33 protein-coding genes (1 of these 33 running past the window's edge) are annotated in these 57,671 nt (G+C 68.8%); 20 read left to right on the top strand and 13 right to left on the bottom strand.

Annotated features, from left to right (window positions below):
• The 5 genes from G4D85_RS16125 to G4D85_RS16105 all read left to right on the top strand — a co-directional run.
• A protein-coding gene (locus tag G4D85_RS16125) for an IPT/TIG domain-containing protein (RefSeq protein ID WP_164012864.1) crosses the window boundary here: on the top strand, window positions 1-2,531 show its 3' portion. It extends 1,588 nt beyond the left edge of the window; only the last 2,531 of its 4,119 coding nucleotides appear in the window; its start codon lies beyond the left edge, outside the window; it ends in the stop codon at window positions 2,529-2,531.
• A 267-nt stretch (window positions 2,532-2,798) separates the two neighbouring features.
• Window positions 2,799-3,290: a GFA family protein gene (locus G4D85_RS16120; RefSeq protein ID WP_164012862.1), complete on the top strand. Its 492-nt coding sequence runs from the start codon at window positions 2,799-2,801 to the stop codon at window positions 3,288-3,290.
• Between the two features lie 573 nt (window positions 3,291-3,863).
• On the top strand, window positions 3,864-5,396 hold the full coding sequence (locus G4D85_RS16115; protein ID WP_164012860.1) for an SDR family oxidoreductase: 1,533 nt from the start codon (window positions 3,864-3,866) through the stop codon (window positions 5,394-5,396).
• Between the two features lie 23 nt (window positions 5,397-5,419).
• Window positions 5,420-11,794 (top strand): type I polyketide synthase, encoded by a 6,375-nt coding sequence (locus tag G4D85_RS16110; RefSeq protein WP_164012858.1) that lies wholly within the window; start codon window positions 5,420-5,422, stop codon window positions 11,792-11,794.
• Window positions 11,795-11,818: 24 nt separating this feature from the next.
• A complete protein-coding gene (locus G4D85_RS16105; RefSeq protein WP_164012856.1) occupies window positions 11,819-12,913 on the top strand; it encodes a fatty acid desaturase family protein in 1,095 nt (364 codons plus the stop codon).
• A gap of 37 nt (window positions 12,914-12,950) precedes the next feature.
• Here the strand turns inward: G4D85_RS16105 and G4D85_RS16100 are convergent, their stop codons facing one another.
• Both G4D85_RS16100 and G4D85_RS16095 read right to left on the bottom strand, forming a co-directional pair.
• Window positions 12,951-13,826 (bottom strand): alpha/beta fold hydrolase, encoded by an 876-nt coding sequence (locus tag G4D85_RS16100; protein ID WP_164012854.1) that lies wholly within the window; start codon window positions 13,824-13,826, stop codon window positions 12,951-12,953.
• Complete coding sequence (locus G4D85_RS16095; protein WP_164012852.1) at window positions 13,823-14,464, bottom strand: TetR/AcrR family transcriptional regulator; 642 nt, start codon at window positions 14,462-14,464, stop codon at window positions 13,823-13,825. The genes G4D85_RS16100 and G4D85_RS16095 overlap by 4 nt, the downstream gene beginning before the upstream one ends.
• A 192-nt stretch (window positions 14,465-14,656) precedes the next feature.
• Between G4D85_RS16095 and G4D85_RS16090 the strand changes: the two genes are divergently transcribed.
• On the top strand, window positions 14,657-16,585 hold the full coding sequence (locus tag G4D85_RS16090; protein WP_164012850.1) for a S8 family serine peptidase: 1,929 nt from the start codon (window positions 14,657-14,659) through the stop codon (window positions 16,583-16,585).
• A 220-nt stretch (window positions 16,586-16,805) separates the two neighbouring features.
• Here G4D85_RS16090 and G4D85_RS16085 read toward each other — a convergent pair whose 3' ends face one another.
• Window positions 16,806-17,762, bottom strand: coding sequence for a hypothetical protein (locus tag G4D85_RS16085; RefSeq protein ID WP_164012848.1), 957 nt, complete (start codon window positions 17,760-17,762; stop codon window positions 16,806-16,808).
• A 369-nt stretch (window positions 17,763-18,131) separates the two neighbouring features.
• On the opposite strand from G4D85_RS16085, the gene G4D85_RS16080 reads away from it, so the two are divergent.
• A complete protein-coding gene (locus G4D85_RS16080) occupies window positions 18,132-18,851 on the top strand; it encodes a hypothetical protein (protein ID WP_164012846.1) in 720 nt (239 codons plus the stop codon).
• 100 nt (window positions 18,852-18,951) lie between these two features.
• Here the strand turns inward: G4D85_RS16080 and G4D85_RS16075 are convergent, their stop codons facing one another.
• The 3 genes from G4D85_RS16075 to G4D85_RS16065 all read right to left on the bottom strand — a co-directional run bounded on the left by G4D85_RS16075 (window position 18,952) and on the right by G4D85_RS16065 (window position 23,136).
• Complete coding sequence (locus G4D85_RS16075) at window positions 18,952-19,479, bottom strand: GNAT family N-acetyltransferase (RefSeq protein ID WP_164012844.1); 528 nt, start codon at window positions 19,477-19,479, stop codon at window positions 18,952-18,954.
• Entirely contained in the window at window positions 19,476-20,066 is a 591-nt protein-coding gene (locus G4D85_RS16070; RefSeq protein ID WP_164012842.1) for a helix-turn-helix domain-containing protein, read from the bottom strand. Before G4D85_RS16070 ends, G4D85_RS16075 begins: the two co-directional genes overlap by 4 nt.
• 169 nt (window positions 20,067-20,235) lie before the next feature.
• The gene (locus G4D85_RS16065) at window positions 20,236-23,136 is read right to left on the bottom strand and encodes an exo-rhamnogalacturonan lyase family protein (protein ID WP_164012839.1); all 2,901 of its coding nucleotides are present in this window, start codon (window positions 23,134-23,136) and stop codon (window positions 20,236-20,238) included.
• A 248-nt stretch (window positions 23,137-23,384) separates the two neighbouring features.
• Here G4D85_RS16065 and G4D85_RS16060 point away from each other — a divergent pair, with 248 nt between their 5' ends.
• Window positions 23,385-24,281: an aspartyl/asparaginyl beta-hydroxylase domain-containing protein gene (locus G4D85_RS16060; protein WP_164012837.1), complete on the top strand. Its 897-nt coding sequence runs from the start codon at window positions 23,385-23,387 to the stop codon at window positions 24,279-24,281.
• Window positions 24,282-24,338: 57 nt separating this feature from the next.
• On the opposite strand, the gene G4D85_RS16055 is transcribed toward G4D85_RS16060, so the two are convergent.
• Window positions 24,339-24,980 carry a TetR/AcrR family transcriptional regulator gene (locus tag G4D85_RS16055; RefSeq protein ID WP_205525566.1) on the bottom strand — a complete coding sequence of 214 codons (642 nt, stop codon included), beginning with the start codon at window positions 24,978-24,980 and terminating at the stop codon, window positions 24,339-24,341.
• Window positions 24,977-26,077, bottom strand: a complete 1,101-nt coding sequence (locus tag G4D85_RS16050; protein ID WP_240359311.1) for a saccharopine dehydrogenase family protein — start codon at window positions 26,075-26,077, stop codon at window positions 24,977-24,979. Before G4D85_RS16050 ends, G4D85_RS16055 begins: the two co-directional genes overlap by 4 nt.
• Window positions 26,078-27,086: 1,009 nt before the next feature.
• On the opposite strand from G4D85_RS16050, the gene G4D85_RS16045 reads away from it, so the two are divergent.
• On the top strand, window positions 27,087-29,273 hold the full coding sequence (locus G4D85_RS16045) for an RCC1 domain-containing protein (protein ID WP_164012833.1): 2,187 nt from the start codon (window positions 27,087-27,089) through the stop codon (window positions 29,271-29,273).
• Window positions 29,274-29,453: 180 nt separating this feature from the next.
• Here the strand turns inward: G4D85_RS16045 and G4D85_RS16040 are convergent, their stop codons facing one another.
• Window positions 29,454-30,698 (bottom strand): ABC transporter substrate-binding protein, encoded by a 1,245-nt coding sequence (locus G4D85_RS16040; protein ID WP_164012831.1) that lies wholly within the window; start codon window positions 30,696-30,698, stop codon window positions 29,454-29,456.
• The gene (locus tag G4D85_RS16035) at window positions 30,695-32,791 is read right to left on the bottom strand and encodes a TonB-dependent receptor plug domain-containing protein (protein ID WP_164012829.1); all 2,097 of its coding nucleotides are present in this window, start codon (window positions 32,789-32,791) and stop codon (window positions 30,695-30,697) included. Before G4D85_RS16035 ends, G4D85_RS16040 begins: the two co-directional genes overlap by 4 nt.
• A 294-nt stretch (window positions 32,792-33,085) precedes the next feature.
• Here G4D85_RS16035 and G4D85_RS16030 point away from each other — a divergent pair, with 294 nt between their 5' ends.
• The 6 genes from G4D85_RS16030 (at window position 33,086) to G4D85_RS16005 (ending at window position 42,427) form a co-directional block, all read left to right on the top strand.
• Window positions 33,086-33,640 (top strand): YfiR family protein, encoded by a 555-nt coding sequence (locus G4D85_RS16030; RefSeq protein ID WP_164012828.1) that lies wholly within the window; start codon window positions 33,086-33,088, stop codon window positions 33,638-33,640.
• Window positions 33,637-35,109, top strand: a complete 1,473-nt coding sequence (locus tag G4D85_RS16025; RefSeq protein WP_164012826.1) for an ATP-binding protein — start codon at window positions 33,637-33,639, stop codon at window positions 35,107-35,109. The genes G4D85_RS16030 and G4D85_RS16025 overlap by 4 nt, the downstream gene beginning before the upstream one ends.
• Before the next feature lie 300 nt (window positions 35,110-35,409).
• On the top strand, window positions 35,410-37,122 hold the full coding sequence (locus tag G4D85_RS16020) for a CBM96 family carbohydrate-binding protein (RefSeq protein ID WP_164012825.1): 1,713 nt from the start codon (window positions 35,410-35,412) through the stop codon (window positions 37,120-37,122).
• A gap of 208 nt (window positions 37,123-37,330) precedes the next feature.
• A complete protein-coding gene (locus G4D85_RS16015) occupies window positions 37,331-39,073 on the top strand; it encodes a DUF1592 domain-containing protein (RefSeq protein WP_164012823.1) in 1,743 nt (580 codons plus the stop codon).
• Window positions 39,070-40,605 (top strand): DUF1552 domain-containing protein, encoded by a 1,536-nt coding sequence (locus G4D85_RS16010; protein WP_164012821.1) that lies wholly within the window; start codon window positions 39,070-39,072, stop codon window positions 40,603-40,605. The genes G4D85_RS16015 and G4D85_RS16010 overlap by 4 nt, the downstream gene beginning before the upstream one ends.
• Before the next feature lie 169 nt (window positions 40,606-40,774).
• Window positions 40,775-42,427, top strand: a complete 1,653-nt coding sequence (locus tag G4D85_RS16005) for a mechanosensitive ion channel family protein (protein WP_240359310.1) — start codon at window positions 40,775-40,777, stop codon at window positions 42,425-42,427.
• A 5-nt stretch (window positions 42,428-42,432) separates the two neighbouring features.
• Here the strand turns inward: G4D85_RS16005 and G4D85_RS16000 are convergent, their stop codons facing one another.
• From G4D85_RS16000 to G4D85_RS15990, 3 genes are read right to left on the bottom strand one after another with little or no spacing between them, the layout of a single operon-like run.
• Window positions 42,433-43,278, bottom strand: coding sequence for a fatty acid desaturase family protein (locus G4D85_RS16000; protein WP_164012819.1), 846 nt, complete (start codon window positions 43,276-43,278; stop codon window positions 42,433-42,435).
• Window positions 43,275-44,684: a cytochrome P450 gene (locus G4D85_RS15995; RefSeq protein WP_164012817.1), complete on the bottom strand. Its 1,410-nt coding sequence runs from the start codon at window positions 44,682-44,684 to the stop codon at window positions 43,275-43,277. Before G4D85_RS15995 ends, G4D85_RS16000 begins: the two co-directional genes overlap by 4 nt.
• A gap of 22 nt (window positions 44,685-44,706) precedes the next feature.
• Window positions 44,707-46,734 carry a lipoxygenase family protein gene (locus G4D85_RS15990; RefSeq protein WP_164012815.1) on the bottom strand — a complete coding sequence of 676 codons (2,028 nt, stop codon included), beginning with the start codon at window positions 46,732-46,734 and terminating at the stop codon, window positions 44,707-44,709.
• A gap of 103 nt (window positions 46,735-46,837) precedes the next feature.
• Here G4D85_RS15990 and G4D85_RS15985 point away from each other — a divergent pair, with 103 nt between their 5' ends.
• From G4D85_RS15985 to G4D85_RS15960, 5 genes are all read left to right on the top strand, one after another.
• The gene (locus G4D85_RS15985; RefSeq protein WP_240359309.1) at window positions 46,838-48,877 is read left to right on the top strand and encodes a lipoxygenase family protein; all 2,040 of its coding nucleotides are present in this window, start codon (window positions 46,838-46,840) and stop codon (window positions 48,875-48,877) included.
• A 139-nt stretch (window positions 48,878-49,016) separates the two neighbouring features.
• The gene (locus tag G4D85_RS15980; RefSeq protein WP_164012811.1) at window positions 49,017-50,219 is read left to right on the top strand and encodes a hypothetical protein; all 1,203 of its coding nucleotides are present in this window, start codon (window positions 49,017-49,019) and stop codon (window positions 50,217-50,219) included.
• A 552-nt stretch (window positions 50,220-50,771) separates the two neighbouring features.
• Window positions 50,772-51,014 (top strand): hypothetical protein, encoded by a 243-nt coding sequence (locus G4D85_RS15975; protein WP_164012809.1) that lies wholly within the window; start codon window positions 50,772-50,774, stop codon window positions 51,012-51,014.
• Between the two features lie 518 nt (window positions 51,015-51,532).
• Window positions 51,533-52,312 (top strand): transposase, encoded by a 780-nt coding sequence (locus G4D85_RS49450; RefSeq protein ID WP_240359308.1) that lies wholly within the window; start codon window positions 51,533-51,535, stop codon window positions 52,310-52,312.
• A gap of 238 nt (window positions 52,313-52,550) precedes the next feature.
• Window positions 52,551-57,437: a hypothetical protein gene (locus G4D85_RS15960; protein ID WP_164012807.1), complete on the top strand. Its 4,887-nt coding sequence runs from the start codon at window positions 52,551-52,553 to the stop codon at window positions 57,435-57,437.
• The last annotated feature ends 234 nt before the right edge of the window (window positions 57,438-57,671 follow it).

The following is a 57,671-nucleotide window of genomic DNA, read 5'->3' as shown; positions in this document are numbered from 1 at the left end:
GCCAGGACTTCGAGCTGGAGCAGTTGGGCACGCTCAACGTCACCGGCACGGTGGTGGTCCCCAAGGTCATCGGCTACTGCAAGCTGGGGCCGGATGGGAACAACACGCCGGAGACGGTGACGTACGCGACCACGGCGCAGGCCAACCGCAAGGTGGTGGGCCAGGTGTACGTGCAGAGCGTGACGACCGGCGCGGGCGCGGGCACCAACGTCGTGGCCCAGCTCGGCTGGGGTCCGCTGGGAGAGAATCCGACCACCTCCGCGAACTGGAACTGGACGACGGCGGCTGCGTACAAGGGCGACATCGGGGAGAACAACGACGAGTACGAGGCCACCCTGCCCAACCCGGGCGTGGTGGGCAGCTACGGCTTCGCGTACCGCTTCCAGGTGAACGACGGCGCGTTCATGTACTGCGACGCGGACGGCAACAGCGTCGGGGCCGCGGGCTTCGACACGACGAAGCTGGGTGGGCTCACCGTGAGCGCGCCGCAGGACATCTCCATCGGCTGGTGCAAGCTGGGTGGCGAGGCCACCGAGGCGCCGCCGAACGAGGTCTACCGCGTGGGCCAGGCGGCGAAGGAGATCTACGCCCAGGTGTACATGGATGGCGTGACGCCGGGCACGGGCGCGGGCACGGGCATCCAGGGCCAGGTGGGCTACGGGCCGGTGACAGACGAGCCGACCGCCGCGTCGTGGCAGTGGACGTCCACCGGCGCCGCGTTCAACCGCGAGTCGGGCGGCGGCAACAGCAATGACGAGTGGAAGGCCCCGCTGCCCAACCCGGGCGTGGCGGGCCAGTACAAGTTCGCCTTCCGCTTCAACGTCAACGGCGGGGCCTACCGCTACTGCGACGCGGACGGCCTGGCCGCGGCTGGCTTCACGCTCGCGCAGGCGGGCAACCTCGAGGTGCGGCCGGTGGCCGTGGACACGTGCCAGCTGCTGGGCCCCGCGTCGCTGAGCGCGACGCCGGGTGGCACCACGCAGGTGGTGCGCGGCAAGGCGCTGGTGACGACGGTGACGGACACCACCAGCGGCGCGGGCGCGGGCCTCACCGCGGAGGTGGGCTTCGGTCCGAACAGCTCCGACCCGGCGACGGCGTCCGGCTGGAGCTGGACGACCGCGAACTACTCGGCTGAGTCGGACAGCAACACGCAGGACGTCTACGAGACCGCGCTGACGGCCCCGGCGATGGAAGGCCCCTACGCGGTGGCGATGCGCTTCCGCTACCAGACGGGCGCCTGGGCCTACTGCGACCTGGATGGCAGCGCCAACGGCTACCAAACGGCCCAGGGCGCGCTGCTGACGGTGGCCGCAGTGGTGCCTCCGACGGTGGACTGGTGCCGCCTGGGCGGCCCGGCGGGCGGTGCGCCCCCGAGCGAGACGTACCTGGAGGGCGAGGCGGCCTCCAAGCCCGTCCACGTGCAGGTGCACGAGGCGGGCGTGACGGCGGGCAACGGTGCCGGCGCGAACATCGTGGCCGAGCTTGGCTACGGCCCCACCGGGGTGGCGCAGACGGACGCGGCCTGGCAGTGGACGGCGGCGACGTATGGCGCGGACACGGGCAACGGTGACAACGACGAGTACCGCGCCACGTTGCCCAACCCGGGCACGGTGGGCAGCTACCGGTTCGCCTACCGCGTCAGCCTGAGCGGCGGGCCGTTCGTGTACTGCGACGCCGACGGCACGGATGACGGCTTCGACCTGGCCGATGTGGGCACGCTGACGGTGCAGAGCGCGGCCGCGCCTGTCTGCCGGCTGCAGACCGTGAACGGGACGACGGTGGGCAGCGGGGACGCCGTCACGGCCACGGGCCGCGTGCGCATCCCCGGCGTCACCGACGGCGCCGGGCCGGGCGCCAACCTCCAGGTGCAGGTGGGCCTGGGCAACGCCGACGTGGATGCTTCCGCCAACCCGGCGGGCTTCACGTGGAAGGTCGCGACGTACGCGAACGAGGCGGCGGATGAGGCGAACACGGATGAGTTCACCGCGACAATCCACCCGGCCTATGAGGGCGGTCGCGCGGTGGGCCTGCGCTACAGCACCGACGGCTCCACGTGGACGTACTGCGACAAGGATGGCAGCGACGTGGGTGGCTACACGGCCGGCCAGCAGCATGCGCTGACCGTGAACAAGCACTCCGCCATCGACTACTGCAACCTGCAGTGGCCGTTCTCCATGCCGACCACCGGTGGCGACCGGAATGTCTATGGCCAGGTGTACGAGGAGGGCCTCACCAACCAGACGGGAGTGACTCCGGGCCTCGTCGCGGAGCTGGGCTACGGCAGCACGAGCAGCGACCCGGGCGTCTCTGGCTGGACGTGGATCGCGGCGCCGTACCTCAGCGACGAGAACGGCAGCAACGACCAGTTCTCGGCCAGCCTGCCGGAGTTGCCAGCCGGCACGTCGTACACCTATCGCTACTCGCTCAACGGTGGCCCGTACTGCTACGGCGACCGGAACGACCGCGGCGGCAACGGCAGGTTCGGCGACGGTTTCTCGGGTGAGAACGTGGGTACCGTCACCGCCCCCTGAGCAGTACGGCAGGACACCGACCGCCCGGGGGCTCCTGGCCCCGGGCGGTCGGTGACGCGGTGATGACCGACAGGTGGCTCGCGCCGAACAGGCGCTGGAGCCCCTCGGCTCGAGCTTCAACTCCAGTTCGTCAAGATGAAGACCGTCCGGGCAAGCGCCCCGGGGTGCCTGGGCTGCTGCTCACGTATACCTATCATTGGATGTGAGCCCCCAAGCCAGGGGGCAGGGGCGCGCGGTCCCGGGTCCACCCCTGCGCATGGAGGACGGATGAAGCTCGAAGGTTCCTGCCACTGTCGCGGTGTTCGCTTCAGCGTCGAGACGCAGCATCCGCAGCCCTTCATGCGCTGCTACTGCTCCATCTGCCGCAAGACGCAGGGCGGCGGCGGCTACGCCATCAACCTGTCCGGGGACGCTCGCTCGCTCAAGGTGCGCGGCAAGCAGCACCTCAAGGTGTACCGCGCGCGTGTCCAGAACCCCGAGGACGCGCGGCCGCGCAAGAGCACGGGACAGCGGAACTTCTGCGGCCGGTGCGGCTCGGCGCTGTGGCTCTATGACCCGACCTGGCCGGACCTCATCCACCCGTTCGCGTCCGCCATCGACACGCCGCTGCCCGTGCCTCCCGAGCAGGTGCACATCATGCTCGAGTTCAAGCCGGACTGGGTCCTCGTCCAGGCCGCGAAGAAGGACAAGAAGTTCAAGCGCTACCCCAAGGAGTCCATCGCCGAGTGGCACCAGCGCCACGGCGTCGAAGTCGACTGATTCAGGACGAGGAGGAGTCCCGCCAGTCCTGGGATGACCGGCACGACGCAGGCCTGCGTGGCGGCTGCCGTCGGCGTGCGCGCTGTCGCGAGCGGACCTCGTGACGGAGAGGACCTTGCGTGCGGGAAGACGTGCCGCCGACCGCAGGGGTGCACGTGACTCCGGAATGCACCGCGAGGCCCCACACCTGGCCCCTCGCCCGTCTCGGTGAGCACCTTGCCCCCTGCCTGTCGGCCGGGTGGAAGCGGAAGGAACGCTCATTCCGCCACCGCTTGCCCAGGTGGAGGGGCCCTCCTGGGCGGGTGAAAGTGGAAGGAACGCTCATTCCGCCGTGGCTCACCCTGCGTGGAAGGTCTCCCACTCCGCGGGCCTGTCCGGCTCCGCCGTGCGCGGCCGCCCTTCCGTGAGGCAACCCCGCCTGTCTCGCGAACCAGCCCTGACGGACTCCTCCGTACCCCACCGCACAGGGTCCTGAGGAAGTTCCGGGGCGACCACCCTTCCCTTCGCTGAAGGCATGTCAGACCAATGGTGCAGATTCGCAACCTGGGTAGTTAAAAACAACGAGGGTTCGGGATGTCTACATCTACGTCACTTCCGGTTGCCGCGGCCACTTCAAACGTCCTGGAGAGGGTCAGACACTGCGCTGCTACAGTTACACGGTATCCCCTGGACATCCTCACGGCGGACGCCCAGCTCGAGGACGAGCTCGGCATCGACTCGGTCAAGCTCGCGGAAATCGTCGCCGTCGTCGGACGTGAGTTCAACCTCCCGGCCGAGCGGCTGCCCCGGGGCGCGAAGTCCCGGACGCTCGGCGCCATCGCGGAGGTGGTGACGCAGTTGCTGGCGGGCTCGCCCGCACCGAAGGCGCCGGCTCCGCTCTCTCCGCCGGCCTCCGTGGCACCGAGCGCAGCCCCCGCTCCCGTGCCGCCACCGTCCGCGAGCGCCGTGTCGGACCTGGAGGGCCGGGTGCGCGCCGTGTTCGCGCGGGTGACGCGCTACCCAGAGGAGCTCCTCACCCTGGACGCCGACCTGGAGGATGACCTCGGCATCGACTCCGTGAAGCAGGCCGAGGTGCTGGCCGTGCTCGTCAAGGAGCTCGGGCTGGAGAAGGGTCCGAAGCCGTCCCAGCGACTGCGCACCATCGCCGCCTTCTGCGACGCGGCCCGCGCGCAGCTGCCCCCGCCGCCTGCGCCGAAGGCCCCCTCGCGCGAGGTGAGCACGCCCGTATTCCCCTCCCCCGTCTCCCCACGGCCCGCCCTGCCCTTCGCGGGGAAGGTTGCCCTCGTCACCGGCTCCGGGAAGGGCATCGGCAAGGTCATCGCCACCCGGCTCGCGAGCGCCGGAGCCACGGTCGTCGTGAACTCCTTCCACTCCCGGGATGAAGGCGAGAAGACGGCTCGCGAAATCGTCGCCGCCGGAGGAAAGGCGCTGCACGTGTGGGGCTCCGTCGCCCAGGAAGAGCACCTGGAGCGGATGTTCTCCACCATCTCCACGCAGCTCGGGGGACTCGACTTCCTGGTGTGCAACGCGTCCAACGGCCTCATCGGGCCCTTCGACGAGATTTCCCCTCGCGACTGGGACAAGGCGTTCCGCACCTGCATCACCGGCACCTACGAGTGCGCCATGCGCGCGCGTCCGCTGATGGCCGCTCGCGGCGGCGGCCGCATCGTCACCATGTCCACCTCCATGTCCCAGCGGTACATGCACGACCTGGGCTGCCAGGGCGTGGTGAAGGCAGGCGTCGAGTCCCTCACGCGCTACCTGGCCGCCGAGCTGGCTCCCGACGGCATCCGCACCAACTGCGTGTCCGCCGGCCCGGTGCATGGAGAGCTGCTCGGGATGTTCCCCGACGCGGCCGAGCGCATCGCCCGCTGGGAGGCGGCCACACCCGGTGGCCAGCTGTGCACCGCCGATGACGTCGCCGACGTGACGGAGCTGCTGCTGGGACAGAAGACCCGGCGGGTGAATGGCGCCATCTGGGTCGTCGACGCCGGACTCTCTGGAACCGTGGACGGGCTGTTGCCAGTCGAGCAGCGCCCGCGCAGCCCGGCCCACCACCACCGCAACGGCCATGACGTGCGAGCGCTCCTCGCCCTCGAGTCCTGAGCCTCTTCCTGGAGCTACCTGCCATGGCCTTCTTCGCTGTCCCGTACGACATCCACTTCGATGACACGATGGCCTACGGGAGCCATCACTTCCTCACCAACTTCAAGTTCCAGTGCGCCGGCCGCGAGCACCTGCTCTTCAGCCCGCATTTCTTCGAGGTGCCGGAGCTGCGGCGCGACTTCGAGCAGGTGCTGCTGCTCACCTACGAGGGCTACTCGCGCAACCTGGCCCCGGCGAACCTGGGCGACAGGCTCGTGGTGCTGACGTCCATCGAGGACTGGGGCGAGGTCTCCCTGCGCTTCTGCTTCCGGACCCTCAAGGGCGATGGCACGCCGGTGGCCTGCGGGTATCAGACCGTCCTGTGCGCCGACAGGGCGAGCGCCCTGCGCGCCTTCCCCGAGTCCTTCCGGCGCTGCTACGCGGCGATGACGAACATCGACGAGCCGGCGGCCTCGCAGAGCTTCAAGGACCGCGCGCTGCGCGGAGGCTCCGCGGTCCAGGAGCTGTTCCCGGAGTCCATCCGGGAGCTGGCGAAGTCACTCCTGGCGGACCCCGCCGCCCTCGGGACGTCCCGGATGGTGGATTCAGCGCCGGTGCGTCCCTCGGCGTCCTCCGGTCCTCCGGAGCCCGCACGCGAGCCCCGGCTGTCGCCCGGCTCCACGGCCTTCCTCTTCGCCGGGCAGGGCACGTTCGAGCCGGAGCTCTTCGTCCAGCTGAAGGCGCTGCTGCCGGAGGCCCGGGCGGAGTTCGCGGCCGTCACGGAGGCATGCGCGAGCATCGGGCTCGACGTGACTCCGTTGCTCGCGGCCCCGGACGCCGAGGCTGTCAGACGCGCGCTGGAGCAGGCGCCGCAGCTCGACCAGCTCGGCATCTTCCTGTCCGGTGTGCTCGGAGCCCGGTGGCTGGGGCGGCAAGGCGTGCGCCCGGACGTCTTCGTGGGGCACAGCTTCGGGGAGATTGCCGCGATGACCGCGGCGGGAGCGATGGACCTGCGCACGGGGGCCGAGGTGGTCTGCCAGCGCATCCGGGCGCTCCAGACGACGGTGGAGGATGAGGCGGGGACGCTCGCGGCCGTGGCCCTCGGTGAGGCCGAAACCGCCCAGGCCATCGCGGACCTCGGCGGGACGAGCCTGGAGATTGCCGGCCGCAACCACTCGCGGCAGACGGTGGTCGCGGGGCCTCGCGCGGCGCTGGAGCAGCTTCGCGCGCTCCTGCAGGGACGGGGACAGGGCTTCACCTTCGTTCCCAGTCGCTACGCGTTCCACCACCGGGACCTGGCGCCGGCCGCGGATGCGTTCCGCGCCGCGCTCGCCGGGGTGCCCATGCGTCCGCCGCAGGGGCTCATCTACTCGCCCATCGAGCGGCGCACCTATACCGGGGGGCACGACGAGCTGGCGGATGCGCTCGCCACGCACCTGGTGCGGCCCTTCGACTTCCTGGGCACGGTGGAGACGCTGGCGCGCGCGGGCTGCACGCGCTTCGTGGACTGCGGGACGGATGGACGGCTGGCGCGCATCGTCCAGCGCATCCTCCCCTCGGACACTTCCGTCGAGGTGACCGCCATCGGCGGCGCGCTGCCGGCCGAGCCGGACTCCGCTCGCGTGGCCGAAGCGCGGACGGCGGACTCCAGCCGCGACGCGGACACCGCGATTGCGGTGGTGTCCCTCGGGTGCATGCTTCCCGGCGGCGCGAAGGACCCGGAGACGTACTGGCAGCATATCCGGCAGGGCATCAGCGGCATCGTCGACCAGGGCCAGCTCCACCCCGAGCTGGTGACGGACTTCGCGGGCCCCACGGGCACACCGGACCGCACCTATACCCTGCTCACCGGGCTGGTGCGGGACGCGGACCTCGTCTGCCCTGCCGGGCTCGACCCGGCCCGGTTCCAGCGCTACGGCCGCGAGCAGAAGCTGCTGGCCATCGCCCTCTCGCAGGCCATGAGCGGACTGGAGACGACCGCCACGCGCGCGCCAGGGCGCATCCAGTGCCTGCTCGGCTCCACCGGGGATGGCTCCCCTGAATACGACGCCGCGCTGTGCCTGGAGGCGGGAGAGGCCCTCCTCCGCGACCAGGGCGTGAGTGGCGCGGAAGTGGACCTGCTCGCTCGCGCGACGCGGAGGGCGCTCGGCGTCGAGGCCGGGTCCACGGACCTGGCCCCGCACGCCACCCTCCAGGCGGTGGTGAACGACGTGGTCGGCCGCGCCGTGCCCACGATGCTGCTCGACGCCGCCTGCGCGTCCTCGCTCTACGCCATCGCACTGGGCATGAAGGCACTGGAGGTGGGCGAGGCCGACCTCGTCCTGGCGGGCGGGGTCTTCTCTCCCGGCCCCGGCAACAGCTGCCTCTTCTCCCAGTTCAAGGGGCTCTCCGCCACCGGCAGCCGGCCCTTCGACGAGCGGGCGGATGGCGTCATCTTCGGCGAGGGCGCGGGCGTGGTCGGCCTGATGCGTCTGACGGAGGCCGTCGCGTCCGGGCTGCGGGTCCACGCCGTCATTCGCGGCGCGGGACTCTCCAGTGACGGGCGGAGCAGCTCGGCGAATGTCCCCCGCTCGGATGGGCAGGTGGCCGCGATGGAGGCCTGCTACGCGGCGGCCCACGTCGAGCCCGCGTCCATCCAGTACATCGAGGCGCACGGCACGGCTACGCCCGCCGGGGACGCCACCGAGCTCAAGTCGATTGCCCGCGTCTTCAGCGGCAAGCGGAGCGGCATCCAGCTCGCCAGCGTCAAGGCGCTGATTGGCCATGTGGGCTGGGCCGCGGGCGCCGCATCGGTCATCAAGCTGTGCAAGGCGCTCGAACACCGGCTCTTCCCCCGGCAGTCCAACTTCGACCAGCCCGGCGCCGAGCTGCGTGCGCTCGGCGCGGAGTTCGAGGTGAGCACCCGCGAGCAGCCCTGGCCGGAGAACGGGGCGCTTCCCCGCCGCGCCGCCACGAGCGGCTTCGGCTTCGGCGGCACCAACGCCCACCTGGTGCTCGAAGAGTACCGGGGTGGCGCGCCAGCGCCTCGGCCCAGGCCCGCTCCCACGGAGGTAGCCGAGCTGGTGGTGGTGGCCGCGGAGGGGTTGTTCCCGGATGCCCGGGGTGTCCCCGTGGCGGGCGTGCCGGCCGAGCCGGGCGTGCGCTTCGACTCGCGTTCCCTCCGCCTGCCCTCCTCGGTGCGCCTGCTGCCGGACATCAGCGAGGACATGGACGTGAGCCAGGGACTGGGCCTCATCGTCGCGAGCTCGCTCGTCCAGAAGCTCGGTGCCTTCGACACGCTGCGCGCGGGCACCGCCATCGTCCTCGGACTCGAAGGGAAGACCCGGCGCGGGGTGGAGGCCACCCAGCGGGTGCTGGCCTCCTCCACGCGGCGCAAGCTCCGTGAGCTCGCGCACCGTTCGCCGGACGTGGCCACGGTCCTGCCACTGGCGGACCGCCTCCATGATGCGGTGACGGGCTCCATCCGCCCGTCCGGGCCCTACACGCTCCAGGGGATGATGCCCAACGTCACGCCAGGGCGTGTCGCGGGAGCGCTCGATACCAAGGGGCCCAACTTCGTGGTCGACGCGGGCGCCGCGTCGCTGGCCGCGGCGCTGCGCGCCTCGCGCGGGGTGCTGGAGAGTGGGTTCGAGCTGGTGCTCGTGGGCAGCACGCACGTGCTCCGTCCGGGAGAAGACCTGGGCCCGGCTTCGCCCGCCGAGGGAGTGGCGATGCTGGCGGTCACCACCTCCGCCAAGGCGGAACGGCTGGGCTTGAAGCCGCTGTGCCACCTCCGGATGTCGGTGGAGGGCAAGCGTGGCGCCGGGCCGCTCATCGAGCTTCCGCGCCACTCGGCCAGCGAGAGCCTGTCGGTCCTCCGGTCGGTGGTGGACGCCGCGGAGGGACGCGCGTCCACGCTGATGTTCCATCCGGACGCCGCCACGGGTGAACGGCTCGCGGTCCAGGTGGTGCCCTTGGAGACGACGCGGCCCGGAGCGTCGGAGGGCTTCGACCACTCGGCGCCCATCCGCTACCACGCGCCCGTGCTCGTCGAGCAGCCCGCCCGTGCGACACGTCCCTCGTCCCTGCAAGGCCGTCGCGTGCTGTTCATCGCGCAGGACGAGGCGGTGGCTCGCGAGCTTGCCGCCCAGGCACACACGCTGTGCGGACCCGAGCACCTCATCCTCCGCGCGGGGACCGCTGGAGCCGAGGGGCAGCTCCGCAGCATCGACCTCTCTCGTGAGGAGACGGCGATGGCGGGCCTCGACGCGCTCGGCTTCGAGCCCGAGGTCATCGTCGCGGTCTGCCGGCTCGAACCCGGCTCGGGCGAGTCCGAGGTGGTCTCCGACACGGCCCTCCGTCACGAGGCGCTGGAGCTGCTCTTCCTCACCGCTCGGAGTGCCTACGAGCGCCTGAGCGCGGGCGAAGTCTCGCTCGCGAGCCTGTGCATCGGCGGGGTGGGCCCACGAAGGACCCTGCACCCGGTGACGGGACTGTTCGCCGGCATGCTCAAGTCCCTCGGGCGTGAAGTCCCGGCCCGGAACGTTCGCGCCATCTCCACCTCTGCCCTCCCGCTCGCGGCGGCCCTGGAGCTCGTCGCCACCGAGCTCGGCTCCGAGGATGACGGCGTGCCTCCGGTCGAGGTCTGCTTCGATGGACCGCGACGCTGCGTCCGGCGCCTGCGGCCCACGGAGGTGACGGCGGACCCCGCTCCCACGTTCGACTCGCGCTCGGTGGTGCTGCTCACCGGCGGCGGCCGCGGCGTGACGGCGGTCCTCGCGGGTGCCCTGCTCAAGCGGTACGGGTGCACCGTCGTGCTCGTCGGGCGAAGCAGCCCGGGAGAGGCCCCGGAGCGCATCCTCCAGGCACGCGACGAGGACCTCCCCGAGGTGGAGCGGGAGTTCTACGCCGCCGAGCTGGCCAGCCAGCGCGGCGTCCGCATGCCCGAGCTGCGCAAGCGCTTCGACCGACACCTGGCCACGCGCGAGCTGCGGAGCACCCTCGACGGGCTCTCGCGGCTCCCCGGTCGGATGGTCTACCGGACCGCGGACGTGACACGGCCCGAGGAGGTGGAGCGCGTCGTCCATGAGCTCGCCCGGGAGCACGGACGCCTGGACCTCGTGGTCCACGGCGCCGGCACCCAGACCTCCAAGAAGCTGAACCGCCGGAGCCTGTCCGAGCTGCGGACCAACCTGGACACCAAGCTGCTCGGGCTCCGGAACCTCCATGTGGCCTGCACGAGCCGCTTCGCCCGGCCCGTGCCGTTCCATGTCCTCACCTCCGCCTTCAGCTTCATCGGCAATGACGGACAGGCGGACTACGGCGCGGCCAACGAGGCGCTGGACCGGCTCTGCGCCTGGGTCAGCGACGCCAGCCAGGAGGTCCGCTGGTGCAGCGTGGGCTGGCTGGCCTGGGACGGCATCGGGATGACGCGGGGCTCGGAGTACAAGGTGCTCGGCGCGAGCCGTCAGCTGCGCGGCATCCGCGCCGAGGAGGGAGAAGCGCTCTTCCTCCAGCTCGTCGATGGCCGCCCTCGCGAGCCCATCAACGTGCAGCTCACCGAGAGCGAGCGCGCGTATTACGGACTGGAGCTGCTGCCCGCCCGACCCATGCGGAGGGAGCTGGTGGTGGATGCGCAGAGCGTCCCCTGCCTGGAAGACCACCTCGTCCGGGGGACGCCCACGTTGCCCGGGGCCTGGGCGCTGGACCTGATGCTCCAGGCCGCGCTCGGCGATGGACGGCCGGAGCTGCGCACCGTCACCATCGAAGACGTCCGGTTCTCACGCTTCATCCGCGTCAAGCCCGGAGGCCAGCAGTCGCTGCGCGCCGAGTGCACCTCGTTGGTTGATGAGCCCAGCCGCCTCTGCGTGCACGTGAAGCTGGCGGGCGACATCGTCCATGCCTCTGGCGCGGTGCTGGAGCGAGACCTCGTCTACGCCGAGGCCCGCTTCACGCTGACGGCGGAGCCGCCTCGGGCCACGCCGCAGCTGGACGCGGCGACGCCGTCCGGGAGCGGGCTGAAGGTCGGGGACCCGCACTGCGCCGCCGGGGCCCCCATCGAGCTGCGGAAGATGTTCGACTGCCTGGAGGAGATACGGCTCGACGGGACGGCCCGCTTCGCGCGGCTCGGCCTGCCGACGACGCCCCGGCAGGCGGGGAGCGCCGTCCCCGCGCTCGTCCTGGACGCGGCCCTGCGGCTGAGCGCGATGCACGTGGAGGGGGTGTCGAGCGCCGTGTTCGCTCCCATCCAGTTCCAGCGCGCCACGTTCGACCGGGGCCTGGTGGAAACGAGGGACGGCGTGCCGCTTCGCCTGTCCCTCAAGGCGCTCGCGCCTCGCATGGAGGGGGACCTCCTTCAGTGCGGCAGCGTGGCGGCGCTCGATGAGGCGGGACGCCTCCGGATGCTGCTCGAGGGCGGGCTTGCCCGTCCCATGGCCTGAAACTCCCTTCCCCTGGATGAACCCATGAGAATCCCCGTCGATGACGTCAAGCGGCTCCGCTCCGAGCTGCGACATGCGATGCCCCAGGACGCCTTCAAGCCGCAGCCCCTGCGCGGGGTCATCGCGCTCTCGCTCGTGCCCGCCGCGGCCGCCCTGATGTGGGCCATCGCGACCGGGCGGCTGCCGTGGTGGGCGTGCCTGCTCTGCTCCTTCGTGCTGAGCCAGATGATTACCACCATGGGGCTGGCGGCCCATGAGGCGCTGCACCACTCCGTGTTCCGGAGCCGGGTGCTCGAAGACGTGCTGGGCTGGGCCGGCTTCGCTCCGTTCCTGGTGACGCCCGGCCACTGGCGCGCCTGGCACGTCCAGGCGCACCACAGCGCCGCGAACGTCCATGACCGCGACCCGGACATCCTCCCGCGCCAGAAGGAGTGGCTCACCCAGCGGTTCCCGAAGCTGTTCCATGCGGTCTCAGCGGGCTCCCGCACCTGGATCAGCTACATCAGCTTCTGCTTCGTCTTCAGCGGCCAGGGGCAGGCCTTCCTGTGGCACCACTGCAGCAAGCCGGAGCTCCAGCACGTGAAGATGCATCGCACGAAGGAGCGACTGCTCACGGTGCTCCTAATGCTCGGCTGGGGCACGCTGGGCTGGGCCATGGGTCCGAGGGCCACGCTGTACGCGCTCATCCTTCCGTTCCTCTTCGGCAACATCACGCTGATGATCTACATCGCCACCAACCACTGGATGCAGGAGGCGTCAGAGGAGACAGACAACCCCTTCGTGAATACAGCCAGCGTGGAGACCCACCCGGTGATGAACTGGCTCCACCTCAACTTCAGCTACCACCAGGAACACCACATCTTCCCGGCGATGAGCCCCCGGTTCGCTCCGCTCCTGCGGCAGCACCTGCGTGCCATCAACCCCGAGGCGTCCATCGTCTATCCGCACCTCCACGCCCTGCGCACGCTGTACGGACGCCCGGCGCTCTACGGTGCGGACGGCCAGACCCTCGTGGACCGCGAGGGCGCACACCCGGTGAGCACCACGGAGCTCCGGCGGAGGCTCGAAGCCCCGGTCCAGGGAGGATTGATGCGGCCTCGCGAGGGGAACGCGCCGTGAGGGGGCTCACGGCGCTCGGCTGACGTGCATCCCAGGCTCAGTTCGCGAGCAGGAAGCCGCCGATGCGTTCCGACAAGTAGCGTCGGAACGCATCCGTCGTCGGAGGGCAGTGGAGGCAGTCCTTGAGGAGCTCCCGGTCGGTGAGCGTGGGAAAGAGCTCCGGCGCGCGGGCGAGGAGTTGCTGCCCCGGGAAGCTCACGTCCAGGTCCGCGCCCAGCACCAGCGTGGGCGCCTTCAGCCGCGTGAACTCCTCCGGCTTCGCGAGCGCTGGAACCCGCATGTCCATGTTGACCGAGCGGACGGCGTCGCCCAGGAAGGCCGCCCAGTCGTCGTCCGTCGTCGTGAGCAGGTGACGGACGAACGCCTTGAGGCGCCGCTCCGATGGGGACAGCCGGTACATCATCATCGGGAGGGCAATCCTGGTGAGTCCGTCCCAGTGCGAGCCGTTCACCACGCCCGCCGGAACGAGCAGGGCCAGCCGGTGGATGCGCTCGGGGGCGTGGGCCGCGAGCCGGATGGCCACGAAGCCGCCCCAGCTCACGCCCACCACGTGCGGACGCTCCAGCGACAGCCCATCCAGCACGTCCGTCAGCCACTCGCCGTATTCGTTGTTCGACACCGAGGGCCGGGCATCCGCGCTCTTCACCGACTGCCCCACGACGTCCACCGCATACACCCGGAAGCGCTCCAGGAGCGGCGCCAGCTCATGCAGGACGTGCGCGGAGCTCGCGAGCGCCCCGTGGAGGATGACCACGCTCGGCGCCGTCTCCGGGCCGCCCACGAGGACGTGCGCGTCACCGAAGCGCGTCTTCACCGTCCGACTCTCCGTCGGCACCTTCAGCCGGGCGCGGAAGTGGTCGTACCACCGCAGCAGTACCCCCTTGGCCTGCTCGCCTCTGAACGCGGACTTCATCGGGCCTTCCTCCTGATGGATTTCTTCGTGGGACGCAGGCCCTCCAGGTGCTGGTGGACCAGGTGCTCCACCAGCGCCACCGGAGCGCCATGCGCGCCCTGCACCCACGAGATGAGGGCGAAGTAGAAGAACGAGAGGTACGCGACGGCGAACAGCGCGCCGTCCACGTCGGGCCGGAGCTCCCCTCGCGCGCTCGCATCCCCGGCCAGCTTCGCGAGCGCCCCATGCACCATTCCCGCCTGGGCGGTGAACTTCCCTGCCCAGGGCGCGTCCGCGAAGAGGGACTCCTTGAGCAGCGTGCGCGAGAGCCCGGGCCGCCGCTGGTAGTACCCGAACACCCCGCGGGTCAGCGCGGAGAGCTGTGTCTCCAGTGGACCAGCACCGAGCCCGGAGAGCGTGCGCCGCAGCGTCTCGTCGAGGTCGTCGAACAGCGCGGCATGCAGCAATTCCCGCTTGTCGCCGTGGTGGTGGATGACCGTCCCGGCGGACACCCCCGCCCGGGCGGCGATGGAGCGGAGGTTGGCCGCCTCGAAGCCGACGCGCTCGAACTCCTCGCGCGCCGCCTCCAGCACCGCCCTGGCGGTGGCTTCCTTCTGTGCCGCCCGGGGACCGGGGCGCTTCGCGGGCTCGTTGGACACGTTCAATGAACGTGTTTAACGAAGGCTCGCGGCGAAGTCCAGCCCGCCCCCGTCAGGCGCCAGTCGACCAAAACAGGACAGGTCCGCTGTTCATGTCAGACCCGCTATCCAGGATGCGCCCCGCGCGGCCTCCTCGGGCATGAGGTCCGGGGCTCGCGCAGGCAGCTCCTCTCTCCGAAACGAGGAAACTGGATGAAGTCATCTCAACTTGCATGGCGGCTCACCGGCGCGCTGGTAGGGCTGTCCCTGTGGGTCTCTGCTCCCGCCGCGGACGCCGCGCCGCGGACGCTGCTCCCCCGCCCCGCCGCCGACAAGAACACCCAGAAGGACCTGCCCGCGGGCACGCCCGTCGAGCGCGTGGTGGTGAAGTTCCACGAGGGCAGCCGCGTGCGCCTGCGTGGCAATGCCCTGCTGCCCCTGGCCTCGGAGCGCTCCGACTCCGAGCGCTCGCTGCTCACCGGGCGCGGCCTCAACGAGGCCCGCCTCGGTGGTGAAGTGAAGTCCGCGCAGGCCCTGCTGGAGCGGATCCCCCGCGCCGCCGCGCTCCGTCGCCTCTTCACCGAGGATGAGGCCACGCTGGAGACCCGCAAGGTGCTCGGCGAGGCCGAGAGCGGCCGGCAGCTCGCGGACCTCAACCTCTACTACGAAGTCCCGCTGGTGCCCGGCACCTCCGCCGAGCGCGTGGCGGACGTGGTCGCCGCGCTCAACGCGCTGGACAGCGTGGAGGTTGCCTACGCGCAGCCGCCCCCCGAGCCGGCCATGGTGAACTTCGGCATGGACGCGGCCCTGCGCGGGCTGCTCGCCGCCGCGGACATCGCCCCTGCCACGCCGTTCTACGAGGGCAACCAGGGCTACCTCAACGCGGCCCCCGGCGGCGTGGATGCGCGCTACGCCTGGGGCATCCCCGGTGGCAACGGCGCGGGCATCCGCTTCGTGGACATCGAGGGTGGCTGGCGCACCACGCACGAGGACATGCCCGGCCTCTTCACCCAGCTTGGCGCGCAGTTCAACGACCTCGGCTGGCGCAACCACGGCACGGCCGTGCTGGGCGAGGTCGTCGGCGCGCCCAACGGATATGGCGTGACGGGCATCGCCCATGGGGCCTCGGCGGGTGTGTCGTCCATCGGCTCGCAGTCCACGGCCGCGGCCATCTCCAGCGCGGCGGCGGCGGTGGGCCGGGGCGGCGTCATCCTCATCGAGTTGCATGCGCAGGGTCCCGCGGACAGCACCGCGTGTACCTGCAACACCAGCCAGTGCAACCTCATCGCCATGGAGTACTGGCAGGACAACTACGATGCCATCGCCACGGCCACCGCCAATGGCGTGGTGGTGGTGGAGGCGGCGGGCAACGGCAGCGCCAACCTGGACGATGCCGCGTACGGCGGGCGCTTCAACCGCGGCGTCCGGGACTCGGGGGCCATTGTCGTGGGCGGCAGCACCTCCGGCACGCGGGCGCCGATGTGCTGGACGAACTTCGGCTCGCGCGTGGACGTGCACGGCTGGGGTGAGAACGTGACGACCCTGGGCTACGGCAACCTGTTCGCCAGCGGCGAGGACCAGTACTACACGTCCAGCTTCAGCGGCACGTCGAGCGCCTCGCCCATCGTCACGGGCGCGGCCATCAGCCTCCAGGGCGTGGCCCGCGCGCGGGGCACGGGCTCGCTGGACCCCCGGTACGTCCGCCGCCTGCTGGCCTCCACCGGCACGGCCCAGGCCGCCGACGCGCGCAACATCGGTCCGCTGCCGGACCTGCGCCGCGCCATCCAGAACCTGCCGGACTTCGTGTGGTCCCAGTCCGGCGCCATCGCCGGCCGGCACTGCGTGCAATGGAGCGAGGGCGCGGACCCGCACACCTGGAACGACAACTTCCTGTGCTCGGCGGTGGACCACGGCATCCAGTGGAGCAACTCCGGCCCCATCGGCGGCCTGCGCTGCACGCAGATTCACGAGGGCTCCGAGCCCACCGCGCACACGTGGAATGACAACTACCTCTGCGTGCCCACGAACAGCCTGTTGCAGCTGGAGTGGTCGCCCGCCGGCCCGCTGCCGGGCAGGCAGTGCCTCCAGGTGTACGAGGACGCGGACCCGCACACCTGGAACGACAACTACCTCTGCTACTGAGCACCTGAGCTGAATCGGGCACGCCACGCCGCACGGGTGGCGTGTCCCGCCGCGCCGAGACGTCGTGTCCCTCCTTCCCTGCTCTACCCGCAGAGCCGACAGCTCTCCCCGCGGGTGCGTGTCTTCATCGAGTGGCTGACGCGGGAGTTCACTGGCGCCCGCGCGGTGGCGGCCTCCCCCGCGCCCCCGGGAAGGGCGAAGGGGTAGGACGCCGACAGGCTCACTGGCAGCGACCGCAGTCCGGCAGGCAGCTGTTGTACCAGTTGGCGTTTCCGCACGACTCGGTGACCTGGCAGGTGCCGTCGCCACACCTGTGGATGTCCCGCTCCCGCAGCCGCGTGACGAGGGGCCGGTACTCGACGGCTCCGTACGTGCACCTGGCGTAGAACAGGCCCGTGGCGTCCAGCGTGCAGTGCCGGGAGCAGTCCCCCACGTACACGAGGGGCAGGCACATCCTTCGCTGGCTGCCCGAGTTGTCCACCACCGCGCATGCCCGCGCGCTGCTCTGGTACTGGGTCAGGAGCGTTCCCCGGCTGCCCGCGTAGATGCCCTGCCCCGTGAAGAGGTTTCCGAAGAAGCAGGACTCCTGCTTGGGATGCGCGTTCAGCTCATCGTTCGTGTAGGGGATTGCCTGCCCCTGGGCATGCCTGCCCAGCAACGAGATGGGGACACTCACGCGGTAGGGATTGACGTGCGCCGCCAGGCAGGCGGAGACCAGCTGCTGCTCGAGCACCGGCGCCGGCGCGCCGCCTGCCCACACCGTCGCCAGCCCCAGCCTTCCCGTCCACGTGTACACCCTGCCGGACTGTGGATGCGTGTACGTGCGCGTCTGCCCATCAGGGACGCCGCAGCGGACGAGGTAGCGCATCACCTCGTCCGCCAGGGCCGGATCCGACTGGAACCAGGACTGGAAGGCCTGGGTCGACAGGCCGTTGAACGACAGCCCGTTGAACGACAGCCCGTTGAACGACAGCCCGTTGAACGACAACCCATTGGTCGACAGGTTGTTGTCGACCATGACCTCCTGGACCTGGACCCGCGGCGCGACGGGCTCGACGGGAAGCTCCGCCGGCCCACACCCTCCTCCCATTCCCAACAGCAGGACACAGGACACCTGGAGCCACGAACCCACACGAATGCCCATGCCGCGGCGGCGGCCCAGCTCGACGGTCTGCATGTGCTACCCCCGGACGACGACGGACTCACACCCTTCGCGCAAGACGCCACCTGCACACGAGGGGAGCCAAGGACGACTGGACCGGGTGGCCCCTCAATTCTGAAACAATGTGGAAACACTGTATCAGGACCGGAGCGCCGCCGACCCGGGCCCCGACCGCCGCTGGCCAGTGACAGACACTCTTCCCGTTCTCGACAGAACGCATGGGGGAGCCCGTCAACAGGTGCGCAGGGGCGCAGACTCCGCGACGTCCGTCCCGAGTCATGGAACATGCTTCAGGGCGGGCGACGAAAAGTCGGGATTTCTTCGCGCCCACACGCACCCGCGCGTCAATGATGGGCCCCTCGGCCCATCAACCGGAGCAAGAGCATGAATCGGAAGTCGTCAACCGTGGTTCGGATTCTCGCCGTGTCCCTGCTGGCCTGGGGTGCGTCCGCGTCCGCCCAGTCGTCCTTCTCACTCACTCCGCCCTGCGCGGCGGGGCTGTGCGGCGCATCGAAGATCGGTGGCGCGGCCTCGAAGCCGGCCGGTGCCGTCACCGAAGAGCAGTACCTCGAAGTCGACGTGGACGCGACCACGCTCCTCCAGTCCAGCAACGAGCACATTGCCATCAGCGCGTTCGCGAACGGCCAGCCGTTCACCACGACCGGCGCGTTCGGCACCAACGCTCCGAACGGAGGCATCGGAATCGCCCTGGGCCGAATCGACAACGCCTCCCATCCGAGCTGCCCCGTGGACTCCTCCGACACCCAGGTCGAGTTCGCCATCGAGCAGTTCGCGTGGAACAACATCTATGGCTCGCAAATCCTGGACTGCGTGTCGTTCAACAAGTCGGCCCTCACCGGCGTGTGGAAGATTCGCATCGGCGTCTTCGTCCAGTGCGTGGGCACGACGTGCAACGCCTCGGCGACCGTGGAGAACGCGTCCACGTTCGCACTGCTCGGCTCGGTGTCGGACACCGGCATCCCGCTCGCGAACCCCAACACCGCACGGCGCCCCTGGTACGCGGTGACCAACTTCGCCGCCGAGCCGTACAACTACAGCGCCACCTTCTGGGTGCGCACGGAGATGTACTCGCCCTACTTCTAGGCAGGCGCGGACCGCGCACACCGCGCCCCCGGCGAGGCCCACTGCCTCGCCGGGGCTTCAGACGGTGTCGTGGTTCAAGGCGCGCCTGGCAACCCGCGCCTCAGAGGTGTTTGTAGAAGAAGGTCGTCCCGCAGAACTCGCCGTCAGGCATCAGCGCGTACTTCGGCACGACGCCCACCCGCTGCCAGCCGGCGCGCTCATACAGCCGCTCGGCATCGCCGCCCGTCACCGTGTCGAGCACCAGCACCGTCTTGCCCTCCTCGCGCGCCACCTCGTCGAGGGCCGCCATCAGCCGCTGCGCGACGCCACGGCGACGGGCCCGGCTGTGGACGAGCATCTTCGCGACGTCGGCGCGGTGGGGCTGGTTCTCGGGCAGTGCCGTGAGCAGCTGCACCGTGCCGACAAGCCGGCCCTCGCGGTCCTCGGCGATGAGGAGCACGCGCTCTCCACGCGCGACGCCCTCGGCCACGCCACGCCAGAAGGCCACCGCCTTGTCGCGCGTCATCGGCGGCATGAAGCTCACCGAGGCGCCGCCCTCCACGCAGTCGATGAGCACCTCGGCCAGCGCTTCGACACAGGCCGTGGCCGCGGCGGCATCGGCACGTCGCACCGTCACGTCCTCGGTCATCCGTTCCTCCGGGTGGGCATGAAAGGCAGGGTCGCCAGCGCGACGAGGTAGCGCGCCGGCTTCCGGGTGGGGTTCCGGTAGACGATGGGACGGTCCAGCCGCATGGACAGGCAGTCACCGGCTTCCAGGCGCCAGTGCGCGTCGCCCACCGTCACTTCCATGGTGCCTTCGAGCATCCAGACCTGCTGGTGGGTTTCCACCTCGCGCGCGGCCGTCTCGTAGGCGACACGCTGGCCGGCGGGGAAGCGGACCTCCACGAGTTGGAGGGGCGAGTGCGAGGCTGGCGAGAGGTTGCGCCGGACGTAGCCCGAGGCCGGGTCCGTCCACACCGGCTGCTCCGCCGGACGTGCCAGGGGCGACGGCTCGGCGACGGGCGCCGCGCCGTCCTCGAACAACGAGGCGACCGTGACGCCCAGGCCGGCGGAAAGCTTGTCGAGCACCACGGCCGTGGGACTGCTCTGCCCGCGCTCGATGAGCGAGATGTTGGAGCGACTCACGCCGCTTCGTTCCGCCAGCCCGTCGAGCGACAGGCCCCGCGCGTCGCGGAGCTCCCGGATGCGACGGGCCAGACGGGCGCTGATGTCCATGCCGTCCAGTATACTGGAGGATGCATTCCAGTAAACTGCCCTGAACCACCGTCAGTGTGAACCCACGGCCTCGAGCTGGATTGCCTGCCGTCGCGGCCCCGGGACGCCCCGGGAGTGAAGGTGCCCCACTCACCCTCGCCGGGCGACAGGGCACCCTCACCGCTCCGCGCTACCGGCCGAGCGTGTCCTTCATCACGCTGAAGAAGTCGGCCGGATAGACAAGCTCGTAGCCGTAGAACCCATAGGACTGGGTGCTCGCCCCGACTGTGGTGCCTTGCAGCTCATCGTAGCGACGGGCGGCAATGGTGCCCCACGTGCCCTGGGTGTCATACCAACCCGGATTGGTCAGACGGCCCGCAGCGAGCTCCTGCTTGTACAGGCGGTCCAGGTAGCCCAGCGCATAGATGATGTGGGTGTCTCCCCCGCTGTAGCCGCGAGTCACCTCCGAGTACACGAAGTACTTCTTGCCGCTGTCGTAGCCGTGCTTGACCACGTAGTTCATGCCCTGCAGCAGCATATCGATGAGCAGCGGCTGGCTCACCCCCGAGGCCTTGCCCGCCGCAGCGAACCGCAGGTCGGCTTCGCGGAACTTGATGATGTTCCCCATGAGCGCGCCCGCCATCCAGGGGTTGGTGCCAGTGGCGTTGTACCCGCCGTTGTTGTCCATCTTCGACATGGTCCAGTAGCCCGTCCCCTGGGAGGCATCGTTCACCCCGAGGACGGTGTTGGAGACGCTCCCCGTGGCCGGGCTGTAGCCAACGTGGTTGAGCGGGGTCCTGAACCACTGGATGAGGTAGTTGACCAGGCCGCCCGCCACGTCCTTGTGGTAGGTCGCATCACCCGTCACCCGCACGTACTCGTTCATCACGTAGAGAGGCCAGCCGTAGTCACGCTCGGCCTCGCGGTAGATGTCCGCCGTCTTGAACGGGAGCTTGAAGAAGTAGGGCGAGACGAACTTCCACCAGTTGGCAATCTCCGTGAGCACGTCGAGCGAGCGCTTGTCGCCAGTGAGCAGGTAGTTGTTGCTCAGGCCGCTCACATGCGCGTGGCCCCAATGCAGGTTGCGGACCTGATGGTCCACGTTCTCATGGTTGATGGCGTGCACCTCGCCCGCCGGCTGCGGCGTGCCGCCCGTGGACCAGTAGCCGGCACGAGGACCATGGGACACGTCGACGTCCATGAAGTGACGGGTGCTGATATCGGCCAACTGGAACCAGCGCGGGTCTCCACTGCGCAGGAACTGCGTGAAGAAGTTGTTCGCACCGACGTGGGTGTCATTGTAGAAACTGGGCACTCGCACGTCATTGATTTCAAGCGCCCAGCCTCCCCGCAGCCGGTCGCCGTAGTCGCGCCAGCCGAACATGGTGGCATTGCCATCCGACTTCTCGATGCTCCGCTCGTAGATGTCTTGCATCAGGAAGGCGTCGTAGCCCTTGTTCGCCCCGGTCGGGGTGCCGACATTCAGGTCGCCGAAGACACCCGACGAGACGTACCACTCCGGAGTGGCCATCAGCTCCAGCCGGTGGCGCTGATAGCTGTCGTTCAGCGCATGGAGGGCGCTGGTGGTGGGCGTGCCGGCCCCGAAAGCCAGGCGCAATTGGTAGGTCTTCGCCCCGCCCGGCCGCGTGAAGTACATGCTCTCCGCGCGGCGATAGGTGACGCCTGACAGTACCGGCTGCGTGGTTTCGGCAGTCCCGCCACGCGCCGGGAACAGGGAGGCCGTCAGGGTGTTGCCGTTGACGCTCAGCTCGCTCGGGAACTGCTGCCAGAAGTCCCGGACCATCAGGGCCAGGTGACGGCTGCCGGAATCCAGTGCCACCCAACCGGAGGCCTTGGCCCCCGTGCCCACGCCGCTGTAGCTGAAGGTGTGGCCCTGGTCGAAGCCGTCCTCGAAATGGAACTGGCCCTTCTGCAACAGGTAGTGCTCGCCGGACACCTTCGCGCCATACGCCACGCCGCCTTCACCTCCGAAGCGGTAGTCGGCCGCGCCGTCGGAGAGGTAGCGCCAGCGCATGCCCATGGCCCTGGCCGCAATGGCAAACGACGTGGGTGTGGTCTGGACGTTGGCCTCGAGGCGGTCATCGATGACGGAGACCTCGACGTCGACCTTGTCGGAGCCCTGGTGCGCGTAATAGCGGACCAGGTACTTGATGAGCCGGGCGCCGCTGCCGTTGGTGAGCGAGCCCTGGGCCTTGATGACCGCCCGCAGCGGCCCGCTTTCTTCCACGGTGACGACCGCGTCGGTGGCCGCGGAGGCCGTGTACTCGAGGTTGTCGTAGGCGTTGACCATGAACAGGTCGCCAGCGTCGATGAGCTGCTCACCGGCCTCGAACGTGCCGTTGCCGTTGGCATCTCGCCAGAGCCGGGTGATGACACCCTTGCTGCTGACGGCGAACTTCACCAGGCCGGTATCGACGGTGAGCTCGGTCGACGGGCTGCCACTGAGGGCCACCTCGCGCGGCAGCGCGGCCCGAGCCACGCCGGCGCCATAGGCCACGCGGTAGGACCGGGCGGCGCCGAGGTCGGTCACGAGGTGCGTCAGCGCCACCTTGATGGAGCCGTCGGGCCAGCGCGAGATTGCGTCGAACTGCGCCGGCACTTCCTGGCTGCCATCGCCGGTTTCCAGCCGCAGCGCGGAGAGGTCGGCCAGCGCCCCCATCGGCAGGGGAACCCCCGTGCGCAGCGGGACCTTCTCGGCGGTCGGGCCCGCGGCAAGGCTCAGGGAGATGTACTGGGTACCGGTGACGACCACCGGTGTGAAGCCGGCCTCCACGGTGGTGTCGGCGGTGAGGGTGGTGGTGCAGGCGGCCGTGCCGGTGCAGCCGCCTCCGCTCCAGCCACCGAAGCTGTAGCCCGCCGCGGGCTCCGCGGTCAGGGTGACGGCGGTGCCTCGGGTGAACGAGGCCGAGCAGGTGGTGCCGCACGACACGCCGGTGGGACTGGAGGTGATGGTGCCGGCCCCGGTGCGGGTGAGCGTCAGCTGGAATGAGGCGGGCTCATCAGGCGGTCCTGCGGGAGGTCGGGGAGCGTCGCCGGTGCAGGCGAAAAGGCACACGGCTGCGACTGCCATGGCCAGCCATTTTTCCTGGTGGATGAGAGTTTTCATTGCGACCCGCAGAGCAATCGCGAGACCACCGCCGGAGTGTGTGCTTCGTCCCAGCGAAGACGCGCACTTCGTGACGCGAGCGACACGGTCAACGGGGTGGACAGTACCCCCTGATCTGTGGGGCGATGCCCCCGACGCGCGCAAGCGGAGCCGGCCTCCCCGACTGGACGACGCGGGTGGGGACGCGCTATCGCGCACCCAGGAGAGGTGCCATGCCAGACGAGTGGATGCTGCAGGTCACCCGGATGACTCGCCAGCGAATCATCGAGCTGGCCATGCAGGGCGGATATTTCGACGCCGTCATGCGCTCCGGACACGAGTTGGAGCGGGTGAAGGAGTACCTGCGCATCCTGTCGGGTCAGCAGCCCGCCCCACCTGTGACGCCAGGTCTGGAGCCCACGATTCTTCCTCCATTCCCCGGCCTGGCGCAGCGGCCCTGGTACGAGCCGCCTCCTCCCGCCGCGGCGGCGCTGGAGCGCTGCGCGGACGCGGTGGAGCGGGACCTGGCGCGGCTCGAGAACGCCGAGCTGAGGCACTACGAGGGCCTCATCGTCCAGTCAGGCCGGTGGACCGTGCACTCCGTCTTCTTCGGCGGAGAGCGCTGGGACAGGCTCTTCCGGCCCGAGCTGGCCATGGAGGAGACCGCCGAGGTCGTGCAGTCGATGGATGGTGAGTGTACGGCCTTCCCGCTGAGCGACGTGGTCTTCTCCGCGCACGAGGCGGGCACGCGGTTGACGCCCCACTGCAGCTGGGACGGCTTCCGGCTCCGGCTTCACCTCGGCCTGCGGATTCCGGAGGGCTGCGGCATCCGCGTGGGCCCGGAGTCGCGGCAGTGGGAGCGGGGCCGCGTGCTGGCCTTCCAGGATGCGTTCGAGCACGAGACCTGGAACCGGAGCCAGGAGCGCCGCGTGGTGCTCATCGTCGATTGCTGGCACCCGGACCTGACGCTGCCCGAGCGCGAGGCCCTGCTGGGGCTGACGCGGAAGCTCGAGGTGCGGAGCCTGTTCGTCCCGCTCCGCCTCCCCGAGGAAATGCACCCGACACTCTTTGCCCGCTTCGCGGAGAACGAGCGCACCGACCCGCTCGTGCGGCGCTTCTGGCGCATGTGAGCCGCTCCGAATGAGAAGCCAGCGTGTACCAGGAGCGGCCCTTGACCTGTCCCGGAGTCATCCGGGGGACTTCCGGCCGCTCCGTCCTGGCGTGGGCGGTGCGGGCTTGTCCCCCTCGGCGAGCCAGGACACCCATCGCCGCAGCTCGGCTTCCGTCCGCCGCGTGGGTGCGCCGACCGTCCCGGAGCGGAAGAGCGACAGCCCTTCCAGCAGGGCCACGAGCAGCTCCGCCCGCACGACGGCCTCGGCGCGAGGCAGCTTCGGCGCCGCCTTGAGCAGCAGCTCCGCGACTTCTTCGGTGTAGTGCGCGTAGAAGACCCGAAGCTCCGAGGCGATGGTGGGCTCCCGCGCCGCCAGCGCCCACAAGTCATAGAAGAGCCGGTTGCTGGCGGGGTCGAGCTGGTCTTCCAGCAACAAGGCCAGCGCCTTGTCGAGCGCCCCGGCCGAGTCTCCCGCCGCGCGCATCCGCTCCTCGAGCCGCGCTCTCGCCCGCGCCAGGACGCGCGCGAGCAGGGCCCGCACCAGCTCCTCGCGGGTGGCGAAGTAGTACTGCAGGTTGCCCAGCCGGATGCCCGCCCGCTGGGCGACTCCGCGCAGCGAGAGGGCCGCGTGGCCCTCGTCCACGAGCAGTCGCTCCGCTGCGTCGAGGATGGCTTCGCTCCGCTCCTGCCCCTTGGGAGATGCGCCTCGCGTGCTCATGCCGCCCGCCGCTCCTCCGCGTGCATGGCGGGCTGGAGGTCGAGCTCCACACCCAGCGAGCGCACCGCCGCGAGCCCTCGCTCGGGCGACGGGTGCTGCTCCGGGAAGGCAACGCCGCGAGGCGGGGCGTCTCCATCCAGGCCGAGCGCACGCTCCAGGGCCAGGGTGGCTCCCGCCGCCGTCAGATGGGCCTGCCCCCGCGCATCCACCAGCGTGGCCGTGCGCGACGCTCCGCCGGAGGAGACCTGGATGTGGACCACCGCGCGGCCCCCCTTGCCGGAGCCGCGCAGCAGGGCTCGGCGCAGGCCCCGGAAGCCCTCGCCTCGGAGCAGATGGAAGAGGCCCAGCCCCTGGGCGGCCTGGAGCGCGAGCGTGGCCGACTCGTCCGTGAAGCCGATGCGCGTGGAGACCGTCCGCGCGCCGAGGACCAGGGGGAGCGTGAGCTGCTCGGGCGTGTCGAACCGGACCACCCGGCGGCGACGGCCCGCCAGCTCGACGCGGCGCACTCCGGTCAGCGGCTCCACCACCCGGCGCTGCCCGTCCTCCGTCACCTCGAAGGCCACGTGCATGCGGTCCATGAACTCGATGGAGTCCTCACCCGCGCGGTCCGCCAGGTCGTAGAGGATGGAGGTCTCGACGGAGGCCGCGCCTCCCAGTTCCCGGGCCAGCGCCGCGCTCACCATGGGGACGAGGCCGCCCATCCACCCGGAGGCCATGACGACAGGCGCACGGGGAGGCTCCACCGCCATCAAGGCCAGCGCCTGCTGGACGCGCGCCGTCCAGCGGGTGATGTCCACGAAGGGAATGCCCGCTCGAAGGCAGGCACGCAGCAGCCGGTCCGAGGAGTCGTTCACCAGCGCGACGACGGCCCGCGCGGAGAAGCCGAGCGGCGCCGCCCCGCCGAGGTCCAGCACCTGGAGCGACGCGCCGACCTCCGCCGCCAGGGCCGCGCCCCGGGAGGGCGTCCGCCCGGCCAGCACCAGCGGCAACGCGGGATGACGGGCCCGGAGCATCCGGGAGACCTCTCCGCCAACGACTCCGTATCCCCCGGCGAGGACGACGGCCCCCTCGGCGTCGTACCGGAGTGTGTCCTTCACCAGGGTCTCTTGAGCTTGCATGGGGGAAATATAGGTCGTTCGACCTATTTTGTAAATTGAATCGGATTTCGCGGCCTCGGGCAGATGGCGGAGCCACCCCTGGCCGGTTGCGCGCAAGCCGAGCATCCGTCAGCAGCCCTTCTCGGCCCCGCGGCCTGCCCGCCCCGTCGGCCGGACTCACATCCGCCCCATGCGTTGACAGCTTTCAGGCGGATTCCCAGAATCAGATGCTTCAGCGAACCCTCTCTCCGCACATGAAGCGCAAGGAGCATCGGCATGAAGCCCGTCTGGAGTCTCGTAGCTGCCCTTGTTGTTGGTGCCGTCCTGGGTTGTGGCGCCGGAATCGCCGAGGTTTCGGAGGAAGACTCCCCTGGCGAGGTCGGTGTCTCCTCCGCGGCTATCGGCGTCTGTGGGGACGGCATCTGTACCGTGGGGGAGAGGGTCGGTTGTCCACAGGACTGCCCCCCTGTTTGCGGCGACAACGTTTGTTGCTGGGAGACGCAGGCCGAGTGCCCCACGGACTGCTACCGCGGCGATTCGGAAGATCGGGGCTGCTACAAGACCTCGCCCTGACGGAGGCCGCGCACTGCGTCTCGTGGGCGTGCTTCTCATCGAGAAAGACGAAGGTGAGCCTGCCCGGATTTGACGGGGCAACTCCAGACACACGACTCCCGAGAACGGCGCACACAAGAGACACGTCGTGGCTGGCAGGACACAGCTCCTGGCACCAAAGCAAACCCCGGGCCCAGGGCTCTCGAGAGGACCGAGGCTGCATGGAGACACCCTCGGCCCCTCTCCTGACGGAGGCAATACAGAGAGCGCGAGAGAAGAGTCTTCCGACGAGACGACGGCGAATGCGGTGCGGTCACCGTGACACGATGTGGCCAGGCTGCCACACAAGACATTCCCACATGAAGTCTTCGCCCATATCGAGAGCCTTGAGCATTCATTCATTGAATTCACAAACACTCCCGCCGTCGGTCTCCGCGCAGCGCAAGGAGACAATCACATGAAATGCATTGCGGTATCGAAGTGGAGCGGAGTCCTGACCCTGTTGGTGGGACTCCTTCTGGGCGTGGGTTGTGGTCAGCCCACGTCGCTGGCGGAGACAGAAGGCATCCAGGCATCAGCGGTTGCCCGGATGCGGCCACGGGCGCGCATCGCCACGGGCGCGCAGCACTCCCTGGCCATCCGTTCGGATGGGAAGGTGTGGACCGCGGGGGACAACAGGTACGGGCAGCTCGGCACAGGTGACTTCACCAGCTCCTCGACTCCAGTCCAGGCGCAGGGCCTGGCGGGGGTGACCGCGGTGGCTGGAGGCATGAGCCACTCCGTGGCGCTTCGCTCCAACGGCACGGTCTGGACCTGGGGCGCCAACGGGCGGGGCCAGCTGGGTGACGGCACCCACCACACCCGCACCACGCCGGTCCAGGTCCCAGGGCTCATCGGTGCCACCTCCGTGGCGGCCGGCGGGTACTACACGCTCGTGGCGAAGACCGACGGCACCGTCTGGGCCTGGGGAGACAACAGCTTCGGCCAGCTCGGAGATGGCACGACCACCTCGCGCCCTGCGCCCGTCCAGGTCCAGGGGCTGTCCGGCATCGTGGCCGTTTCGACGAGCGCCGAGACCTCCCTGGCCATCCGCGCGGATGGAACCTTGTGGAGCTGGGGACGGAACTTCGCGGGGCAGCTCGGCAACGGCACGTACGCCGACAGCCCCCTTCCCGTCCAGGTCCAGGGGATGACGGGCGTCGTCGCAGCGTCGGTGGGGCGCATGAGCGCGTTCGCCGTCCGATCGGATGGCTCCCTCTGGGGCTGGGGCTCGGACATCACCCTCGGAGGAATACGGACAACGCCGACCCAACTCGAGAGCCTGACGGGCTGCATCGATGTCGTCGTCGGCAACTCCTCCAGCCGAGTCATCAAGACCGACGGCACGGTGTGGAGCTGGGGCATGAACGAAACGGGCGAGCTGGGCGATGGCACCAAGCAGTCCCGCTCGCTTCCCGTCCAGGTGCCAGGGCTCACGGGCGTCTCGGCGGTCGCGGCGGGTCATGAGCATGTGCTGGCGCTGCGCTCGGATGGCTCCATCTGGGGCTGGGGCAGCAATCGCGATGGCCAGCTCGCGAACGGAGCCGTCACCCGCAATGCCGTTCCCGCGCCCGTGCAGGGCGGACTGACGGGGGCGCTCTCCGCGGCGGCGGGCAACATGCATTCACTGCTTCTCAACCATGATGGAACAGTCTGGGCCTGGGGACAGAACGAGTACGGGCAGTTGGGCGATGGAACGCAGACGCGGCGAACCGAGCCCATCCAGGTGCCCGGGCTCGACGGCGTCGCCGCCATCAGTGCGGGAGGGCACGCCTCGCTCGCATTGCGGCATGACGGCTCGGTCTGGGAATGGGGACAGGGAAGCATGACACCCCACCTGGTTCCAGGCCTGCCCCCCATCGTCGCCATCTCCGTGAGCTGGAGCCATGCCCTGGCGCTCGCCGATGACGGGACTGTCTGGGCCTGGGGACAGAACAACGCCGGCAATCTGGGCGACGGCACGACCCTCATGCGCTGGATTCCCGTCAAGGTCCTGAGCCTGGACAGGGTCGTGAAGGTGGCCGCGGCGAACGAGCTCTCGCTCGCCATCCGGCAGGACGGCACGGCCTGGGCCTGGGGGCAGAACGCCGACGGGCAGCTTGGCGACGGCACGACGGAAAACAGACACACCCCCGTCCGGGTGCAGACACTGACGGATGTCATTGCCATCGCGGGAGGCGACTACCACGCCATGGCCCTGAAGTCCGACGGCAGCGGGTGGTCCTGGGGCCAGGACTACCAGCGCGCGGGGATGCGGAGCCAGGAGAGTGAGGACCTGCTCCCTGTTCCCATGAGCGTCAGCGGACTGCTCGACGTGGTCTCCGGCCCCTCTCTGGCCATGGCGACGACCCTCGACAGCCGCGTGTGGGCCAGCGGCCGCAACCACCGGGGCCAGCTCGGCGACGGCACCACGGCCTCCCGCTTCAACCCCGTCCTCGTCCAGGGAATCACCACGGGTGTGACGGCCCTCGCGGTCGGCGGCGAGCACATGCTGGCCATCCAGCCGGACGGCACCGCGTGGGCCTGGGGCAACAACTCGGATGGACAGCTGGGGTATGGCGAGCCGCTCGACAAGCTCGTCCCCATCCGCACCCAGCTGCCCTGAGCCCTTGAAGGGTACGGAGGCCCGGGCCGCGATTCGCTCGACAGCCAGGCCGTGGTGCACGTCGTGGGGCGTGTGTGACGGGCCGGGCCCTCGTCCGGTGTGACGGGCGCAGCTCCGCGCGTGCGTCCCCGTGTGGACGCCGCCCGGGGACGTGCGGAGCATGGAGGTGAATGGCCGGCCTCAGGGGAATCGCAGGGCCCTGTCGAACACGAACTGGCCGCCGTCGATACGCCAGAGCAGATAGGTACCGCGGAAGGGCTCACCGTTCTCGTCCAGGTCCAGCGGCCCGGAGGCGCCCTCGTAGTTGACCTCCTGCCCCGCGCTCAACAGCTCCAGGGCCGCCGCGAACCCGCCAACGTTGACGGGAATCCCCACCGCGTCCTTCGTGCCCGAGACGGCGATGAGGTTGTCGCGAAGCGCCTCGGTGGTCGCGCCACCTCCCTTCACCATGGCGAGCGCCATGAGGTAGACGGCGTCGTAGGTCCGCTGGAGCCGGCCGGAGTCTTCGATGGCGAAGCTCTCTCCGGTGGCGGCCTCATAGGCCTCCACGAACCGCTGTCTGTTGGGGTCGTCCAGGGCCGCCGTGGGAACCAGGCCCTGCATGCCCTGCGCGACCGTGGCGTCCGCGCTCGTGAGGAACCCCGGACCGAACACCGCCTCCGAGGCGAAGAACCTCACCCCGCTGATGTCGGCGGAAGCCACGAGGTCTCGCGACAGGCCGGCGGCGCCCACGGAGAACCCCATGATGACGATGGCCTGGGGCTTTCCGGCGGCGTAGAGGCGCTGGACCTCGTCCGTGAACCCGGTCGTCTTGCCCGTCGGATGTGCCACCCTCGCAATGATGCGACCGCCGAGCGCGGTGAAGCGCTGCTCGAAGCCGTCCGCGAGGCCGGTGCCATAGATGTCGTCGACGTGGACGATGGCGGCGGAGTCCAGGCCCTGGCGGCGGACCTCCTCGGCCAGGAGCGGCCCCTGGCGCTCGTCGTTGGCAATCGTGCGATAGAAGTTGGGAAGCCCCGTGAGGGTGGACGACGAAGAGGTGGGCGAGACGATGACCACGTTCGCCGCTTCGGGCGCGACGACCTCGAGGTCCGCCCGCGCCGCCGCGCTGCAGGTCGCGGCGACGATGGCCACGACGCCCCGCTCCAGGAGCCCGCGGACGACCCCTGGGGCGTGGTTCTCGTCACACAGCCTGTCCTGCGCCACGATGACCTCGACGCGCCTGCCGAGCACGCCTCCCGCGAGGTTGATTTCCCGGGCGGCCAGGCGCGCCGCGAACCCCGTGTTGCGCGGGATGCGCGTCTCGATGACGCCCAGCGTGATGGAGTCCCCGGCGGGCGTGTACTCCCGTGCGTCGAGCGGCTCACAGGCCCCGCCTCCCAGGAGGACGAGCGCGAGGAGCGCGGCGCGGCCGAACGTGCTCATGGTGTCCATGTGAAGCCCAGCGTGGCCTCGCGCCCGAAGCCGGGCAGATCGACGCCGTTGTAGCCGGGCTCGGCATAGTGGGAGTCCAGCAGGTTGTTGACCTGGAGGTGCACGCGCGCGTGCTTCCACTCGTACATCCAGATGGCGCTGAAGAGCGCGTAGGGGTCGAACAGGTAGGGCGCGTTGGCGAGCAGGACGTTCCCCCTCGAGGCCCGGCGCGCGCCCACATACCGGCCGCGCAGCCCCACGGTTCCCGCGAAGCCGCTGCGCCACGTCCAGGCCAGCTCGGCGAGGAGGCGTGGGTAGGCGGCGGCCGGCTGCGAGAGGGTTCCCAGGAACGGGTCTTCCCTCTCCTCCTCCGTGTCCTGCGCCTCGAATGTCGCGACGACGTGGTGCCCCCCATGGGACCAGCGGGCTTCCGTCTCGAGGCCCAGGGTCCTCGACGTACCGACGTTCACCGGCAGGACGGTCTGCGCGCCCTGGGGAAGCAGATCGATGGTGTCGCTCGTGTCCGTCAGGTACGCGTTCACCGACAGGAGGAGCTTGGGGTACGGCGTCACGAGGACCTGGGCCTCGCTCGTCATGGCCGTCTCGGGGAGGAGCTCGGGGTTGCCGACGACGTCACCCGCGTAGAGCGGCTGGGCATAGAGGTACAGCGGGTTCGGCGCCAGGAACGACGTGCCGGTCCGGAGCTTCAGGGTCAGCTCCGGGGTGAAGGCGTGCGCGAGGCCGACGTGGTAGTTCACGACGCCGCCGTAGATGTTGTGCCGGTCGTACCGCACGTTCGCCGTCAGGCCGAAGCCGGGGAGCGACTCGAAGGGGTGGGCGGTTCCCTGTCCGTACACCCCGAGGTTCTGGAACAGCACCTCCTCCTGGATGCCGAGCGGCGCGGTCTCCGAGCCGTCGGCGTTCGTCACGGTGAAGACGGTGAGCGGCTTCTCCAGGTCGCGGGTGAGGTCGATGCCCACGAGCAGGGAGTACCCGCGCGCCCGCGCGCTCGACTCGAGCACGAGGTCGATGGCGCGATAGCCGAAGTCGCGGCGCGGATGTGTCGCCGTCGAGCCGGCGTTCAGGCGTTCGCGGCTCGACGGGCCGCCCATGGAGAAGCCCGCGGAGGCGCTGGTCTCCAGCCAGTCGGTGGGCCCGAAGTCGAGCTTCGCCCGGCCGGCGAAGTTGTCCACGACGAGGTGGTTGTCATGGCTCAGCGTTCCGAAGTCGAGGAACTCGGCGAACGAGTCCAGGCGGCTGTAGAGGGCCTGGACGTGGAGCGCCGTCTTGTCCGAGGGCTCGAAGTCGAAGGCTCCGAAGGCCGCCATGGGCCGCGCGATGTCCCCCTCGCTCTCGTGGGTGGCGAACGTGTCGTAGTTCGGCGACGCCGCCGGCAGCTCGTAGCCCGAGCGGTCGACGTAGCCGTATCTGAAGGTGCCCAGCGCACCCCACGACTTCCGGGCGTGCTGGAGCAGGGCCTCTCCCCCCACGCCGGTGGGCGGACCGTAGGTCACCCGGGCCGTGAGCTCGCCGAGCTGGTCGGCGGAAGGCTGGCGCGTGATGACGTTCACCACGGCCAGGTAGGCGTTCGCCCCATAGAGCGCGGAGGCAGGCCCGCGGACGACCTCGATGCGCTCGATGGTGCGCATGGGGATGAACTCGAGTCCGAGGAAGTTGGTGCCATCCGCCCGGAAGGTGGTGGGCTGGCCATTGATTAGGACCTTGATGATGCGGTTGTAGGCGCGGTGTCCCGAGCTCAGCCCGCGCACCCCGAGGTTGGGCGTCACGAAGTCACGAATGATGTAGAAGCCGGGGACGTGCTCGAGCGCCTCGGCGACGCTCCGGTAGCCCCACGTCGCGAGCTCCTCTCGCGTGATGACCGAGACGATGGCGGGCGCCTGCTCGAGCTTCTGCGGCTGCTTGGTGGGCGTGACGATTTCCACCTGCATGAGCTCTTCGAGGGGCAGCTCGGAGAGCGACCCTGGCGTCTCTTCGGGAGGCTCGGCGGAGGTGGGGGCCTCCTGTTCCTGGGCGACGGAGGTTCCGCCCAGGAGGGCAAGGAGGGCCATGCCGGAGCGGACCGCGGTCCTGGCCACTGCCTTCATGGTGCGCTCCATGCACCACCCTCGGGGGATGCGCCCTGGCGACGCTCGGAAGATGGGACGGCTCACCGCGCAGTCAAGAGGCCGCGCCGTACAGGGCGGGGCCATCCACCTGGAGCCGTGGCGACCGTGCGGGGCCGGGCAGCGGTGGAAAGCCGCCATTGCGAAGCGGGAGGAAGGGCGCGCTCGTTGGCCATGGACAACCGGAGGGGTCAGTCCCTGGTGAGGCTTTGCATCCTTCCCGAGGATGCGCACCACGAGGTGCTCGGGGGCCGTCGTGGGGGCCGGAGGACGCCGATGAGGTCTCTGTCCATTCTCCGCTTCATGCCGGCCCTCGCGGCCTTCGTCCTCCCTCAGGGAGTGGCGAGTGCGGAGGCTCCCGTCGAGGCGGAGGTGAAGGCCGAGTTCCTGGAGCGGTTCACGCGGTTCATCGACTGGCCGGAAGGTGGGTTCAAGAGTCCGGGGTCCCCCTTCGCCCTCTGCCTGCTGGGGCACACCCCGCTGGAGCCATACCTGGCGAGAATGGCCCGGAGCCGCCGCATCAAGGACCGCCCCATCCAGGTCCGGATGCTGGAAGGGCCGGGCGAGGTGGAGGGCTGCGCGCTGGTCTGGATTCCTCCCGAGGCCGCCGGCTCGCTGGAGCAGGTCCTGGAGCGCACCGCGGGCAAGGCCATCCTCACGGTCGGGGACACCGAGGGCCTGGCCGAGCGCGGAGCGCACATCAACATGAAGCGGGAGGGAAGCCGGCTGACCTTCGACATCAACGTGGCCCAGGCGAAGCGCAGCGGACTGCGTTTCAGCTCCCAGTTATTGCAGCTGGGACACCTGGTGGGAGGGGAGGTGCCCCCGTGAGGTTCTGGGAGGCGCTCTCGCTGCGGAGCAAGCTGACGGTGCTGCTCTTCTTCGGACTGGTCGGCCCGATGGGAACAGGGCTCGGCATCGTCGCCGCGAGGGACATCCGTGCCTTCCGCGAGGACCTCATCTCCACGACGTCGCTGGCCGCGGCCGTCGCCAGCGAGTACAGCGCCGCGGCGCTCGCCTTCCAGGACGAGGTGGCCGCGCGGCAGACCCTCGCGCGGATGGCCTCGCTCCCGGAGCTGGAGTTCGCCGAGATTCAGGACGCGCAGGGCCGCCCACTCGCGTCCTACCAACGTCCGGGTGTTCCCGGAGGAGTCCCGCTGCCCGTCCATCCCGTAGAGGGGCGGTGGGTGCGGCTGGACGACGACCACGTCAACGTGGTCCAGCCCGTCATCCACGGGGGCGTGCGCTACGGCAGCCTGCGCCTGCAGACGTCGACCGTCGCGCTCCAGGCCCGCATCAACGCGTATCTCATTGGAATCCTGCTGGTGGCGGTGGGGGTGGCCGGGCTCGCGCTGGGGCTGGCATTCCTGCTGCAGCGCCTCATCACCTGGCGCGTCCTCGCGCTGGCGGAGGTGGCGCGGGTGGTCGCAGAGAAGGGCGACTACTCCGTCAGGGTCCGGAAGGTGAGCAACGACGAGATTGGCTTCCTGGCCGACACCTTCAACGCCATGCTGGTGGAGGTGGAGCGCCGACAGCGGGAGGCGCAGGAGGCCATCCGGGTGCGGGAGGAGTTCCTCTCCATCGCCTCACACGAGCTGCGGACTCCGCTCACCCCCCTCAAGCTGGAGGTCCAGTCGCTCTCGCGGGCCGCCGCGCGAGGCACCTTGTCGGACCAGGGGACGGGGCTGCTCCAGCGGGACCTCCGGCTCATCGGCAAGCAGCTCCGGCGGCTGGAGACCCTCATCTACAACCTCCTGGATGTCTCCCGCATCACCAGCGGCAAGCTCCAGCTGGACCTGGAGGAGGTCGACCTCGTGGCCCTCCTCCGGGAAGCAGTCCAACGGCTCTCCGAGGAGTGCCGGGCCGCGGGCACCGCCATCAGCCTGGAGGTGGAGCAACCGGTGGTGGGGCGGTGGGACCCGGCGAGGCTGGACCAGGTGTTGAGCAACCTCCTGTCCAATGCCCTCAAGTACGGAGCAGGCAGGCCCATCGAGGTGGAGGCGGGCGAGCGGGAGGGCACCGCATGGTTGAGCGTCAGGGACCATGGGGTGGGCATCGCGAAGGAGGACCAGGCGCGCATCTTCGACCGGTTCGAGCGCGCGGTGTCGGTGCGCCACTACGGCGGCCTGGGGCTGGGGCTCTACATCACCCAGAGCATCGTCGCCAGCCACGGGGGACACATCCGGGTGGAGAGCCAGCAGGGCGCCGGGGCGACCTTCATCGTCGAGCTGCCGGTGGAAGGCCCCCCATGGGAGAGCCCCTGGGGCCTGGAGCCAGCCGCCCCGCCTCCGGCGCACTGAGCCGCGCGGACCGCCTCAGGCCATGAGAGGCCCGGGCCGCGAGGCACTCGACAGACAGGCCGTGGTGCACGTCGTGAGGCGTGTGTGACGGGCCGGGCCCTCGTCCGACTGGATTACCCGACCTGTGACGCGAATCGCTGTCACGCCGAGAGCGGATGGGTGGAACGAAACCCACGGATGGCGTGAGCACCCTGATGAATATTCGCTACCAGCCCCCGCTCCATCAGAGAGCGATGCCCGTGTTGCCGTTGCATCGCTGGTTGCAACTCGACGTCTCTCTCCACAGAAAGTACGAGCCTCATGTCATCAACGGACAACCATGCCGTATCGCCCGGTCGTGCCCTCGCGGCGTCCGCCGCGCTGGCCCTCACCGTCGCTGGATGCGACCCCACTGCCGCCGGAGCGGCCTCGACGCAAGAGGAGCCTCGGACCCAGACCGCCGCGCTCACACCCGCGCTCGTAGCGGTGCTGGAGCCCGAAGCAGACAGCTTCGTCACGACAGGTTTCCAGCGGGAGACCGAGAACTACGGCGGCTGGCACGAGTTCAAGGTCAGCGTCTGGTTCCAGACGCATGCCTTCCTCCGTTTCAACCTGAGCAGCCTGCCCGCCGGCGCGAAGGTCCGCTCGGTGAAGCTGACAGCCATGGCCTTTCAAGGCTACGCCAGTGGCGGCGATGGCAATGTCTACACGTACCTCGTCCAGGACAACGCGTGGGGGGAGTACACCCTCAACTTCAACAACCGGCCGCTGACTTCCGGAGGGCCCCTGGGCGCATGGTTCCTCTGGTACCCGGGTGTCGGCCACTACGAGGACAAGCTCGGCGTGAACGAGGACCCGAGCCTCGTTCCGGTCGTCCAGAGCGCGATGGATGCGACCGACCGGCGCATCTCCTTCCAGCTCAGCAACCTGGGCTACTACGACACCTACTACTACACGCGTGAGGTCGAGGACGCGACGAAGCGTCCCAAGCTGGAGGTCCGCTATGGCGACGTCTGGCAGTCCGTCAGCGCGGCGCACTCGGTCCGCACGAAGCACAGCGCCACGCTGCTGGCGGATGGCCGGGTGCTGGTCGCGGGCGGTGCCAACGACGCGGGCTGGCTGAACAGCGCCGCGCTCTACTCGCCCACCACGGACACCTGGGCGGCCACGGCCTCCATGTCCGTGAAGCGCCATGGGCACGGCTCCACCCTCCTCGGCTCCGGAGAGGTGCTCGTCACGGGGGGACAGGACAACGGCGTCTCCGTTGCCTCCACCGAGCGGTATTCGCCCTCCACGGGGACCTGGAGCGCCGCGGCGCCCATGGCGACGGCCCGCTTCCGCCACACCGTGACGACGCTGAATGATGGGAGGTTGCTCGTCGCCGGCGGCAGCGACGGCTCGCTGGGGCTGACGAGCACGGAGCTGTACGACCCGGCAACGAACACCTGGACGGCCGGGCCCGCCATGTCCTCGCGCCGCTTCGGCCATACGGCCACCCTGCTGCCGGACGGCCGGGTGCTGGTGGCGGGCGGACACACCGGTGGGCAGACACTGGCCACCGCCGAGGTGTACGAGCCGGCGACGAACACCTGGATGACCACCGGCACGATGAGCTCCCGCCACTTCGGGCACGGCGCGGTCCGGTTGCCGGATGGTCGGGTGCTGGTCACGAGCGGGCTCACGCCGAGCGGCGTCGTCACGCCCGTCACCGAGCTGTACTCGCCCGCCACCGGCACGTGGACGACCACGGGCTCGCTGGCCACGGCGCGCAGTGAGTTCAGCCTGGTGGCGCTGCCCTCGGGCCACGTGCTGGCGCTGGGCGGCACTGACGGCACGGCCATCACCCCCACGGTGGAGCGCTACGACGTGGCCACGGGCACGTGGACGCGGACTGCGGCCATGAGCAGCCCACGCCGCAACCTCTCGGCCACGGTGCTGTCGGACGGCCGCGTCCTCGCCAGCGGCGGACAGGCCGGCACCTCCACCGCGTCCCTCGCGTCCTCCGAGCTCTTCACGTCCGTCACGGACATCTGAGGTGGGTTGAATCCGGGGGCACGCCAGGCGCAACCCGCGGACATGAGCATCAACGTGCCCCGCTTCGACATGGACGCCCCCGACCTGGTGGGGGCGTCGCAGTACTTCGAGCGCCGCAGGGCCCTGGACTTCCTGTCTGTCGTGGATTCCCGGGGGATACGCATGACATCATGGGTGACTCCACGGCGGCTCCAGGTGGAGGTACCCGGTGCAACAGCTTCGATTCACGCGCACCCTCGTCGTCGTCGCGGTGGCCCTGCTGGCCGCCTGCAAGGGTGACATCGGGGGGAGTCCCCAGGCGCCACCCGGCGAGAACCCGCCGGTAGCGCCCGAGGAGCTGCCGCTGCGGCGGCTGTCGGCGGTCCAGTTCCAGAACACGCTGCGCGACGTGCTCACCCGGACGCTCGGCACCACGGAGGCAGGCGCGGTGCTGCGGGACGGCTCGGTGGCGGCGCTGCTCCAGAGCTACCCGCAGGACGTGCGGGTGCCCATTCCCTCGGAGTCCCATGGCGGCTTCCTCCGCATGGACCAGGGCGTGCAGCAGCGGCACATCGACAGCTCGTATTCCCTCGGACTGCGCGTGGGCGAGGTGCTGGGGACCAGCGCCACGCGGCGGGGGTTGCTGCTGGGCACCTGCGCCACGGACGCCAGCGCGGCCAATGACGAGGCCTGCCTGAGAGACTTCATCTCCCGCTTCGGGCGGCTGGCCCTGCGGCGGCCCGTGGGCGAGGACGACGTGGCCTTCTACCGCGCGGCGGTGAGCGAGCCCCCCGTCTCCGCGCTCGCCGTGCAGAAGGTGGTGGCGCTGATGCTGACGGCGCCGGAGTTCCTCTACTTCGTCGAGCACGGGCAAGCCGAGGTGGCCGGCACCGTGTCGCTGCTGACGGCGCACGAGCTGGCCGCGCGGCTGTCGTACCACTTCTGGCAGACGATGCCGGACGAGGCGCTCGCCGCGGCGGCGGACTCGGGCGTGCTGCTCACCGAGGCCGGCTACCGCCAGCAGGTGGAGCGCCTGGCGAGTGACTCGCGCGCGCACCTGGCCATGGGCGAGTTCTTCAGTCAGTGGTTCCGCCTGGACGACCTGGAGGAGTTCGATGGGCGCGTGGGGGACCCCGTCTTCGACGCGTTTCGCGGCGGCTTCACCCCGACCCGCGACACCCGCGAGCGCATCAACGCCGAGGTGGCCGACCTGGTCACCTGGCTGGCGGCGCATGACGGCACGCTCCAGGAGGTGCTCACGGACAGGCATGCCTTCGCACGCAACGCCGACCTGGCGGCGCTCTACGGCGTGCCGCAGTGGGATGGAACCTCGGAGCCGCCTACCTTCACCGAGCCCCAGCGCTCCGGCCTGTTGACGCGCATCGCCTTCCTCGCCACCGGCTCCGCCAACACGCGCCCCATCATCAAGGGCTACCGCATCCGCAACGCGCTCCTGTGCCGGCGCATCCCCCCGCCGCCCGCCGAAGCCATGATGACGCGGGTGGACCTGTCGCCCGAGTTCACCACGCGCGAGGTGGTGGAGCGTCTCACGGAGACGCAGGGCTCCTGCCCCGCCTGCCACCGGACGCTCCTCAACCCGCTGGGGTTCGTCACCGAGAACTTCGACGCGCTCGGGCGCTTCCGCTCCACGCAGCGGCTCTTCGACAGCAATGGCCAGCAGGTGGCCGAGCGGGCGGTGCGCACCGACACGGTGCCCGCCCTGATGCCAGGCGACACGCGCGCGGTGTCCTCGGCGGCGGACGTCACCCAGCTCATCCTCGAAAGCGGCCAGTACGAGGACTGCTTCGCCCGGCAGTACTTCCGGTACACCTTTGCTCGCGTCGAGAACGACGAGGCCGACCAGCCCGTGCTGGACGCACTGGGCGATGCGGCAAGAGGCCGCCAGTCGCTGCGCGCGGTGCTGGCCTCCGTCGCGCTGCGCCCCGAGTTCCAGCGGAGGGACTTCCGATGAGCACGTCCACCCTTTCGCGTCGCACGATTCTCCGCCTGGGCGGGACGGGGCTGGTGCTGCCCTTCCTCCCCAGCCTCCTTCCGGCGACGGCGCGCGCCCAGTCGGCGCCGTCCCACCGGTGCTTCGTCATGCTGCGCACGGAGCACGGCGGCATCCTCCAGCGGGACATGTTCCCCGCGGACGCCACGCTGACGGAGTCACTGCCGTACGCGGGCCACACGGTGCGACGGGGAGCGCTGCACGCCACCGTGGCGGAGGGAGAGGCGCGCCTGTCGGCGGTGCTGCGTGCCCCGTCGAGCGAGCTCACCGGTTCGATGGTGGGCAAGATGTGGGTGCTCAACGGCCTGGACATCCCCTTCTACATCGGCCACCACCGGGGCGGGACGCTGGGCAACTTCTCCGCGAGCGACCAGGCGCCGGACGAGGTGAAGCAGAACGGCATCCGGCCGACCATCGACCAGCTCATGGCCTGGTCTCCGTCCTTCTATGGGAACGCGGCGGGCGTGCGCGAGCGCGCCATCATCCAGGGGGAGCTCTCCTATGCGCACTCGGACCCGCGCCTGCGACAGGGACCGGTGGAGCGGGTGGGCAGCACCGTGGATGGCTCCAACCAGATCCTCTTCGACCGCCTGTTCGGGGATGTCACCGGAGGCCAGCCGCTCATCAGCGGCGCGGTGATGGAGAACTACCGGCGCCTGCGCAATGGCAACCGGCGCCTGTCGGCCGCGGACCGCCGCCGGTTGGACGACCACCTCGAGCGGCTGGCCGAGCTGGACCGCAAGCTGAACACGGTGGCGCGCTGCCAGACGCCCGTGCGTCCGGCGACGTCGAGCGGGCAGTACACGAGCCAGCCGACGTATGGGCGCGACCCGGAGGCGCAGTCCCTGTCGCACGTGCTGTGGAACGACGTGTACACGCTGGCGCTGTCGTGCGGCGTGTCGCGCATCGTGGTGGCTGGCGCAACGGACACCTTCAGCACCTACGCGGGGGACTGGCACCAGGAGATTGCCCACCAGGCGGCCAGCAGCGCGCCGGCGTACAGCACGCTGCTGACGTCCCACCAGCTCTTCTTCCGCCGCGTCTTCCTGGACCTGGCGAGCAAGCTGGAGGCAGTGGACATGGGCGACGGCACCCGGCTGCTGGACCACACCCTGCTGGCGTGGGGGCAGGAGTCGGGCAACTACACGCATGACCACACCAGCGCGCCGATTGTCGCCTTCGGCGGGGCGGAGGGCTTCTTCCGCACGGGGCAATACTGCGACTACCGCAATCTGGCGAAGACGACGGGGCAGGGCCCCGCGGGAGAGCCGCGCTGGTTCGGGCTGCTGTGGCACCAATGGCTGGGGACGGTGCTGCAGTCCATGGGCATCCCCCGGTCGGAGTGGGAGGACACCTCGCAGTGCCCGGGCTACCCCAACTACAGGTACGACGACATCCCGGGCTGGGCGGGGCCCCAGGGCTCAACGGGGCCCGTGTATCCGGACTCCGTGTGGAATGCCGCGGGTGAGGTGCTGCCCTTCCTGCGGGTTTGAGCCCCGGAGGAGCCAGCCAGAGGGTTGAGCCCACGATTTGACGGCTCCACGTCAAGGGCGGGCGGCATCATCCGTCCGCTCGGCTGGCGGAGAGGCGGCGCGGTTCCCCGTGGTGCGTGTGATATTCCGCCACTGCATGGAAACCTTCCGACTTGCGGATACGGTCGAGTTGAACAACGCATGGCTCGTCGGCCTGGGCGTGACGGTGCTGCTGCTCGCAGTCTGGGCCGTGCTCGTGGCCTCCTCCGCGCTGCTGTACCAGGGCATCCGGCTGATAGGGGTGAAGGCGCTGGAGCCGGTGGCGGACGGCCTGCGCAAGCGCGCCCGGCTGAGCGCCGCCCTCCTGTCCTTCGTGGTGGTCATCGTCGGCATCGCCGTGCTGGGCTTCTCCCTGTGGGCGAAGAAGGACCTGGAGCCCCACTTCAAGGCCTTGCTGGCGGGGGTGACGGTGGAGGGGCTGGCGGCCCTGGGGCGCGGAGTGGGGCTGCTGCTGCTGCTGCTGGCGGCCTTCCTGGTGCTGGAGCGGACGGCGCGCCAGCTCCTGGTGAAGCTCGAGCGCAGGTTGGACGGGTGGCAGCTGCGCCCGGAGCACAAGGCGCACGCCCAGAAGGCGCTGGAACAGGGGCGCGGCTTCATCAAGCTGGTGCTGGCCTACTTCGCGATGGGCGTGGTCGTCACCTCGCTGCAACCCCCGGCCGCGTTGGAGTGGCTCGTTGCCACCACCATCTTCGTGCTGCTGTCCATCAGCGGCGGGCGCCTGGCGGTGTCCTTGCTGCACCTGATGTCGGGGCGGCTGGTCGAGTCCTGGGAGGCGAAGAGCAAGGACACGAAGTACGAGGAGTACTTCGTGGCCCTCAGCCGGCTGCTGCCGGTGGGGCAGAAGAGCCTGGAGGCCATCGTCTACATCTCGGTGGCGACCCTCATCATCCGCCGGTTCCAGGGCCTGGAGTCCTTTGCTCCGTACGGGCCGGTGCTCATCCGCGTCATCGCCCTGTTCTTCGCCGCCAGCGTCGTCGTGGAGTTCATCCGGCTGCTCATCGCCCGGGCATTCAGGGTGGACGGCCCCGACCTGGATGACGCGGCCCGGCGGCGCAACACCTTCGTCGCCCTCATCCAGAGCGCCTCCAAGTACCTGGTCTACTTCCTGGTGGGGATGATGGTCCTCAGCGACCTTGGCGTGGACCCCACCCCCATCCTCGCGGGCGCCGGCATCGTCGGCCTCACCGTGGGCCTGGGCTCGCAGGCCATCGTCACGGACATGGTCAACGGTATCTTCCTGCTCTTCGAGGACCAGATATTGAACGGCGACTACATCCGCATCAACGAGACCGAGGGCGTGGTGGAGGAGATAACGCCTCGCATCACCCGCATTCGAGACCGCTTCGGGCGCCTTCACATCCTCCGCAATGGCGAAGTCAAGAATGTCATCAACTACAGTCGCGGCTGGACGCTGGCGGTCGTGGACATGGCCGTGGCCTATGAGTGCGACCTGAAGAAGGTGATGGCCGTGATTGGCCAGGTCTGCGAGCAGGTGCCCCTGCTGGCGCAGGGCAAGGTATCCGAGATGCCCAAGCTGCTGGGTATCGAGAGCATGGACGAGAGCTGGATGACCGTGCGCATCGAAGCCAAGGTGCAGCCAGGGACGCACTTCGACGTGAAGCGGCTGCTCAACCGGCTGCTCTTCGAGGCCTTCGTCGCCAACGGCCTGGAAATCCCCTACCCCAAGGGGGTGGAGTACGAGGGGGGCCCGTTGTTTCCCGTCCCCTCCGCCGCGCCGCCGCAGGAGGAGGCGCCCCAGGCCCTCGCCGCCTCGAACCGGTAGGGGCCTCAGCGGGCCAGCGACTCGACCTCGCCGGGGCTCAGCTCGACCTGCGCTTCCGAGCCGGACCACACGAACGGAATGCCGGGCTGGCGGTAGAGCGTGGCGGGAATGTCCCGGGCGAGCTGCGCGTGGAGCGCGGGGAGCTGGGACCAGTGCAGGCCATGCCGCGCGTGGTGCGCGGTGTGGTAGCCCAGGTTGCCCGTCACCAGGTTGTAGCCCCGATGCACGATGTTGTACGAGGCGCGCGTGTGCTCCGTGGCCTCGAGTCCCGCGTGGTGGAAGTACGTGGCCCAGACCGTCACGAAGAGGGACACGCACATGGGCAGCAGGAACACCCAGAGCGCGTTGTACCAGTCGTGCCAGAAGAGCAGGCCGAACAGCGCCACCTGCAGCGCGCCCATCCCCAGGAAGAGGCGGAGGGCCTTCGGGTGCTCCCGTCCCACGCGGAACGCGCGGGGATAGGCGACGAGCGTCGTGACGAGGGAGTACTCCAGCTCGCCCATCGGTGACCCGTCGCGGCGCTTCCAACGGGACTCGTCCTTCTCCTGGTCGAGGTAGTTGCGGTGGTGGCCGACCACATGGTGCAGGAACCAGCCATGTGACGTCGCCCCGGTCTGGAAGCCGAACACCACCTCCAGGAGGCGGTTGGGGAGGGCGTGGCGGAACATCGGCAGGTGCTGGTGATGGTGGTTCCACGCGCAGATCCACCCCTTGGGAATCACCCACAGGACGAGCCACAGGATGGGGAGCCACCAGCTTCGCGCCGTGAAGTACACCGTCAGGTCCAGCGCGAACGCGGTGAAGAACAGCAGGACGGGGATGCGGTCTCGGGGATGTCGGAACAAGGTCATGCGGTTTTCACAGCGGGGGCTGTACGGGCTCCAGAGGCGGGTTGAAGCTTCCCGGTGACGCCCTTGGGAAGGACCACGCCGAAGAAGAAGCCCTCCTCGAAGGGCTCCGTCGAGTCGACGTGGACGCGAACGCGAGAGGCGATGGTCAGCAGCGCCGTCCGCAGGTACACCATCGCGAAGTCCCCGGCCACACAGGCCCGGGGGCCACGTCCGAACGGGAAGAAGTGGCCGCTGCCGAGCGGATTCTTCGCGGCGCCGCCGTCCAGCCAGCGTGCCGGCTCGAAGACCTCCGGATTCGCCCAGTGGGACGGGTCGCGGTGCAGGTGCTGGTTCGAAATCATGAGCGTCGTGCCCGCGGGCCACGTCACGCCCGCCAGCTGCGTCTCGGAGGACGGCGTGCGCAGGAAGATGCGGACGGCGGGCAGGATTCTCAGGGCCTCGTAGGCGACGGCCTCGGACCAGGGGGCGTCGCGCAGGCGCTCGACGGTCAGCGGTGCCTCGGTCAGCGAGGCGGCCTCGGCGGCCAGCCGCGCCTCGGCCTCGGGGTACTTCTGGAGCTGGTGGAAGGCGCCGACCAGGGTGGTGCTCGAGGAGAAGACGCCCCCGAAGAAGAAGCCGCCCAGCAGGTGGGCATGCACCGTGTCGTCGAGCTCCGGCATCTCCCGCAGCGTCCACGACATCAGGTCCACCCGGTGGGGCCCCGGAGCCGCGCGCGCCGCGCGAAGCTTCTCGGCGAACAGCCCGTAGAAGCGCTCCCTGGCTGCCGCGAAGCCCTTGGGCGGGGAGACGAACTTCAGTGGGAGCTTTGCCTGGATGCGCGCGTCGGCGGCCGCGGCCAGGAGCATGAAGTCGTCGTAGACCGAGGTGGGGAGCTTCTCTCCCACGGTGGCCACGCAGAAGGCATCGAAGGTCAGCCGGCGCAGCGCAGGCGTCAAGTCGATGGACGGCTCGCTCCGCAGGACCTCCACCGACTCGGCCACCGCGGCCTGCAGCGGCCCCACCTGGGCGGCCTGCCAGTCGGGAGTCCACGGCTGCGCCAGCGGGTCCATTCCATGCTTGCGAGACCAGTCCTCGCCCTGCTTCGCGATGAAGGGCGTGTCGTCCGTGGTGGAGTGGCGAATCTGCTCGCCGATGTTGCCCTTCTCGAACTCCAGCCGGCGCGTCTCCAGCACCTCCTCGATGAGCGCGGGGTCGTTGAGCACCAGCGCCGGGCTGGGCCCCATCCAGATGAGGGTGCGGCCCCCGTACGTGCGCCCGTAGCGCGCGCAGACGTCCCACGGCGGGGGACCGAGGAAGTCTCCGAGGTTGCCCAGCAGGCCGGGTGGAGGCCCGGGCAGGCTCGCGTAGGGCTTGCGCCGGGCGCCGAAGAACAGGTTGAACAGACCGCGGGAAAGCAGGTTGGGCAAGGGCGTGCGCCTCCGGGGCGCCTCAGACGGTGATGCCGCAGGGAATCCTGTCGGGCCGCAGGACGGTGTAGGGGACCTCGGCCTTCGCGTTGCGAGCCTGCACCACCGCGAGCCGGGCGCGCAGCCGGTCCTGGAACCTGTCGCGGATGGCCGCGAGCTCCGGCTCCTGGAAGTAGTCCTCGCGCCAGCCGCTCTCGTGGAGGAGGAACTCCTCGTCGTCACCGAAGCTGGACAGGGCCCGGCCGATGGCGACCTGCCAGAGCGCCTGGGATTTGGTGGGAATCATCGCCGTGATGTCCTCGGGGCCGATGACGCCCTTCTGCCTCGGCGGCTCCCGGCGCAGGCAGAGCGGTGCGTTGGGCACGAAGGCGTAGTGCTCGTACTGGAGGTAGTTCACCGCGGCGTGATGGACGCTGACCGTGAAGAGGACCGTGGTCAGGATGTCCACGAGGTCCTCGACGCGCCGGAGCTCCCGGCAGGGCAGCTTCTCGACAGGCAGCCCCCGCGCGGTGAGGTCCGCCCACCAGCGCTGCATCTCCACGTCGGCCGTGAGGTCGGCGTCGGACCGATAGAAGTGCCGGAGCACGCCACCGACATACTCCTCGAAGGCATCCCACAACGGCAGGGCGTCGTCCCGGTAGGGGTAATAGGGGAGGACGGCGGGGTCGAGGACACCGCGGCGCTCGAGGTCCAGGCGCGGATTGTTGTCGGACAGCTTCCAGCGCTGGAAGCCCTTCTTGCCCAGCTGCAGGTGCCCCTTGTCGGGACCGCCGGTGGCGATGAAGTCGTCGAAGACGGCACCCTCGGAGAGCAGGCCCTTTCGCGCCCCCTCGTTGATGGCGAGCGTGTAGCGGAAGTGGCGGCGGAGCAGCTTGTAGACGGGGTGCGGGTCCGGGAGGTTTCGCATCGTCGCCATGACGAACGGCTCCGCCACGAAGTGGGTCCGCAGCGCGTGCCCTACCATCTGGTGGGTGTTCCCCTCGCTGCAACGCAAGGAGACCTTCGCCACCAGCCAGTCGTACTCGCCGTCATTGGGCGTGAAGACCGGGGCGGTCTCCGGCTCCCTCCCGAGCTGGATGGCGATGGGCCGCAGCTGGCGCGTGTCGTCCAGGTACAGCAGGCACCGGGACGCAGGCGCCCAGCGCCGCTCCTCGACGCCATCCTCGCCAACCTTCCGGAACATCCGGATGTCCTCGAGGATTTCGAAGTCGAGCAGGAAGACGCGCTTCGCCTCGAAGGCGCGCGCCAGCGTGTCGCCCGGCGCCAGCAGGCCGTGGACGTCCGCGTCCGACAGGGGCATGCCCGCGGGCAGGTGGGCGATGGATTGGATGTGGAGGGGATTGATGCCCTGGACGGCCTGCCGCGCGAACTCCAGGTCGTCCTTCCAGCGCGGGGCGAGCTGGGGCGTCTCGATGGCCTTGAAGAAGTCGAAGATGTCGACGAGCCCGTTCCAGGCGCTGGACAGCAAGGGCAGGTGCAGCTTGATGGCGGCCACCGTCTTGGCGACGACGACCTCGTAGCTGCCCTCGCTCAGGCCCCGGTACAGCTCGTCCTTCGGCAGCGGCCGCTCCTCGCGGATGTCGAGCGCGCCGGGAAGCTCGGCGGTCTCCTCGGCGGGGCGCCAGCCATACATGCGCTGGCGGACCTGGAGCTGCTCGTGGCGGGCCCGGGCCTCGCGCTCGCTCTTCACCTGCTGCGGCAGCCGCGCCGAGCCCTCCAGGACCTCCGTCGTCGAGCCGCCCAGGACCCACCGGTAGAAGGGGAAGAACCAGCTCCTGCCGCCCGACCTGACCCAGACGGTGTCGAGGAGCCAGTCTCCCGCGACGCCTCCGGAGTTGCTGAACCGCAGCAGCACCAGCTCGCCCACGTCCTCCGCCGAGATGGCGTAGACGTCCTCGGCGCCGGCCTCGAAGTCATTGTGGAAGCGCTTGTCCAGCGTGTGCGGACCGCTCTCTCCCCGCGTACCGACCAGCACGACGGAGATGGTGGAATCCGTCCCCGAGCCGAGCCGCGCGTCCGTGCGAATCGTGAGCCTGTACTCGACAGTCATTGCACCCTCAGGTTGACACGGGGCCGGACGGTAGGTCGGGAAAAGAAGACACTGCAAGCCGTGGTACTCTCTACGGAAAATGCTTACAGCGCTGCGACGCCTGATGGTGTCCCTGGGGTTCGAGGGACGGGGGAAGGGCAACGAGGTCCTCGAGCCCGAGGAGCTTGCCCGGTGGTACTCCAGTCTGGCGCTCGAGGAGCGGCTGGCCCTCAGCCGTGAGCTGGCACCCCGCGTCCGCGCGACCCGCACCCCGAGGGAGCCCGCGAGCCTCCCTGCCGTCGCCGTGGGGCGCATCGTCTTCCAGCAGGACGGCCCCCACGGCCCCATTCCCTTGCATCACCTCAAGGTCGAGCTCTGGGACCGGGACTTCGGCGCTCCCGACGACTTCCTGGGCGAGTGCTTCACGGACGCCGAAGGCGGCTTCTCCATCCGTTATGACCCCGCGGATGCAGGCGCTGGAGACCTGCCCGACCTGGAGGTCCGCTTCTTCGAGCCCCAGCACACCTTCCGCGAGGATGGCCGGGTGGTGGAGACCTGGCGGCGCATCGGCTCGGAGCAGGGGCCTGACAACCATGGTGCGCTCCACCACGACTTCGGCACCCTCCGGCTGCCCTACTGGGAATATGAGCCGGGGACACCGCTGGCCCGGTTGCTCGTGACGGAGGAAGGGACGCCGCCGACCGCCTATGCCCCGGGGCGGGCCCTCGCGATGCTGAAGGCCGTCGCCCCCATCGAGCTCATCAAGCGCCAGCACCTGCTCCAGGCCCGCCTGGGACACGCGCCGGACCTGGACCGCATCCAGGCCGACTACCCCGAATCGATGACGGTCCGCATGGAGAGGGAGGCGCCCGGCTCCACCCGGAGTGACGCCTTCTTCGGAGAGCGGCTGCTCAACGGCATGTTCTCCACCCTCCTGGACAGAGACCCCGAGGTCCCCGGGGACGCCCAGGCCTTCCGGCTCTACCTGCCCTGGAACGCGTACGAGCAGGATGGCGTCCACTGCCTGCCCGACGTGGACGTGAGGCTGCGGCTGGTGGAAGGCCGGCTGCTGCCGGTGCGCATCATCCTGGGAATGCGGGAGCCCGGTGCGACGGCGCCCGGCTCGCCCGTGACACGCCGGACCTACACGCCCGCGGATGGCGCGGACTGGGAGGCCGCCAAGCGCCTGGCCCGGGTGGGCGCGACGCTGGACACCGAGCTGGGCAACCACCTGGGGCAGTGCCACTTCAACGTCGAGCAGTACGCCATCGCGGCCCACCGGAACCTGCGGCGCAGTCCCCTGCGCTGGCTGCTGATGCCCCACCTGCGCGAGGTGGTCCTCATCAATCACGCGGCCAGCGGGTTCCTCGTGGGGCCGACGGGCTACATCACCCGGGCCAGCGCGCTGACCGAGGGGGGCATCGAGACGCGGCTGCAGCATCTGCTGGGCAGCTACGACTGGCGGGGCTTCTCGCCCGCGCCACCCGTGTGCGAAGGGCACCGCTACGCGCGGGCCGCGGGGCTGTTCTGGAAGGTGCTCGGCGAGCACGTCGATACCTTCTTCGCGGAGCACGGAGCCGAGGTGGAGGCGCAGTGGCTCGAGGTGCGCCGCTTCTCGGACGACCTCGTGGCCCACTCCGCGCCTGCCTTCGTGTGCCGGTACCTTCGGGCGAAAGTCCCGGGGAAGGACGCTCCCTGGTTCGTGCGCTCGGAGCGCATGAACCTGGATGAGAAGGTGCTGGAGCCGACGCCGAAGGCGGTCAGCGCGGTGAGCCGGACGGACGTGCCCCAGCCGGGAGAGCTGGACGCGCTCAAGCAGCTCTGCCGCTACGTCATCTACTTCGCGACCTTCCGGCATGCGTGGGCCAACAACCTCCAGTGGGAGGACGCTGGCGAGGTGCTGTACACCTGCCTGGGGTTGCGCTGGGGTCAAGGCGGGGCGCTGTCGACCGAGGCGGACCTGGACGTCGCCCCTCCGCCAGACGCGGCCACGGAGATGCTGTGGATTTCCTGGATGCTCTCCAAGACGAACTACGGCCTCCTCCTGTCCAACGAGGAGGCCGACGTGCACCCGCGCTTCGTGGAACTGCTACGCGCCCAGGGCCCGGCGTTCGCGGCGCTCGGCCTGGACATCCGGACGGTCAGCTCCCGCATCAACATCTAGGCAGGGGTTGAGAAAGTCTTTGCGACTCATGGGCCCTTCGTCCGTTGAAAAGACAGCTCGCCACCACGACACCGTGGCCGTCCCCGCCTGTCCGGGGACGCGCGAGCCGAGCTGCTACCGACAACGGGAGACGACATCAATGACTTCTCAGCATGTGGGAATTGCATCCAGGGGCAAGTGGCGGTGGAGCACGTTCCTGTTGGCGGCGATGGTGGGCTGTGGCCCCTCCACGGAAGCGCCGGCCCCTCAGGAGCCGCCGGACTCGATGGAGGCCGTCGAGCAGGATACCGCGCGGCTGTCGCCTCCGGCGGGATGTACCGAAACCACCCTGGGTGAGCTGAAGAACGGCACCGAGCTGACGCCGGTGCTCTGGGGCTCGCAGCCGACGTATCGCGGTGAGTTCACCACCAACCTGGGCGACCCCACCGTCGCGGACACCGCCCGCATCCGGCTGGATGTGAATACGGGGCCGGGCCTGTATGATTTGTCGGCGGGCGGCACCAACCTCTTCAACTGCGAGCAGTGTGTGTGGGGTTTCCAGGACGCCGGCAGGGCCGGGCTGCAGAAGATGTTCGTCGCCGAGTCGGGATTGCTCCTGCTCGCGCTCAAGGTGTCCCCGCAGCAGACGCTTGGCGCGCTGGCGAATGTCGTCCTGCGTGAGGCGGTGACGGCGGCGCCGACGGCGGCGCCGTACACGGGCAGCGCGCCGGTGCCGGGTGGCGAGTGCCGGTGGATTCGCTTCGCGACGTGGAACACGGTCCGCGAGGCCGGGTGTGACCCGCGCGAGGGCTCGCTGACGGCGAACATGCCGGGCACCACCTGCGTCCCCAGCAACTCCGCGGCCGACGATGGCACGCTGGAGCAGTCGCTGGGCACGAAGACGCAGGGCGAGGCCTGCACGTACACGCCGGCCGCAACCGAGCACGCGCTCGCGTCGACGGACTGCGCCCGGGGCCATGCGTGCACCAGCGCCTACTCCGAGGAGCGTCAGTGCCTGGCCACCTGTGACTTCATGGCGCCGAACCCCGGCTGCCCGAGCGGCACCGTGTGCGGCGTCTACGGCCTGTGCATCCAGCAGTCCGTCATGGAGCCCATTGGCTTCGCCTTCAGCCCCGCGCTCATCGGTGAGACGTGCCCCGGCGGCTTCGCCGAGTTCTGCGGCGTGGAGGGCGCGCGGGGCGTCTGCGCGGACGTGACGGGCTCGGGCACCTCCGTGTGCTACCGCTACGCGCGCGCCCGCTCGGAGTGTGGCCCGGGTGAGGAGCTCGGCTACGCCAACTACCCGCTCGCCAGTGGTGGCAGCGACCGGACCTACGGCTTCTGCTACCCGGACGGGCGCTGAGCCGCGGCACTGCCCTGCCCGGGTGCCGGCAAGGCCCGGGCAGTCCCGGGGAGACCGTTCTACCGGGGGCCTCCACCCGCCCTGCGCGCTGGAAGGCCAAGGCGACGATGTGGCGTCCCGGCAGCTCGAGCGCCGAGGCGGCACACCGGCGCTACTTCGCAGCGCGCATCCTCACGGCCCGAGCGGAAGACCTAGCCCGCCGCCCCCACGAAGACCCTCCGCGCTGCGGAGGCAGCCGTGGAGGGGCTCAGCAGGTCAGGGAAGCCCTGAGGGCGCGCGGGTGGAGGGACGCCTGACGCCCGCGAGCCAGTTCAATGTCCGCCCTCCCCTCCGGCCCGAAGCTCGTGGAGTCCCAGGCCGGAAGGGCGGGCCAGTGGGCCCTCATGTCGACGTCACCCGCCGCGTGAGGCTCACCCGTCACACACCTCTTGGCCACTCACGCAGCGGGCGCTGCAGTACGCGTCCGAGTCGCACCAGTTCCCGCCGCAGGGGCCGTCGAGACAGACCTCGAAGTTCTCCTTGCAGTTGTAGCTGATCACAAGGGAGTCCCGGTTGGACCAACTGGTGGTGCTGCGTGCGGGGTCGCACACCTGGCAGGTGTTGCTGGGATTGACGGTGCCAGCGCTATACGTCACGCCGCTGATGGTGCAGCCGGTGGGCGGAGGCGACGTGGAACAGGAACTCGACACTCCGTCACACGTGACGCTGGGAGGGCTCCCGGTTGGCGCGGCGGAACAGGCGCTCGCGCCCGAGCAGGTCCGGCTGGTGCCGTCCGAGCAGTACACCGTGACGTAGCAGCCGCTCGTGGCGGACTGCTCAATGGACTCCATGAAGGGAGCCTGCTCACCTTCTGGCGGGACGCAGCCAGCCGCCACCATCAGCACGGCCAGGACAGACAGCTTCCGCATGTGCACCTCGGGGGGGGTAGGAGGGTACGCAGAATGTCTGAAGCCATTCTTGGAAGTCAATTCTGACCAGGCTCGCGGGGGCACACGAAGATCCCAAGCTGAGGATGGAGGTGGATGAGAAGCTCGCCTGGATACTGCTCAACAACCCTTTTGAGTTGGGAGTGGAAGTTCTAACCGTCCACGGATCTACGAACGCGCGGGTTTCCCAGGTCCTTGAGCGCCTTGGGCCGGGTCAGGGCAGGTCGGGGCCGTATCTTTCATCCAGTTTTCTGGCTCAGCATTGCAAGTGACGCCTCACTTCCACTCACTGGTGCCGGACGGCGTTTTCGTTCCGCAGGAAGGCGGCGTGCGCTTCGCGCCGTTGCCGCCGCCCACGCAAGCAGAGGTGGAGCAATTGCTGAGGGGGTGCGCCACCGGGGGCTGCGGCTGTTGGAGAAAAGAGGAGCCTTGCCCGCACCAGGGCATGAGGACGCGCTGCAGGCGTACCAGGCGCACGCGCTGCAGCAGCGACTGCGCTGGACGGAGGTGGACGTGCGGCCCCTCCCCGAAAGCAACCCCCGGTGCGCCTTGCTGGAGGGCTTCTCTCTGCACGCCAACACGCACCTGCACGCCAAAGACAGGCAGAGACTGGAGCGGCTATGCCGCTACGGGACGCGCGGCGCTCTGGCGATGGAGCGCTTGTCGCGCGCGGAGGACAGCCGCATCGCCTGGCGGATGAAGCGCCCGCTGCCCGACGGCACCACGCACCTCTTCTTCACCGGGCTAAAACTTTTACGGCGTGTGGCGTCGCTGGTGCCTCCGCCTCGGACAAACCTCACGAGGTTCCACGGCGTCTTCGCTCCAGGCGCGAGACTGCGGCCATTTCTGGTCCCCCATGCAGGTGCGGAGGAGGCGAGGGTGGCGCTCCCCCAGGCAGGTGCGGAAGAGGTGAGCGTGGCGCCCCAGGCAGCGGCCAGGAAGGAGCCGCTGAAGGAGAAGACGCCGCGAGTGGACTTTCGCGGAGTTGCTCAGGAGGACGTTCGCGTTCGACGTGTTCGCGTGCGTGAGGTGTGGAGGCAGGCGGCGGGTGCTGGCGTACGTGAAGGAAGCGGGAAGGGTGCGCGCGATTCTGGAGCACCTGGGCTTGCCCACGGCAGGTGCGCGCTTGGCCCCGGCGCTAGAGCCCCCACAGGCCGCGGGTGTTGAGGCTCAAGCCGCCACAGCAAAGAGAGCCAAGCCCCTGCCGCGCACCTCATCGGAGCGTGGCTAGGGCCGGCGTGTACCCAAGGGGGCTCAAGCGGCCTCTCCACCGGCAGCGCTCACTGCTCGGGCGGCCCTCGTCAGCGGCCCTCCTCGGCTCCTCCACTCCAGCCTTCACCCTCAACATGGCTTCTATCCCGCCCATACGCTGCTGGCCACGCAGGTGATGTCGCGGGTGCGGGGCGTGGCGAGCGTGGACCTGCCACTGCGCGAGCTGTTCGGGTCGCCCACGCTGGCCGCGCTCGCCGCCCGCATGGACGCTGTGGCGGGCGCCTTCCCGGGGGCCGCGCTGGCCCCGCCGCAGCGGCCCGTGCCGAGCACCGGACCGCCCCCCTCAACCATGGCCCCCATTCCGTCTATAGTCTACGAACGACGAACTACTCTTATCGATAGGCGCACAATGCTGACCACAACAGATCGGGAAAACGAAAGGAGGCTGAAGGCTATACTCCAAGAAGAAAGCAATGCCTCTAAGCTCGAGAACTTAGCAGCTGCTCTGATCGGCCGACTTCTCGGCGTTACGGTCGCCGTCGCAAAATCAGGCTTCCAGCATGGTGGTGACGCCGGGCCAGCTGGACGACAAGGCAGACGGCTTCGAATCGAGTGCAAGAAATACAGCGACACCACCTCCCTCAGTGAGCGCGAGCTTCTGGGCGAAATCGACCACGCGCTATTCAGGGACGCAGCGTTGGAAGCTTGGATCCTTGTCGCTACGCGTGACGTGTCAGAGCAGCTTGAACAGAGCCTTTTCCATAAGGGCGAGTCGCTCGGTGTTCCTATCATCATCCTAGATTGGAAGCCCGATGGTCTTGCCTCGCTCGCCGCTCTCTGCGCGTCCGATCCCAACCTCGTCGAAGCTGAATTCTCTGCCGATGCAGGCGCACTTGCCCGAGCGCTGCAGCCCGTTTCGGCTGAAGTCGTAAAGCGTCTCTCACGCGACCTCCAGGCATGGAGCTTGGGATTCGAGGCTTTGAGAGCGGAATCGCTCAGAAAATTGGAGAAGATCTGGAGTTCTCAGAGAGCTTCCAACGCTGCCCTCGGACAGGACGTGGCCGGCGGCGCACGGGACCGGAAAGTTCGACGACGCGCTGTCCATGAACGCTTGGTGGCGTGGTGGAAGGATGCAGCCCCAAACGATGCGCCGGCCTCAGTCGTGGGATTTGATGGCGTCGGCAAGACGTGGGCGACGCTTGCGTGGCTGGTAGACCACAAAGACGAACAGCCAATTGTTCTCATTGTGCCGTCTTCAGCGATGGCGGAACTCACCGGCAATTCGGAAACAGCGATCAAGCGTTTTCTCGCAGACCGCCTGCATGAACTGACCAGCATACGAGACCGCGATCACTGGCTGCGGCGTCTGGAACTCCTCCTTAAGCGACCATGTGACGAAGGACCTGTCCTGACCGTCTTCTTCGATGGCTTGAACCAGGAACCATCCGTGCCGTGGTTGCATATACTAAAGATTCTGCAATCTGAAACCTTTGAACGGCGCATCCGGATCATCATCAGTACACGGAACCACCACTTAGACGATCGTCTCCACAAACTGCGCGGCCTCACCGTACCTGCGGTGCTCGTTCAGGTCGATCCGTACGATGTCTCTCTTGGCGGCGAACTCGATCAGATGCTGGCCTTCGAGGGGCTGACGCGAGGCGACCTCCACCCAGAGCTGATTGATCTGGCGCGCACGCCGCGCTTGTTCAAGTTGGTGATCAAGTTTCGAGACCGTTTGGTTGAAGCCGGCCAAGTCACCGTGCACCGCCTGCTTTGGGAGTATGGCCGAGACACGTTCGGCGACCGCGCCGGAAAGTCGTTTAGTGAGGAAGACTGGAGATCTTGGCTGCAGGAGATAGCGCGTCGCTACCGTGACGGCGTCCGGGCTTTCTCATTAAAAACGTTGGGTGAAACCACCGAGCGATTGGACCTGTCCGAACGCGAAGTCTTCGCAAGACTGAGCGACATTATTGATGGCCAGTTCACCGCATCTGGGCCAGCGGGCAGTCTTCAACTTAAGCCCACTGTCGTATCTCATGCACTAGGCGCTGCCTTGCTCTCGCATCTGGATGCCGTGCTAACGCAGACGTTCGCCACCATTGAGGCTGAACTGACTCGATGGCTGGATCCCATTACAGGGCTCGACCAACGGGCGGAGATTCTCCGCGCGGCGGTGTCCATCCTCGTGGAGCGCGGTGGGGCCACTGATACTCCAGTCGCTGGCGCGTTGGTGACAGCTTGGCTACAGACTCAAAACGTGACCGAGGCGCACCGGCGAGAACTGGCGGGATTGGCAGCGAACTTACTTGAAGCACTGCTCGATGCTGTTGAGCATTCGAGCACGCACACCCACGCGTCCGCCCGCCACTGGGCAGTGAACGCCCTTCGCGCGATTCCTCGTCCGAGTCCTTCTGCCCTCTCCGCAATCGTGGAGAGGGCTCGACGCTGGTTCAGCGTCGTTTCTCGCGGCGTCAAGCCCATTGAGCAGTCGCATGAGGAGTCTCGCAGGTACCGGTCTAATCGGTTTCTTACAAGAGTTGGCGTGGACACCTCCGGGCCGCTGAAGGTGCTCGGGCTGGATCTCCAGTTCGTTGATCGTGACGACGGCATACTGAGACAGACGGCGCCATCGATTCTGGAAGGATTCTCACTCGCCAATATCACTGCCGTATTCGAGGCCGCCGCCATAGCCATGGCTGCTGGAGAAGACATCCCGGGCTGGGACGGGCTGAAGTGGCTCTGTCTCCTCAACGAAATTGATCCCGCGCAAACGGCGGACGCTCTGCGGGCATTGTCAGATGCAGTAAAATTGCGCACACCGGAGGCCGGCGTGAATCCGGCGCTGCCCGTTCGTGCGGCGGCGCTGCTGCTGTGGTTGACCGGCGAGGAAAAGGACGACACGGCCGCAGTCGAGATCGATCCTGGTTTAGATCGCAGCAGTACATACGCGAAAGACTATCTGCCGCATCCGAGCAAGAGCTACTTTCCGCTGGAGCGGCGCCATGCCGAGGAAGCACTGAACGACACCACTGTGCGGCTCCCCGTTCGGGTTCAAAGGACGCATGAATTGTGGTTCGATCCAACATTCGTGCCACCGGCAGCTTTCGTGGAAGAGGTTCGCGCCGCTGCAGCTTCAGTTGACGTGGACAAAATTCATCGGCAGAACCATCGCACGTCCGAGGACCACGAATTCGAGGAACTGGAGCTGGTGTTGGCGCGGTGCGCGCCCGACCTCTTTGCTGACCTTGTATGCCGGAAGCTGCGGAGTTTTGCCACCTGCCCACTCGCCTCCCGATACTGGGATGCATTCCATGGCACTGCGCACCTCATCCTTGCCAAGGAGACGGAGGCCATGGCGGCGCAGACATTGCGACTCAGCGGCCGCGAAGAAGAGGGTCTTCACGAGCTTTATGCCGCCAATCAATTGCTGACATTAGAGCTATATCGCCAGAATGCGATTACGCAAGCGGAAACTATTATCAAGGCTGGTCTCAAGGACATCCTTCTAGGCCTCGTTCGAATCCTCCAACGACCTACGCCAGATGAGGTTGACACACTGATTGGCCGTTTTGGCACCGGCTCAGCGGAACAATTGAGCAGCTTCCTCTTACTAATATCCCTTCATCAGATTGCGTTTAGCGACTTTACTTGGTCTTGGCTCATGGGCTTCGCCGAAGGAACCGACGGTGATCTTCGTCGCTTCGCGTACCGAGCACTCGCAGGAGCGGATGCGAGGCGGTTCGGGCGCGCCTTGATGGAACGAGACTGGCACTGGTCCGCCGAGGCGGAACACTGGATCAACCACTTCGGAACTGGCGCTCTGATCGAAGGCACGACCGACCTGCCCTTCGAGCAGCTCGCGCCACGCTTGGCACCGTGGCGCCTCTTAGAAGCTGCGCGGCGGCGAGGAGGCCACCCAGCCGAACTCCGTCTCGCTGGCTGCATCATAGGTAGCTTCCTTGTAGCAGAGAAAGGCCAAGCCCCGGATATTGGCTCTACTCTGTCTGTAGACCTGACGGATAAGGACTCCGGATTGCTCAGGTTCTCTGTGACACCAAGCAGAAACGATGAGGACCCCAAGGTTTCGAATTCCAACTTGCACTCGTCCTCAAATGTCGAGGCCCAACTCAGGGCGCACGAGCGAGCCGTCGAAATAGCGGTCGAGCGAATCAGAGCAGCCAAGAAAGCGGGGGCAGGCCTCTTCTTGGAGAGCATTGACGCCAAAGACTTTGCGCCCGTTCTCCAACACGCACCAGACTTGGTGGAACAATGGCTGGAAGGGATGAACGGTCCCACGAGCGATTTCAAGCGCCGAGTAGGGCTCGCCGAATTTGCCTACCTTGCTCTGTGCGAAGCACTGTTGGGGCATAATGCCAGTGTTGGCGCGACTCTATGGCGAAGTCTTCGAACAGCTCTCAACACACGCATTGTTGGCCTCGCGAATGTGGACGAGATTATCCACATACTCTTCCGAGCGCCTGACACACCGACAACGGAAGAACTCCGCGCAGAGCTAATCGATCTTCGTTACTGCCACACTGACAAGGATTTCTTGAATGTTGCGCTTACCGCCACTATTAATGGGAAGACAGATTGGCTTTCAAGAGTCATCGAAGCGGACAAGGCGTCGTCTTTAGCTTGGCGCCGCAGGCGGGGCGTCGTCTTAGACGGATTCAGAGCAGGCAACAACCTGCCCGTAGTCGACGCTTGGCCGGAGGGCGAAGTTCAGACTGGCCATGAAGCACTGCGACGCAAGTCCGCTCAATGGCGCTACAGAGAGGCCTGTGCGCACCACTGGTGGCGTTCTTACCAAACTGCTACGGACAGCGTTGAGAGCTACGCAGCATGGGTGCTGTTCCAGCATTCGGCTGACCGTCGGGCTTGGGCCTGGATTAACCATAATACCCAATCAATTAGAAATGACGACGCTTTCTTCAGTCTGAAGATGGCTCACGCCCAGGTCAACTGGGACAATCTGAGCGGCGCCATGAAGAAGCGCGAAAAAAAGCTCGACAAACAATTTCTCGGCCGAAGGATATTTGAGGGACTAGGGCCTTGGTGGAATCAGCCCGATTAACATAGGCGGACGTTGAGTCCAGTAAGGCGAAAGTTTGCATTTGGCGTGCACATTGGCCAATTCAGTGCGTCATCCCAATACTGCTCCAGCGCGTCTGCTGAGTTCGCCTAGCCCGGATCGATCACGGGTAGAGGGGACACCGCGTAGCGACCGACCGATAACTGGAGAGTTCTCAAGGCTTTCCACCCATCGACAGGAGCTACGCGGTGAAAACAGAGTGTACCTCGAAGCAGC

Origin of the sequence: Pyxidicoccus trucidator (assembly GCF_010894435.1) — a bacterium.
In the GTDB taxonomy this organism is placed as follows: domain Bacteria; phylum Myxococcota; class Myxococcia; order Myxococcales; family Myxococcaceae; genus Myxococcus; species Myxococcus trucidator.
The sequence above is the reverse complement of the archived record's forward strand: the minus strand, read 5'-3'. Positions and strand labels throughout refer to the sequence as shown.

What these genes read in the sequence shown, in the direction of transcription:
- G4D85_RS16030 (WP_164012828.1), top strand. Translation starts at nt 33,086, where the DNA reads ATGAGGTCTCTGTCCATTCTCCGCTTCATGCCGGCCCTCGCGGCCTTC.
- G4D85_RS16045 (WP_164012833.1), top strand. Translation starts at nt 27,087, where the DNA reads ATGAAATGCATTGCGGTATCGAAGTGGAGCGGAGTCCTGACCCTGTTG.
- G4D85_RS16070 (WP_164012842.1), bottom strand. Translation starts at nt 20,066, where the DNA reads ATGGACATCAGCGCCCGTCTGGCCCGTCGCATCCGGGAGCTCCGCGAC.
- G4D85_RS16085 (WP_164012848.1), bottom strand. Translation starts at nt 17,762, where the DNA reads ATGCAGACCGTCGAGCTGGGCCGCCGCCGCGGCATGGGCATTCGTGTG.
- G4D85_RS16055 (WP_205525566.1), bottom strand. Translation starts at nt 24,980, where the DNA reads ATGAGCACGCGAGGCGCATCTCCCAAGGGGCAGGAGCGGAGCGAAGCC.
- G4D85_RS16035 (WP_164012829.1), bottom strand. Translation starts at nt 32,791, where the DNA reads ATGAAGGCAGTGGCCAGGACCGCGGTCCGCTCCGGCATGGCCCTCCTT.
- G4D85_RS16020 (WP_164012825.1), top strand. Translation starts at nt 35,410, where the DNA reads ATGTCATCAACGGACAACCATGCCGTATCGCCCGGTCGTGCCCTCGCG.
- G4D85_RS16040 (WP_164012831.1), bottom strand. Translation starts at nt 30,698, where the DNA reads ATGAGCACGTTCGGCCGCGCCGCGCTCCTCGCGCTCGTCCTCCTGGGA.
- G4D85_RS16090 (WP_164012850.1), top strand. Translation starts at nt 14,657, where the DNA reads ATGAAGTCATCTCAACTTGCATGGCGGCTCACCGGCGCGCTGGTAGGG.
- G4D85_RS16100 (WP_164012854.1), bottom strand. Translation starts at nt 13,826, where the DNA reads ATGAAGTCCGCGTTCAGAGGCGAGCAGGCCAAGGGGGTACTGCTGCGG.
- G4D85_RS16110 (WP_164012858.1), top strand. Translation starts at nt 5,420, where the DNA reads ATGGCCTTCTTCGCTGTCCCGTACGACATCCACTTCGATGACACGATG.
- G4D85_RS16075 (WP_164012844.1), bottom strand. Translation starts at nt 19,479, where the DNA reads ATGACCGAGGACGTGACGGTGCGACGTGCCGATGCCGCCGCGGCCACG.
- G4D85_RS16105 (WP_164012856.1), top strand. Translation starts at nt 11,819, where the DNA reads ATGAGAATCCCCGTCGATGACGTCAAGCGGCTCCGCTCCGAGCTGCGA.
- G4D85_RS16080 (WP_164012846.1), top strand. Translation starts at nt 18,132, where the DNA reads ATGAATCGGAAGTCGTCAACCGTGGTTCGGATTCTCGCCGTGTCCCTG.
- G4D85_RS16010 (WP_164012821.1), top strand. Translation starts at nt 39,070, where the DNA reads ATGAGCACGTCCACCCTTTCGCGTCGCACGATTCTCCGCCTGGGCGGG.
- G4D85_RS16115 (WP_164012860.1), top strand. Translation starts at nt 3,864, where the DNA reads ATGTCTACATCTACGTCACTTCCGGTTGCCGCGGCCACTTCAAACGTC.
- G4D85_RS16065 (WP_164012839.1), bottom strand. Translation starts at nt 23,136, where the DNA reads ATGGCAGTCGCAGCCGTGTGCCTTTTCGCCTGCACCGGCGACGCTCCC.
- G4D85_RS15985 (WP_240359309.1), top strand. Translation starts at nt 46,838, where the DNA reads ATGGTGTCCCTGGGGTTCGAGGGACGGGGGAAGGGCAACGAGGTCCTC.
- G4D85_RS15990 (WP_164012815.1), bottom strand. Translation starts at nt 46,734, where the DNA reads ATGACTGTCGAGTACAGGCTCACGATTCGCACGGACGCGCGGCTCGGC.
- G4D85_RS16060 (WP_164012837.1), top strand. Translation starts at nt 23,385, where the DNA reads ATGCCAGACGAGTGGATGCTGCAGGTCACCCGGATGACTCGCCAGCGA.
- G4D85_RS16000 (WP_164012819.1), bottom strand. Translation starts at nt 43,278, where the DNA reads ATGACCTTGTTCCGACATCCCCGAGACCGCATCCCCGTCCTGCTGTTC.
- G4D85_RS15980 (WP_164012811.1), top strand. Translation starts at nt 49,017, where the DNA reads ATGACTTCTCAGCATGTGGGAATTGCATCCAGGGGCAAGTGGCGGTGG.
- G4D85_RS16120 (WP_164012862.1), top strand. Translation starts at nt 2,799, where the DNA reads ATGAAGCTCGAAGGTTCCTGCCACTGTCGCGGTGTTCGCTTCAGCGTC.